Below are 56687 nucleotides of genomic sequence, written 5' to 3'. Positions count from 1 at the left end.
TTGAACTTCAGAACTTGTATTGCTACATCCGTTAGCTTCAGATACAACTACTTTATAAAACCCTACACTTAACCCCGTGTAAGTTCCATTTGAATCACCATTTGTCGGCAAACCAGTTGCATTAAAAGATCCTCCAGAAGTTGCTGAAAACAACAAATCATAAGTTATTGTTCCAACTCCTCCTGTTTTAGTTGCTGTTACTGTACCATCAGAATTTCCATTACATTGCACATTAGTTTTTACTATTGAATTAATAGCTATTGTACAACACGATTGTAAGGTTATATTATTAATTGTTTTAGTATTGGGAATTACCTCATTTGTTGGATGTGACACCGTTAAACTAGCGCTATGTGGACCAGCCGAAGAATAAGTCACAGTATACGGTCCTATTGTTGTTAAATTAGTTGGTGAAACCGTTGCAGCTCCAGGAAATGACCAGCTATAATTGGTGTTTGCTTCAACCCCTGTTGAAGTACTGGTATAAACCACCTTTTGAAAAGTACCTCCATCACAATTTTTACTAATAGAAAAATCAGCGAACAGAGGCGTTTTTATAATTATCCCACTTGAATAAGCATTACTGCATTTTGGAGGATCACAAGTAATCGCAGAAATATTTTGATTAGATTTAATAGCCTGTCCAGATGTTGACCATCCTAAATAAATATTTTTTAATTCAAGGGATTGACCTGCGGCATAGTTGGTAATTTGAGCCATTCTGTATTTAGAACCGCCTGTAATTATACTTCCTCTAACTTTAATTGTTAACCTATCTGTTGTTGCACCAACAAAATTAGTGTTATTGAAATTTTTTCGAATTCCACCAACTAGATAATCAAATTGAAATAACAAATCATGTTTGGAACTATTAGATGCAATTTTAACCCAAATGTACAATCCATTTACAGGATTTGCAACATAAGCCAAAGTAGCCAAATTCCCTAAATGATCACCTAAATAAATATCTCCAAAAGATACATCCCCAGCATTACATCCCGAAAATGTACAAGCTGGAGTTGTTGTTAATGAGGCACTTGTATTATCGAATGTAATATTAGTATCTTGTGAATAACCAATTGTTGTAGAAAATAACAATATTAAAAAAGCTAAAAATCGAATAAAAGTAATTTTTTTCATGATTTCTTATTTTAATTTATTTGGGGCAAAAACAAAATAGTTATATAAATTTAGATTGCTTTTTAGATGCTTTATATGAATATGATACGCTAAACTAACTAGAATGATTTAATTTTAATTTTTTTTTCTATCAATAACCTAAATACTCGTTGAAACGACATTTTCTGTTAATGAAAAATTAAAAAAAAGTGTTTATCTGACTTTTTTAAGATAATTTTTGACCTTAATCAATTTTAGTGTCATTTTTTTAACTAAAATTTTAACATTTCAAATCAATATTTTTTATTTTTATTAACAAGTAAAAAACATGTAAAAATGTTTAAATATTAGATTACAAGTGTTTTATACTTTTTTATGTATGAATAATCCTTTATTATTGAGTTTAATTAAAGCTAGTGTTTTTTAGCTTTAACAAAAAAATATTTATAAATCAAATGCTATTTTCATTATTTGAATTTGAATAAGCAATTGCATTTAAAATTTATTTTGTAATTTGTAAGCTCAAATAAATTGCTATAATGCCATTGATAAATAAATATTGCTAGTATGAAAAACCTAATATTAGTTCGGCATGCAAAATCAAGTTGGGAAGTTCCAATGCATGATAAAGATCGTGGTTTGACTTGTCAAGGAATGAAAGATGCTCATCTTGTTTCTACTCATGCAAAAGATTTTATTCCCAAAACGTATATTATTTGGGCTAGTTCTGCAAAAAGAGCTACGAACACTGCGTTAATTTTTGCTCAAAATTTAGCCTACCCTATAGAAAGTATCATTTACAAAGACGACCTTTATACTTTTGATGAAAAGAAACTGGAGGAAATTGTTAAATCATGCAGTAATCTTTTCGAAAGTGTTATTGTTTTCGGACATAATGGTGCAATTACAAATTTTGTTAATAAATTTGGAGATGATTATATTGATAATATTCCTACAAGTGGTTTTGTATCCTTGAAATTTGATACCGATGATTGGAAAAAAATTAAAAAAGGTAAAATAAAAAAAATAATATTTCCCAAAGATTTAAGATGAATAAAGTATTAGAATATAAATATATTGATAGAGAAAAAAGTTGGTTAGCTTTCAATGCCAGAGTACTTCAAGAGGCTGGTGACAATTCAGTTCCATTATTAGACAGACTGCGATTTTTAGGTATTTTTTCAAATAATTTAGATGAGTTTTTTAGAGTTCGTTTTGCAGCTATTAGACGATTAAGTCTGACAGGGATAACCGGAGAAAAGTATCTTGGAGGTATTTCTGCGCAGCAATTAGTAAAGGATATTACTGAAATTGTAATCCAGCAACAATCTGAAAGTTTACGGATATTAAATATTATTGAAACGGAACTAGAGGCTAAAAATATATTTATTATCACTGAAAATGATATTACAATTGAGCAGGAAATTTTTTTGAAAGACTTTTTTATTCAAAAATTAAGCCCTGAATTAGTAACGATCATTTTGAATGATTTATTAGAATTCCCTGTGTTGAAAGACACTTCTGGATATTTAGCCATTAAACTGGTTATGAATCAAAATTCAGAAGTTCGTTATGCCGTTATTGAAATTCCAAAAACAATCAACCGTTTTGTTGTTTTACCATCAAATAATGAAAAACAGTATATCATACTTTTGGATGATGTTATTAGACATAATTTGAGCAGTATTTTCAATATTTTTGACTACAAAAGTGTTTCTGCACACATGATAAAAATTACCAGAGATGCTCAATTAGATATCGATAGTGATTTGAGTAAAAGTATGATTGAAAAAATATCATTGAGTGTTAAAGATCGTAGGATAGGTGAGCCAGTTCGCTTTATTTATGACCAATTAATAGAAGAAGATACCCTGCAATTTTTTCTTGATAAAATGAAAATTGTTTCTACTGATAGCATTATTCCTGGTGGAAGATACCACAACAGAAGAGATTACATGAATTTTCCAAATCTGGGTCGATTTGATTTATTATACAAAACGAATGATCCTTTACCAATTCCAGGATTAAGCCTTGAAGGAAGTATGTTAGAAAAAATAAGTGAAAGAGATTATTTACTAAATGCTCCTTATCAATCCTTTTCATATCTCACTAAGTTTTTGCGTGAAGCTGCATTAGATCCAAAAGTAACTTCGATTAAAATTACTTTATATCGATTAGCCAAAAATTCTCAAATTATTAGTTCACTGATAAATGCGGCCAAAAACGGAAAAAAAGTAACCGTTCAAATCGAATTGCAAGCTCGTTTTGATGAAGCTTCCAACATTTCATATGCAGAGCAAATGCAAACGGAAGGTATTGAACTAATTTTTGGAATAAAAGGACTAAAAGTACACAGTAAAATATGTGTTATTGAAAGAAATGAGAATAATAAAATAAAGCGATACGGCTTTATCTCGACAGGGAATTTCAATGAATCCACAGCAAAAGTGTACACTGACGTAACTCTTTTTACGAGTCATCAACAAATTCTGAAAGATATCATGCGAATATTTGAGTTTTTTGATATCAATTATAGAGTGCATCGCTACAAACATCTTATCGTTTCACCGCATTACACCAGAAGCCGATTTATAAAATTAATTGATAGAGAGATTACACATGCATTAGCGGGGAGAAAAACGCATATAAAGCTAAAAATGAATAGTTTATCTGATTTTGAAATGATAGATAAATTGTATGAAGCCAGTAGAGCAGGAGTGAAAATTCAACTCGAAGTTAGAGGAATTTGTTCCTTGATACCAGGAATTTCTGGAATGAGCGATAATATCGAAGCTATAAGTATAGTAGATAATTATTTAGAGCATTCCAGGATTTATATTTTTGGAAATGCAGGACAAACGGAAGTCTATATTTCATCAGCTGATTTTATGACCAGAAACCTGGATGGTCGCGTTGAAGTTACCTGTCCAATATACGATCAAGAAATAAAAAATGAGTTAATTGACAACTTTGATATTGGTTGGAAAGGAAATGTAAAAGCCCGTTTTCATTCTTATAAATTAGATAATAAATATAGAATTCGAAATCATAATCCTGTTTTTAGGGCACAATTAGAAACCTATAAATACTATCAAAGCAAAGTTGAATTAGAGTCAAAAACGGAAGAAATAGTGTAATTATTTGTTCAAGTTTAGTTTAATATTTTCAATAATTTTAATTTTAGAATTAATAAATAGACCAATTAATTGCTAAAAGAATAAACGAATCAAATTCAAAATGATTAAAATAAAAAAATATGCAGCAATCGATATTGGTTCTAATGCCATGCGTTTATTGATTGTAAATATTGTAGAGCAAGAAGGAAAAGAGCCGCAGTTTAATAAAAGTTCATTAGTGCGTGTTCCAATTCGTCTTGGTCAGGATGCCTTTACTGTAGGTGAAATTTCAGAAGAGAACTTAGAGAGAATGTGCGATGCTATGAAAGCTTTTAATCTTTTGATGAAGGTACATAAAGTGGAACGCTATATGGCTTTTGCAACTTCCGCCATGCGAGAAGCCTACAATGGTAAAGAAGTTGTTGCTCTAATAAAGAAAAAAGCGGATATAAAAATAGAAATTATTGATGGAAAAAAAGAAGCCGCTATAATTGCTTCTACTGATTTGCATCATTTATTAAAAACTGATGAGACCTATCTTTTTGTGGATGTTGGCGGTGGAAGTACGGAGTTTACATTATTTTCCAATGGTAAAATGATAAACTCGAGATCCTTCAAAGCAGGAACGGTGCGATTGCTTAATGAAATGGTACACGATATTGTATGGGATGAAATTGAAAAATGGATTAAAATAAATACGGAAGAATACGATGAAGTCACTTTAATAGGTTCTGGCGGAAATATTAATAAGTTATTCAAGATGTCCGGAAAGATACAGGAAAAGCCATTGTCCTATATTTATATGAATTCCCAATATGCTTTCCTAAATTCACTTTCGTACGAACAAAGGATTTCAGAATTAGGATTGAATCCGGATCGTGCCGATGTAATTATTCCTGCGACAAGAATTTATCTGAACGCAATGAAATGGAGTGGTGCCAGACATATATATGTTCCTAAAATAGGACTTTCAGATGGTATTGTAAAAGCCATGTATTACGGTAAGATCTAAAATCTTTTTTAAGCATCTAAATCTAATCCAAATGTTGTTCGTAACAGTTCAATATTTGGATTTATTTCATGAAGTCTATTGTATCGGTCTTGGTCGTTAAAGCTTCTTTTGGTTTCAATACTTTCATTCACAATAACTTCTATTGTGATATCATGATTGTGTAAATGGCCTTTTAAATGTCCCAAAAGCCCATTCAATTCTTTTTCAAAATCTAATTTAGAACCTTCATTTGGCAATTCAATTGTGATGGAAGTTCCATTTAGTTTAGGATCGTTAATAAGTAATAACGACTCCATAATTTTATAGCCTTTATCCCCTAAACGTTGTGCATATTTATTCCAATGCAATAACATTTCCGTTTCGGTAAAAGATTCTGTTGGCAAGTGTGCCACTTCTTTTACAATCCCTCTAGTACTTTCTTCTAATGCTTTTTTGGCACGGATACTTGATAATGAAAATGCAGAAACCTTTGGTTCATTAGATTGTGGAATATCGATTTTTACTGTAGAAGTTGGAACAGGAATTGCAGGGGCAATAACAAAAGCTTCCGGTTCTTTTTCTTGAGCTTTTGCTACAATGTTTTCTATCTTAGCTTTTGGGCTTTCTAAAATAGAGTAATCGTTTTTTCTAAAATACGTAGGAGGAATTATAAATTGGTCAACTTTTTTTTTTCTCCATCAAAAGTGATAGAGGCAAGTTGCATCAAACAAAGTTCAACAAGAAGTCGTTGATTTTGACTCAGTTTGTATTTCAAATCACAGTCATTTGCAATTTCAATTCCTTTTAAAAGAAATTCTTGGCTGCATTTTTGCGCTTGCACGCCATACATTTGTTGTGCTTGTTCCCCAACTTCTAATAACGATAAAGTAGCAGGTGTTTTCGAAACCAATAAATCTCTAAAATGGGAAGCCAATCCGGATACAAAATGATGGGCATCAAAACCTTTGGCTAGAATATCGTTGAAAGCGATTAATAAATCTGGAATTTTGTTTTCCAAAATCAAATCGGTGATGTTGATATAGGTTTCGTAATCCAACACATTCAAGTTTTCCGTAACGGCCTGACGTGTTAAATCTTTTCCACAAAAAGAAACCACTCGGTCAAAAATGGACAAAGCATCACGCATGGCACCATCTGCTTTTTGGGCAATAATATGCAAAGCGTCATCTTCAAAATTAACACCTTGACTGGTGGCCACTTCGGCAAGATGTTCTTTAGCATCTTTTACAGTGATTCTTTTGAAATCAAATATTTGACAACGAGAAAGTATCGTTGGAATAATTTTATGTTTTTCGGTCGTTGCCAATATAAAAATGGCGTGTTTTGGCGGTTCTTCCAATGTTTTCAAGAAAGCATTAAAAGCTGCCGAAGACAACATGTGAACCTCATCAATAATATACACTTTGTACTGTCCCGTTTGTGGTGGAATACGGACTTGGTCAATTAAATTCCTGATGTCATCAACGGAGTTGTTAGAAGCAGCATCTAATTCGAAAACATTAAAGGCAAAATCTTCATTTGGATCATCATATCCCGGCTGATTTATTTTTCGAGCCAAAATACGGGCACAAGTTGTTTTTCCAACGCCACGAGGTCCTGTGAATAATAGGGCAGAAGCCAAGTGATTGCTTTCTATGGCATTCAATAAAGTATTGGTAATGGCTTTTTGACCTACAACATCTTTAAATGTTTGAGGACGATATTTACGGGCCGATACAACAAATTGTTCCATAGAATTTTTATTCGAAAGCAAATATAGGTTTTAATTTAAAGATGGAAAAATTTAAGTATTGAAAGATTTTATAATTTTTCAAATGGTTTTTTGTTCTCAAATTTCTAGCCCAGATAGTAATGAAAATCCTTTTCTTGTTTTTCTTTAAAACAAGAAAAGATTGCAATGGATAGCTGGAAATAGCTACTAATTAAATTGCAATTTCAAAAAAATAAAGTATTTCTAAATCTGATGGAATAGTTTTTTTAACTAAAAACGGTTCTTGAAGAATTTAAAAATTTCAAACCGGATAATGGATATTCTGGGACTCCTTTTTGTTGTATTAATACTTTGAATTTCGTTCCCATATCAAACAATAGTATGTAATTCATTAATGCTTCATGGGCTGCCAATTGCAAATTATCCTTATTTTTAATTAAAGCAATATTTTGATATTCTTTAATACCAAGCGTTAATAAAAATTGTGCTTGATCCACGATACCGCAATAATCTAGTCCGTTTTGCGTGCCCCAATGCAATATAGCAGAGAAATTGGTATGAGATGTAATGTCTTGTTGTCCAATAAATTGATAAGGATTGTCGTTTTTGTGATGCTTGTGATAACACAATAATGTACCGCAACTCCTGTGGTTGTGGTATAATTCAGCCGATACAGAACCGTAATCTATGGTAATTACATACCCTTTGTGTAAGGATTGTGAAACTTCTTTTATCCAAGATACCGCTTCCAAATTGATTTCCGTGCGAAATCCTTTTGGCAGTTGTACATTTAATGTTTCGAAATATTGGGTGAGTTCTTTTTTTGCAGGTTTCAAAATTTCTATGAAATCCTCTTTATAGTCTACAAAGACTTCCTGAAGTTGTTCTTCCATAATTACCTGATGCACCGCAAAATTATCAACCAGTTCATTCGATAAAATACAGCCGTTAATTTCAGGGATATCTTGGATTGAATTGTGCCAACTTACTTTTTCATGCAAATGTTTTTTTTCAATTTCACGCATGCTGACACTTTTTTCGATGATACAATAGATTAAACTATCATACAAAGGGGGATTATTCTTGAGATAATCTAAAATATCATGACATAATAAACCGGTTCCGGCGCCATATTCAACAATCGTAAAAGGTTTTTTTTCTAAAATTTCCCACATTTCTTCGATTTGACGGCCTATCATGGCTCCAAAGTCGGCAGAAATATAAGGGCTGGTGTAAAAATCACCATTTGATCCTATCTTGTCCTGTATAGAATTATAATATCCCAATTCTGGATAATACAATGCCATTTCCATAAAATCCCGAAAAGAGATTGGTCCTTCTTTTTTGATTCGTTCTATTATTATTTCGGATAACAGCATAGAACTTAAATAGTTAATTTTTTAGGAAACCTTAAAAGGAAGTTGTTGTTTAAAATAAGAGGACAATACGGTAACTAGAGTTTGCATTGCCCGCTACTTTCTATGCATAATTTTTCCAAAACAAGAGCGGCATCATTATCTGAATTTGCCGAAAAACCAGCTACAAAAACTCCTTTTTCGCCTGAATCAGAGCTGATGCCATATACCACCGATTCCTCTCCAGGATCAGTATCCCCTTCGTAGCGATACACGTGTTTTACTTCATATTTATGCGGATTTGCCTTAATATCATCTTGATGAATATTAAAATCATAGGTAAAACCTTTTTCTTTTAGATCTTCTAAGGCTTCTAAAACTGTGGTATAATGGTAGGTTGGTTTCATGATTAATGGAAGATTAATTGTTATTTATAAAGATAACTAATTTATTATTAAGTCGTTGTGAAATGGGTGTTAAAGTAAATAATCTAAAATTGAGATACATCAAAAAATGTTGTAATTTCGCACCGCAGACCGCCTTATCGCCGTTTTGAGCAATCAAGAAGGAGGAAAGTCCGGACACCAAAGGGAAGCATAGCGGGTAACCCCCGTCGGTTCAAGTAATTGGATTAGGACAAGTGCAACAGAAAGTATGTACAGGTAATGCTGTAGTGAAACCAGGTAAACTCTATGCGGTGAAATATCAAGTATATCAGCATTTAAGGGCTTCTCGTCCGTTGTTGAAGGGTAGATAGCTTGAGCTTATGAGTAATTATAAGTCTAGATAAATGATAAGGCTCCGATTTATCGGAGACAGAATCCGGCTTATAGGTCTGCATTTTTTATTTTTTTTCCACGAGGCACTTCGTTTTATTCATTTTACACTTTAAAAATTATTTGTCAATAACTCATTTTCTTTGAGATTTTGTGTCTTTGTGACAACTTTGATTAATTATCTTTGTCTCTTACTAGGAACGGAACTTACTTATAATATGAAAACAAGAATTGGGATTTTAGGATTGGGTGGAGTAGGTGGTTATTTCGGAGGGTTATTAGCCAAAGCTTATTTGGAATCAGATACAGTTGAAATCATATTTATTGCTCGTGGCGAAACTCAAAAAATAATTGCTCAAAACGGATTGAAAATTATTTTGGATGAAAGCAAAATGACTGTTTTTCCAAATTTGGTTTCGAATGATCCAAACGAAATTGGGAAACTCGATTACCTTATTTGCGCTACTAAAACCTATGATATTGAAAGCAGTTTCGAATCCATAAAAAAATGCATTACGCCAAAAACCATAATCCTGCCTTTATATAATGGTGTCGATGCCACGGAACGCATCCAAATAGTATTTCCTGAAAATACTGTTTTGCAAGGTTGCGTTTATATTGTTTCTATGATTGAATCGCCGGGAATTATCAAAAAAATAGGTCCTTACGAAAAACTATTCTTTGGTTCTAAAAATGCTCCAGTTTCTAAATTAAAGGAATTACAATCCATTTTCGAAAAGGCAAGTATCGAAAGTTATCTTGTAGAAAATATTGAAGAAACAGTTTGGGAAAAGTTCATTTTTATTTCAGCTTTGGCTTCGGCTACTTCGTATTTGAACCAAAACATTGGGGAAATTTTGAATAACCCTGAAAATAAAGCAATTTATATTTCACTGTTAAACGAGATTACTGGTGTCGCTTCCGCAAAAGGGTTAGCGTTGCCCAATGACATTGTTGATCAAACGATTGTCAAATTGGAAAAATCACCTCAAGACGCCACTTCATCAATGCACAGAGATTTGTTGGCAGGAAGAAATACCGAAGTTGTTTCCTTAACAAAATATGTTGTGGATCAAGCAGCAAAATTTGGAGTTGCTACACCTATTTATCAAATGATATTGGAGAAGTTAACGAGAGATTGAGCTTATTATTAAAATAAAATTCTGACAAACTAAAATTTTTTTATTATGTTTGCTCGCGATATAAATCATATGATGTATCGAGAACTTAATAATGATTATACATGCAATTATCGGTATTTAAAAATGGTAAAGCAGCTATTGTAGCTGTTTTTATTTTAATGACAATTTCACATTCTAACGCACAAGAAAAACCAGCCGTAGAAAAAAGTCAATTTAAGATTAATGTATTACTTCCTGGATTTGTTTACGAACATGGTCTAAGTGATAAAAACACGCTTTACTCAGAATTGAGTTCAGGTTACGGATATACATCGAATAGTTTTGGTAAGACCTGGACCTTTTATCCTTATATTAATGAACAGTTTCGCCATTATTATAATTTAGAGAAAAGAGCAGAAAAAGGAAAAGTTACTTCCCATAATTCAGGAGGATTTGTTGCTATGTCCGCTTTTTATAATTTCAGATCAATTTCAACGAATGATAACTTTTTACCCAAAAATTCGTCGATTACTGTAGCACCGGTTTGGGGTTTTCAAAGAACTTACAAAGGGAATTTTAATCTTGACTTGAATATGGGGGTTGGTTATAATTTTAAAAAAAATGACAGTGGTTTAGTGCCTGTTTTAAACTTTACTTTGGGATGGGTAATTGGCAAATAGTTACTTTATATAGAACAGAAAAGCTCTTGTAATTACAAGAGCTTTTCTGTTTTATATACTATCGAGATTATTCTTCTTCGCCATCGTTTTGGTCTGATTCATTTTCAGAATCTTCCTCTTTATCACCAGAAACTATTTCGAAGAAACTAAAAATAGAACCTCCATAACTTTTCTGGAATGAAAAGTGAATCATGTGATCCAGTTTAGTATATTTCGAATGCTCGATTACCATCATTCCATCTTCATTGAGCAATTCTTTTTCGAAAACTAACAAGATAATTTTTTCAAAAGTTTTTTGATCCAATGCATAAGGCGGATCTGCAAAAATGATATCGTACGAGGTTTTACATCTTTCTAAATAGGTGAAAACATCACTTTTAGTGGCAGCAATATTAAAATCATATTCAGTTGCAACTTGTTTGATGAATTTTACGCAACCAAAATCACCATCAACAGAAGTAATCGGAGTGCTTCCTCTTGAGGCAAATTCGTAACTGATATTTCCGGTTCCTGCGAATAAATCTAATATTTTAAGTCCTTCAAAACTGAAATGGTTGTTCAAAACATTGAATAATGCTTCTTTAGACATATCGGTAGTGGGACGAACGGGTAAACCTTTTGGTGGAAAAATGCGTCTTCCTTTGTATTTTCCTGAAATGATTCTCATGAGTTGAAAAGTATAAAATGATTTCTGTTTTCGGCCTCAGAAAAATAATTGTTCCATCGCAAATCTTCCACATCAATCAGGGAAACGTTGCGAATGTATTTGTAAGCGATTTTGAAATAATCACTTTCGGTATCAATATTTCCGATTAATTCCAATGGGAAGTTTTCGGGATTTAAATTCAATTGTTCGGCCGTGAATAAGATGTAATACAAGAAATCTTCGGGCGTATTGTAATCGAATGAATTGAAAAGCAGTAATTTTTGGTTCTGAACCACAATGATTTCAAAATGACCAGAATTAATATGTACAAACATTTTTTTCTCATCCTTATTTTTGGAAGCAACCAATAATTTGGAGACCAAAATACTGTTGGCATGTTTGTAATCGAAAGCACCAAATTGATCAATGAAAAAATTATTGATATTCACATACGGAATATACACCGCATTCATTTGATAATTTGGAATTTCATCAAAAGCAAAAAAATCAGTTTCAAAAACCTTGGTATTGTATTGCAGATAACTCCCTAAAAAATTCTCATCAAATAACGGTTCCGGAACAAAAGTAGAAAGGTTGTTGTTGTGAATCACCAGAATTTCATCATAAGAATCCTTTAATTCTGGATGATCTTTAAAAGCATCTGCAAACAAATCTTCAATTTTTGTGGCTTTATGAAAGGTATCAAAATGCACTTCGTTAAATGAAGTTACCGTATTATTTAGCGTATCAAAACAACAAAAAGAAAGTCCTGTCAAGGAAACTTGAATGGAGAGTTTTTTATATTTTTTTTCGGTTATGTTCATAATACTAATGATTTTTTCAACAACGCAAACTTACAAATTATAATAATAACTATTAATAGTAATTGATAGTTAATACTTATATTTGATGTTCATTTTATAGCAAGCAACTCCACATGAATTCCTCCCTGTTTTATAGTCTTTTACAAAAAAAGTTCCCTTTTCAACCCACGTATAAACAGGATATTTTTTTTCAAAAAATAGCGATATTTTTAACCGAAACCGATAATAAAACCATCTTCGTCTTGAAAGGTTATGCTGGAACGGGAAAAACAACTGTAATTTCTACGATTGTAAACAGTTTATTGGACATCAATAAAAAATATGTTTTGCTGGCGCCAACAGGTCGTGCGGCAAAAGTAATTGCCAATTATTCGAATAAACCGGCTTTTACGATTCATAAAAAAATATACTTTCCCAAGAAATCTTCCGGTGGTGGCGTTTCGTTTACGTTGCAACAAAATAAACATAAGAACACGATTTTTATCGTCGATGAAGCGTCGATGATTTCGGATACCAATTCCGATTCTAAGTTATATGAAAATGGTTCCTTATTGGATGATTTGATTTCGTACGTGTATTCGGGAACCAATTGCAAAATGATTTTATTGGGAGATACCGCTCAGTTGCCTCCTGTGAATTTGGATATCAGCCCGGCGTTGGACATTCGCACTTTGGGAATGAATTATGATAAAGAAGTAGAACATATTGAGTTAGACGAAGTCATGCGTCAGGAAGAAAATTCCGGGATTTTGCATAACGCCACGGAACTTCGGGAGTTATTGAAAGATTCCTTTATCGATGAATTCAAATTTGATGTCAAGAAATTCAAAGATATTGTTCGCTTGACCGATGGCTACGATATTCAGGATGCCATCAATTCCGCCTACAGTAATTACAGTATCGAAGACACCGCTTTTATTGTTCGTTCCAATAAAAGGGCGAATCAATATAATGAGCAAATCAGAACCAAAATCCTGGATAAAGAAAGTGAACTTTCCACAGGCGACTTTTTGATGGTGGTGAAGAACAATTATTTCTGGTTGAAAGATTCTGATGAAGCGGGTTTTATTGCTAATGGTGATATTATCGAAATATTAGAAATTTTCAATATCAAAGAATTGTACGGCTTTAAGTTTGCCAAAGTAAAAATCCGAATGATTGATTACCCCAATCAGATTCCGTTTGAAACGGTTCTATTAATGGATACCATAAAAAGTGAATCACCATCTTTGACATACGAAGAATCCAATAGATTGTATCAGGAAGTGTTGAAAGATTATGAAGGTGAAACCAAGTATAAACAGTTCCAGAAAGTAAAAGCCAACGAATATTTTAATGGACTACAAGTTAAATTTTCGTATGCGATAACCTGTCATAAGTCCCAAGGTGGTCAATGGAATACCGTTTTTATAGAACAACCGTATTTGCCGGATGGAATTAATAGAGATTACATTCGCTGGTTATATACTGCAATGACTAGAGCAAAAAATAAATTATATTTGATAGGTTTTAAGGATGAAAATTTTGTGGAATAATTTTTTAAAATTTAAACCATTAAGAAATTAAGTTTATTAAGAAAAACCTAAATACTCTTAATTTCTTAATGGTAAAAAAATATTTATTATGAATACACTAAACGATTTACATAAAATATCAGGTTCTTTTTCGAATACCGAAAAAATGCCGGTGTTGTTTCTAGGACACGGAAGCCCGATGAACGCGATTGAAGAAAATCAGTTTGTGAAGGGTTTTCGAAACTTGGCTAAAACGTTACCACAACCAAATGCTATTTTATGTATTTCGGCGCATTGGTTTACCAAAGGAACCAAAGTTACTGCAATGGAAATGCCACGAACGATTCACGACTTTGGCGGTTTTCCGCAAGCGTTGTTTGATGTGGAGTATCCTGCAAAAGGAAGTCCTGAGTTAGCGATAGAAACAAAACAATTGTTGACTCCAGTAGAAGTAGAGCTGGACGAACATTGGGGTTTGGATCACGGTGCTTGGAGTGTAATCAAGCATTTATATCCCGAGGCGAATGTTCCTGTAATTCAGTTGAGTATTGATTACACCAAATCAGGGCAATACCATTTTGAATTGGCTCAAAAATTAAGTGCGTTGCGAACCAAAGGGATTCTGATTGTAGGCAGTGGGAATATTGTTCATAATTTAGGATTGGTCGATTATCACAATTTCGATAAAGACAACTACGGTTATGACTGGGCAATTGAAGCAAGGGAAATGGTAAACAATTATTTACTGGACGGACATTTCCAACCATTGATTGATTTTGAAAAACAGAGTAAAGCGTTTCAATTAGCGATTCCTACCCCGGAGCATTATTTGCCTTTGATTTATACTTTGGGATTAAAAGGAAAAGCCGATGAACTGAGTTTGTTTAATGATAAATTATTGGCGGGTTCCTTGAGCATGACTTCGGTGAAGATTATGTAGGATTATTTTGTGAAATAAATCTTATATTTGAGAAAGTAAAAAAAATCAATAACTGGATAACTGAAATTAAATGGATTGGAAGTATAATACAATTTGGTTTGACCAAATAGAAAGGAATAATTTATTTCACAATAACTATAAGGACAATCTTATTTCTAATTTAAATTTTGAAGATGTTGAATATGCAATGACTTTTCATTTTAAGTATAAAGGATTTTCTTTTGATCTTTTACCCAAATCTAGTAAGCTTTTATATCTTGAAATGAATTGGGCAAATTTTAAAGACTTGGCAGGTATTAACAAATTTGAAAAGCTTAAAAGACTTGAACTGCATTATTGTACTAAATTGGAAAATGACTATAATATTTCGTCGCTTAAAGACACGTTAGAATTTTTGCATATTAATCAGTCAAAAAAATATACTCCAACAGCTGAGCTATTTGAACTAAAAAAATTAAAGGTTTTGTGCTTAAATGCTTGTGGTCCAATTGAAAATTTAAATTTCTTGAGTAATTTTCCAAAACTCGTTGATTTCAGGTTTGTAGATACTAATATTTTAGATGGAGATTTAACCCCTATTTTAGAACACCCGACAATTAGAACTGTTGGTTTTTTGAATAAAAGGCACTACAATTATTCAGATAAACATTTAAAATCTATTCTAAATTTAAAGTCATCTGAAGAATTTAAAGAATTTGTTTATAAAGGAGAATATAAAACTTATAAATATAATTACGAATGATTAATGATTGTGAAATCAGTTTCCCTAGCTAGTTTAATGGTGATAACTAATCAAAATATATATAACTTCTTCTTTCAAAACAAACCTTCAAAACCGATTATTGTGAAAACACAAGACGAAAAAAAATTAGATAATCCGGTTTGGTTTTCATTATTAGAAACGCATCAAAGTTTTGCGGTAGATTATGGCAATATAAAATTCTATCATCCGGATTATTGTCCGTTTGGTGGTTTTGAAAAAGGAACTGCCATTGCAAAGTCTATCGATGAATATTCTGCTAAAGTTGACAATTTTTTTATTGTTGGAGAAAAACCGGAACTTTCAAATCTATTGAAGTTAAATAAAGAAGTTGTTTGCCTTCAAATGATTGTTTACAATCCAATCGATATTTTAATTAATGACCAAATCATAAAACTGACTGACGAACATATTGATGCTTTATATGAGTTGGTGAACTTGGTGCAACCGGGATATTTTAAAAAGAAAACTGCTTTATTAGGCAATTATTACGGTATTTTCAAAAATGGAGAACTTGTTGCCGTGACTGGTGAACGCATGCAAATGAATCACTTTGTTGAAGTAAGTGCAGTAGTTACACATCCCAATCATACCGGAAAAGGATATGCGAAACAATTAGTCGTCCATACTGTAAATGAAATTTTTAATCAAAATAAAACGCCTTATTTGCATGTGATTGAAGATAATATAGGAGCAATACAATTATACGAGAAATTAGGTTTTACAATTAGAAGAAAGATTAGTTTTTGGAATATCACAAAGCAAATTTAAGGATTGAGAACAATTTTGTAAATCCTAAAAACATACTAACTTAGCGCTTTAGCAATTCCATATAAAAATGAAAATAATAGCAGTCATTCCCGCTCGTTACGCTTCGACACGATTTCCCGCAAAACTGATGCAGGATTTGGGAGGTAAAACGGTCATTTTAAGAACTTATGAAGCAGCCATAAATACGCAATTGTTTGATGATGTTTTTGTGGTAACGGATTCCGATTTAATTTATGATGAAATTGTTTCTCACGGTGGAAAAGCTATTCGAAGCATCAAAGAGCACGAATCGGGGAGTGATCGAATTGCGGAAGCAGTCGAAAATCTGGATGTTGATATTGTAATCAATGTACAAGGAGACGAACCATTTATTGATGAGGAACCTTTAACAAAAGTGATTGAAGTTTTTAGAAATGATTTGAATAAAAAAGTGGATTTAGCTTCTTTGATGCGCGAAATCACTAATGAAGACGACATCAATAATCCCAATAATGTAAAAGTCGTGGTAGATCAAAACGGATTTGCATTATACTTTTCGCGTTCAGTAATTCCATATCCAAGAGATACAACTGTGGGCGTTCGGTACATGCAACACATCGGGATTTATGCTTTTAGAAAACAAGCGTTATTAGACTTTTATAGTTTACCGATGAAATCTTTGGAAGCATCCGAAAAATTGGAACAATTGCGTTATCTGGAATTTGGAAAGCGCATCAAAATGATTGAAACCGCACATGTCGGAATCGGAATTGATACTCCGGAAGATTTAGAAAAAGCAAGGAGCATGTTATAAAATTAACCGAGAATTATTTATTTTTCTTTTTTGTTTCCAGATATTTTTTGGCCGCCTGGCTCATCGTTACTAAAGCAGCTCCCATCATTACTGTATCTTTTATAACTAAACGACCAGCTCCACTTAGATAAGGAAATCCGTATTCACTATCGCCTAAATTTGGAACCCAGGTTTCGGGAGTAGTAATTAAAAAGGAAAGGGTCACAAACGACATTCCGAAGGCTAGAAAACTTCCAATTGCAGATAATTTTGGTGAAACTGGATAAAGGGCAATTAAAATCCCAATTCCAACAATTACAGCTCCTAAACCATATGAAAACCCATAAGTATTATTGGCTTCATGCCAGTGGATGTTTTCGGGATTGTATTCACCTTCTTTGTTCATGTGGGTTTTATAATCGGGAGTTTCATTGGTATAAAAGAAATTCATAAACGGACTATTCGCTACAAAAGGTACTATTCCGCTGGCTTCGTATCGAAAAGCTTTTAGTCCGCCAATCCAAACCAATACAATAATTAAAGCCAATCGGCTGATATGGATTCCTGTTTCTTGCAATTTTGCAGCATAATTAAATAATCGGGTCATATTTTTTAATTTATTTTATGGTGCAAATTTCATTCAAATAAACCACTAAAAAAATAGACAGATTTCCTTAAGGAATGGACAAAAAACCTTTTCGGATATTCCATTCCTCTTCACGGAAGTGTTTAGGCGAAAGTCCAATATGTTTTTTAAAAAAACGGCTGAAGTAATATTCGTCTTTAAAACCCAAATGGTTAGCAAGGGTTTTTATTGGCGTGTTGGTGTGCAACAATTCCCATTTGGCTTTCAAAATTAGTTTTTCATGAATTAAGCCGGAAATCGTTTTTTGATAATGTTGTTTAGTGACGTTACTTAGTGTTTTTACAGTAAGATTTAATTTATCAGCATAAAAAGAGGGTTGATGTTCGCTTTTAAAATACTCATTAATCAGTATCGTTAATTCCATCAAATAATCTGGAAGTGCAATAGCTTTAGTTCTTTGTAGCGCTTCATTTTCTGATTTTAAACGTGTGAGTTTAATGAGAAATATTTTTAAATAAGAAAAAACCAACTCGTTTGAAGCCAATTCTTCATCTTTAATTTCATTTTTTATGTTATTGAAAATGGTAGCCAATTCTGTTTTATCCATTTCAGGAATACTAATTTTTGAGGTATCGTATATGTTATTGAATAATACACCATTGCAGCCTACTTGATGATGGTAGGTCTCAATGCAAAAGAAATTAGCATGAAATAATAGGAGTGAAGCGGATGTTTTTACTTTTGGATGCAACACAAACACCTGATAAGTATTGAAAGTAAAAATTTGATTTTCAGAGTATTTTGTTTTTGTAAAATCAGTTTCCATTATGCCCGTACCCTTGTGAATCCACAAAATTGCAAAATAATTAGAATGCAATTGCCAGTCATTGTTTTCAAACTCGATAGAAGAAATGGAAATTGGGGCATTTTCCTTAGATGCTTTCTGAATGTTCAGTTGGATATGATTAATGGACATTTGAATTGGTTTTAAGCTTTTGAATATTAAAAATTCATTACATAATATGATTGTCTGTTTTATGTCAGTTTTTCAATGATAATCAATTCATTATGAACTTCAAGTCTAGGAATAGTTTTAATTTTAAATTGATTTTCGTAAAACTCAGAGACGTATTTTTTATTCCTCAGATTTTGGCTTTCATTTAATAACATTGTATTAAAAAGAATAAAACCACGATTTTTTAAAAGTGAGCAAATTCTATTGATAAAAAAAGTTTCAAATAGAAAATTGGGCATTGTTGTGTCTTGAAAAATATCAATAATAATTAAATCGTATTTGGTTTTAGTTTTCAAAACAAATTCAAAGGCATCATCAATTACAATTTCAAGATTTTTTACTTCATCCAATTTAAAATAGGTGTTGGCTATTTTTATTATTTCAGGGTCAATTTCTACTCCAGTGATTTTTCCTTTGTATTTTATTTCATCCACCAATGTTTTTATAACGCTTCCGCCGGCAACTCCCAAAACTAAAATATGATTCATGGGAACTATTTTTTCATAACCAATATTTTTTAATCCTAATCTTAAAATGCGTTGCAAACTGCCATACGAATAATTTGCATTTTCAGAATCTAAAACCAATTCCCCATTTGCCCAAGTCACCTCAATCGATTTACTCAACGAAGATTTTGTCTCATAAATTTTTATTGGAACTAGATAACTGAATATTTTTTTAATCATTGGTGGCAGTTTTACTCAAAAATAAGATATAAATTATTTATTTTGTACTAAATAATAAAGAATGAAGAAACAATTTTACAAATGGATATTTTTCAGGCTCATGGGCTGGAAAATAGTTGGGGCTATTGATGCGAATATCAAAAAATGTGTCATGATGGTGATGCCGCATACGAGCAACCATGATTTTTATTTGGGGATTTTTACCAGAGGAATTACAGGATTAGAAATGAACTGGGTAGGTAAAAAAGAATTGTTTCGTTTTCCTTTTGGATTTTATTTCAGATATATGGGAGGAGAACCATTGGATCGCTCAGGAGGTTTGAACAAAGTCGATTCTATTGCGGCTATTTTTCAAAGAAAAGAAGTTTTTCGTCTGGCCGTTGCTCCTGAAGGAACCCGTAAAAAAGTGGGCGAACTAAAAACGGGATTTTATTATATTGCCTTGAAAGCAAATGTTCCTATAATTCCTGTTGCATTTGATTTTGGTAAAAAAGAAGTGAATTTAGGAAATCCAGTTTTACCTACTGGCAATATCGAAAATGACATGGCTATTTTGAAGAAACATTTCATAGGAGTAGAAGGTAAAGTTCCTGAAAACGGATACTCATTGTAATAAAACGCATAATATTATCAAAAAGTTAAAACCAAGAGAGTTAATTTTTCGTAAATTTAATATGAATATCTAAAAATTACTATTATGAAAAATTTATTTATTAGCTCCGCTTTTTTGATTCTACTTTTCGCTTCATGCGACAATAACGATTCTGATAGTACTCCTGCAGAGGCTTCTTTGGTTACTTCAAGTAATACTTCGGGAAAAATCACCTATTTAGACCTACTAGCTACAACTCCAATGGTAAAATCATTTACGGTAGGATCACTGGATGCAGAAGGGATTTCATATAATAGTGATACAGATGCTGTTATTGTAGCTTCAAGAACCAATAATCGATTGGAAACGTATACCGGATTGAAAACTGCACTGACAGCCGGAACCGATAATTTGATGTTATCATTAAGTAGTCTGGCTGGCGAATTTACTAACGCCAGAGAAACTGCTGTTTCAGGTGATGTAGTAGTTGTAGCTCAAGATCAACTGGCTTCAAATGGTTTGATTAACAAACTTTTTGTTTACCAAAAAACCGCTGTAGGTTTTACATTGATGAAAACGTTTATAACTGATTTTAAGCTTTGGGGAATACACATGGATGGGAATGATTTGTACGCTGTAGCTGATTTGACAGGTGATATTATTCAATTCAAGAACTTTATGACTAATGCTTCAGGTACTATTGTAGCAACAAAGCGTGTAACTATTGCAGGTTTAACCCGTACACATGGAATTACATATTCAGCTTCAGATGATGTCATGATTTTAACGGATGTTGCCAGTGCAACTTCAGCTACTGATGGCGGATTAATTTTTATAAAAAATTTCTCTAGTGTTTTTGCTTCAACTACAGCTGCAGGAACAATTGCTTTAACAAATCAAGTGAGAGTATACGGTCCAAATTCACTTTTGGGAAATCCTGTGGATGTTGCGTATGATAGTACTACAAATTATATTTACGTTGCCGAAAGATTGAATGCAGGTGGACAAGTTTTGACGTATAGTTACCCAGCGGCTTCGGGTGATTTTGCTCCAATAAATGTAAGAGCCGAAGCTGGTGTAACTTCTGTTTTTGTTTTAAGAAAATAGAATTTCCTTTTAGTATATTTTTTTGAATAACCCCAATTTGGAAATCTGAATTGGGGTTCTTTTTTTTAATCAGGATTATAACTTTTAAAAGTTCCATTTTTATAAAAAATTACGATTTTATCGATTTCACCAGAATAAGATTCTTTGGTACTGTTTTGATTTTCAACTTTTTTTATTTCCAATGCAGGAATCAGATTTGGGATTTTTATTTCCGAAAATAAATTCTCAGAAATTATTTCAGTATTCGATGGAGTAGGGATGTTTTGTTTTACAACTTGCTCAACGTTGTTCTCTTTTTTATCAAACTCTTCCGAATTTTTTGGAAAGTTTCCTTTTCCATTCAAAATCCAATACAAATCTATATCGGGGAAAACGTCTAATATTTTAAGGATAAAATCTAAGCTGGGTTTGTTTCTTCCTGAAAGGAGATGAGACAAACTGGAACGCTGTACGCCAATTTTATCCGCAAAAGAAGAAGCATTCAAACTGTAGTAATCCAGTATAATTTCTAATCTTTTTATAAAATCTTCTATGTTTACCATTGTAAATTAATATTAAAAATTAACTATTTACAAATGTAATTAAAATAAAATGAAATACCAAAATCACAACTGTAAATAGCATTTACACGATTAAATTATTTAAAGTTTAAAATCATATAAATCAATATAATATGTTGATAAATAAATACATGGCTTTGACTTTATTAATAAGTAACAATTGTCAATTATAAGAAGTAGATTTACTAGAGTTAAACGCAGTATAGTGTTTACATCGTTAAAATATTTTAAATTCAGGCTGTTTACAAATGTAAATACAAAGATGTTTACTTTTGTAAATCAAATAAAACAGCATGAATTTAGAACAATTATTCAGTCAATATAAAGAAGAAACCATTCATGGCCGTTACATTGCTTTAGATTCGATTGAACCTTTATTACAGAAATTAAATACCAATAATCAGCTTCAAATTATTGGAAAATCAGTTTTGGGAAAATCTATTTATTCGTATGAAATCGGAGAAGGTAAAACTAAAATTTTCCTTTGGTCACAAATGCATGGAAATGAAAGCACAACTACAAAAGCGTTAATTGACTTTTTAAATGTGTTGCATAGTGGCTCGGAATTGGCACAACAATTACTGAATGCATTTACTTTTTTCAGTATTCCGATGTTGAATCCTGATGGCGCAACATTATATACAAGAGAAAATGCCAATAAAGTTGATTTAAATCGCGATTCACAAGATCTTACGCAGCCAGAAAGTAAGCTGTTAAGAGAGGCTTTTGAGTCTTTCGGGCCGGATTATTGCTTTAATCTTCATGATCAGCGTACTATTTTTGGCGTTAGTGATACCGGAAAACCTGCTACATTGTCATTTTTAGCGCCTTCTTATAATGAAGAACGGGAAATAAATGAATCCAGATTGAAGGCTATTAATTTGATTGCGAGCATAAATGATATACTTCAGGAGTATTTACCAAATCAAATTGGCCGTTTTGATGATTCATTTAATATAAACTGTATTGGAGATACGTTTCAATATTTAGGAGTGCCTACTTTATTGTTTGAAGCGGGGCATTTTGCAAATGATTATGAAAGAGAAGAAACACGTAAATATGTTTTTATGGCGCTAATTTCGAGTTTTACCATACTTTGCGAAAACGATATAGTTAGCAACGGAATTAAGAAATATTTGAATATTTCTCAGAATAAAGTCGTTTTTTATGATTTTATATATAAAAACATCAAAATAAATTATGATGGTATTGAAATAATCACCAATTTTGCATCACAATACAAAGAAGAGTTAATTGAAAATCAGATTTGTTTTAATGCCTATATTTCACAAATAGGAGATTTAGAAAATTATTTTGGTCATTTTGAATACGATGCTAAAGGAGCTTTATATAAAGATGATTTGGATAATATTCCTAAATTAAATCAAAAAGCTGATTTTTATTTAGATAATAACATAAAATTTGTTAACGGAATGATAAAAATATAATATTTATGTCTTTTTGTTGTTTTTATGTATATTTTTATGCTTTGTTATAGCAATTAATAATATTAATTTAAGAATTATGAGTAAATTTCGTTTAGATGAAGTAGATCACCAGATTTTAGATATGTTGATAGATAATACAAGAGTTCCATTTACGGATATTGCAAAAAAATTATTGATTTCTGCAGGAACTGTTCATGTTAGAGTAAAAAAAATGGAGGATGCCGGTATTATCATGGGATCTTCATTGGTTCTTGATTATGATAAATTAGGATATTCTTTTATCGCTTATGTTGGTGTTTTTCTAAACAATACGTCTCAAACAAAATTTGTTTTAGAGCGGATTAATGAAATTCCATTTGTGACGGTGGCTTCTGTTACTACAGGGAAATTTAATATCTTTTGTAAAATTAGAGCTAAAGACACGAAGCACGCTAAAGATGTTATCTTTATGATTGATGATATTGATGGTGTTTACAGAACTGAAACTATGATCTCACTTGAGGAAAGCATAAATGATAAGAAGCGCTTGATGCATACTATTTTTAAAAATATGTAATTAATCTTGAATGCGCTATATTATAAATATAACCTCAAGTTAATTCTTGGGGTTTTTTTATGACAAATTAACTAACTAAACCAACTACAACTGATTATGTACACGCTGCCAAAAATTGAACGTTTCAATCAGGACGTTCTTTCGAAATACCACATTTATAATAGTGTTTTTATTACATTACCCTTCGATTCTATTGATAATACTGGGGTTTTACTTCCTTTATTTACAGATGTTTGCGAAATTGGTTTCAAAAAGCAGGAAACTCCTAAGGAGATAGTCGATTTTTTTGCTAAAAGATATTTGCATAGTGCTTCAGAAACGGATAAAATTGATTTGATGTTTCGTTTTATTCAATATATTGAACGCCAAATCGTTTTATTTGATGCTATTGAAGATGCTGCTTTTCCTGTTGTTAATAATATGGAAGGAAGAGGTTCGTTGAGGGATATCAAAGAAAAATCAGATGCTAAAGACAAGGAAGAGGAGTTGATTGCTTTTCTGGAGGATTTCAATGTAAGAACGGTTTTGACGGCGCATCCTACGCAATTTTATCCAGGAGCTGTTCTTGGAATTATCAATGATTTAACGGAAGCTATCCGAAAAAATGACTTACTTGATATCAAGCAATTGTTGGCTCAATTGGGTAAAACTCCTTTTATTCAAAATGAAAAACCAAATCCTTTTGATGAAGCGGTTAGTTTAATCTGGTACCTTGAGAATGTATTTTATCAAACTTCCGGAGAGATGGTACATTATCTTCAAAAGAATATTTTTAGTGGAAATTCGATAAAAAATCCATTGATTAAACTTGGATTTTGGCCCGGTGGTGATCGTGATGGAAATCCATTTGTAACAACGGAGATTACTTTGAAAGTAGCGGAGCGTTTGCGAACTTCCATTTTGAAATGCTATTACATAGAGATAAGAAATTTAAAAAGAAAGTTAACCTTCTCTGGTGTAGATGCTTTGGTTACAGAATTAGAACAAAAACTTTACAGGTCTGTTTTTTATTCTAAAGGTGAAATTTTTATCACTTTGGATGAGTTTAAATCCCAATTGAATAAAATAAAACAGATAGTAATTGACCAACATCAATCTTTATATTTAGATGAAATAGACGGACTTCTTATAAAAGTGAATCTGTTTGGCTTTCATTTTGCGTCTTTAGATATTCGCCAAAACAGTAAGATACATGATGCTGTGTTTAAAGATGTAGTGGGATTGTATTCGAATTCAAATACATTAGTTTTTCCTAAGAATTATTATGAGCTTTCTGAAGAGGAGAAGTTTTCGGTATTGTCTAAAGTTAGAGGTAATCTTGATTCGAATGCATTTGAAAATGAAATGACCAAATCTACGATTGAATCTATTCAGGCGATTAAAACGATTCAGGAAAATAATGGAGAATTTGGGGCAAACCGTTATATCATAAGCAATAATGAAAGCGCGTTGAATGTAATGGAAACCTTTGCTTTGTTCCGTTTGAGTAATTGGGAAAATCCATCCGTTGATATTATTCCGCTTTTCGAATCTGTTGATGATTTGCAAAATGCGCATGAAATCATGGAGAAATTGTATACGAATCCTGCGTATGCTGAACATTTGACCAATAGAAATATGAAGCAAACTATAATGCTCGGTTTTTCTGATGGTACAAAAGATGGTGGGTATTTAATGGCGAACTGGAGTATTTACAAAGCTAAAGAGGAGCTTACTGCAATCTCTAGGAAATATGGTGTAAAAGCGATTTTCTTTGATGGTCGTGGTGGACCGCCGGCTCGTGGTGGTGGAAAAACACATAAATTCTACGCATCATTGGGTCCAAATATTGAAAATAATGAGATTCAGGTTACGGTGCAAGGGCAAACGATTAGTTCTAATTTTGGAACGTTAGATTCATGCCGATATAACTTAGAGAATTTATTGAGTGCTGGTGTAACTAATCAGGTTTTTAGTAAAGGACAAAATGAATTGACAACTGAGGAAAAAGATATTTTAGATCAATTGGCTGGCTTAGGATATGAAAAGTATTTGAGTTTCAAAAACCATCCTAAATTCATACCTTATTTGGAGCAAATGAGTACGTTGAAATATTATGCAAAAACTAATATTGGAAGTCGCCCATCCAAAAGAAGTAAATCCGAGCATTTAGATTTTGCTGATTTGCGAGCGATTCCTTTTGTGGGTTCTTGGAGTCAGTTGAAGCAAAATGTACCCGGGTTTTTCGGAGTAGGGACTGCTCTAAAGTATTTCGAAGATACGGATCAATGGGATAAAGTCCAGGATTTATATGACAATTCTTTGTTCTTTAAAACTTTGTTAGAAAACAGTATGATGTCATTGGCAAAATCATTTTTCCCATTAACGGCTTACATGAAAAAAGATCCTCAATTTGGTGCTTTTTGGCAAATAATTTATGACGAATTTTTAGAAACAAAAAGATTGCTTTTGAAAATTGCGGGTCATAAAGAGCTTATGGAGAATTACCCTGATGGTAAAGCATCCATACAAATAAGAGAGCGTATTGTATTGCCATTGTTAACAATACAACAATACGCACTACTTCGTATAAATGAATTAAACAAAGAGGATAAGCCAGATGAAGCTTTAATAAAAGTGTATGAAAAAATTGTAACCCGTTCTCTTTTTGGAAATACAAATGCGAGTAGAAATTCCGCTTAAAAAAATAAAACCTTAAATTGTATTAACATTTAAACCAATAAAAATGAATTCAAACCAATTACCCGTAAACGAATATGCAGGTCATTTTTCGACCTACATTCAAGCAGCAGCAAATGTTGAATTGATTGAAGAATTAGAAATTTGTTTGCACGATTTCATCAAATTTGTTCAAAATATTCCGATGGATAAATTTGGTTTTCGTTATGCAGAAGGAAAGTGGACAATTAAAGATATTACTCAACATTTAATTGATGCGGAACGTATTTTTGCTTATCGTTCTTTACGAATTTCCAGAAATGATAAAACACCATTACCCGGTTTTGAAGAAAATGATTATGTAGAAAACACGAATGCAAACGAAAGAAGTATTCAAGATTTGTTGACAGAATTTTCTGCAGTAAGACAATCTACTATATTACTTTATAAAAGCTTCTCAGATGAACAACTAAAAAGAATTGGGGTTGCTTCTAATAAAGAAATTTCAGTTCGTGCATTAGGTTTTGTGACAATTGGTCATCAAAAACACCATCAAAAAGTTTTTCAAGAAAGGTATTTATAGATTATTTGAAACAAGTTGACCAGATTTTCAATTTGTTTTCAAAAGACATTGTATTAGCAGGGCTAGTAGAAGGCATCACATAATACGTGATGCCTTCTATTTGGCCAAATTTTTTTAGAAAGTATTTATGACTTTCTTTTCCGTTAAAAATGATTGTAGTGATTCCGTTAAATTCTTTGAACAACTTTTCAAAATCATTTTCCTTTTGATTTTTGATATGAATATCCAGACTTCCTTTTCTTTCGCAATTTTCTAAAACATCCCAAAGTCCAATTTTATTCGCTTGTAGTAATTGTATTTTTTCTTCGAAAATTTCAGAGATTGGTAAATTATCCAACAGTGTGTACATTATTTTCCAAAAATGATTTCTTTGGTGCGCATAATATTCTTGTTTCTCCAGTGAAGCGATGCCTGGCATAGTTCCTAAAATCAAAATTTCGGTTTGATAATTCACAAAAGGTGGAAAGGATTGTATCATATTAAGATTTAAAGTACTGCGTTTTCTTTTTCGAGTATGGCTAATGCTAACCGAATTTTTCCATAATCTATTTTTTCTTCAAAATAATCAAAATAGGGTTTCAAGACATTTGGTGATTCCAGTTTTATTTGCGCTTCGGCAATTTGTAAAACTTCTTCTTTTGAGATAAACGGATTCAAATTTATGTCAGCTCCGTCAACATATAGTTTGGCTAAGTGAGATATGATGGTGCTTAATCCTAATTTTCTTTTTTGAGCGATTTCCTCGACTGACAATCCATTTTTATATAATTCTAATGTTTCTTTATAGGTAGTGGCTTCTTTCTTTTTTCTAACAACTTTAGATTTTTGAAAATCAATGATAGCTTTTATAAAGGCATTTCCATATTTTTCCAGTTTTGCTTTCCCAACGCCATCAATCGTTAATAATTCCTGGTCACTCATAGGTCTTTCGGTTTCCATTTGGCGTAAAGCCGCATCGCTAAAAATTACATAAGCAGGAACTTCTTCTTCTTCTTTGGAGATTTCATAACGTAATTTTCGTAACGTTTCAAAAAGTGAATTTGCAACCGATTTGCTTTTCGTTTCTTTGACTTCTTGTTTGTCAATATTGATTTTTTGAACCGTCGTTAATTGTACTTTTTCGCCTTCAAATAAAACTTTTTTGGCAAAGGCTGTTAATCTGATTTTGTTTTGTTGATGAAAAGCGATTTCACAATAGCCTAAATTGATGAGTTGGATTAAATATTGATTCCAATCAAACCATGAAAGGCCAGCGCCAACTCCATACGTTTTCAAGTTTTGGTATTCTTTCTCATAAATATAAGCATTTTTAGAACCGCGTAAAAAGTCAATGATTACCGGTAGTGGTTCCGTTTCCTGCAAACGAATAATTGCCGATAATGCTTTTTGAGCAATTGTAGTTCCATCGAAAAATAAAGGTGGATTTTTGCAAATATCACAATTCCCGCAATTCTCTGTAACCAATTCTCCAAAATAGGAAAGCAATATTTTTCTGCGACAACTCAATGCATCTGCATATTGCTTCATTCTTTCGAGTTTGGCCAGTTGCACTTCGGCATTCAAACCTTGAGAAGCAAATTTTTGCAATTGAATCATATCGCCGTAGCTTTCGAATAATACTGTTTCTGATGGCAAGCCATCTCGTCCGGCACGACCAATTTCCTGATAATATCCTTCAATATTTTTAGGTAAATTATAATGAATTACCCAACGAACATTTGATTTGTCAATTCCCATTCCAAAAGCAATGGTTGCACAAACCACTTGGCAGTCATCATTGATAAATTCGTCTTGAGTTTTGGAACGAATTTTATTGTCTAAACCGGCATGATACGCTTTTGCATTAATGCCTGTTTTTTGTAGTTTTTCAGCAAGTTCCTCCGTCGTTTTTCTGCTTAGGCAGTATACAATTCCAGATTCATTTGGCTTTTCTTGGATAAAATCTATAATTTGTTTTACTCTGTCTAAAGCGGGACGCACCTCTAAACTCAAGTTTTTTCTGTCAAAAGAAGCGACGAAAATTTTAGGATTTATTAGATTTAATTGCTGGCTAATATCTTTACGTGTAGCTTTATCGGCTGTAGCAGTTAAAGCTAAGATTGGAGTAGAAGGGAAGCGGTTTTTCAGATATCCTAAGTTTGTGTAAGCTGGTCGGAAATCATGTCCCCAAGCCGAAATGCAATGCGCCTCGTCAATAGCGATAAGACTTATAATTAAACTATTAAAAAGGTTGTCCAGAAAAGACAAGCTTTCCGGAGCGATGTAGACTAACTTAATTACGTTAGATTTTAAACGCTCCATATAAAATTGCCGTTCATCTTCGGTTTGACTGCTATTTATAAAACAGGCTTCGATTCCATTGGCTTTTAAACTGTCGACCTGATCTTTCATCAAAGCGATAAGTGGTGAAATTACGATTGTAATTCCTGGGAAAATTAATGCGGGTAACTGAAAGCAGATTGATTTTCCACCTCCTGTTGGCATAATTGCCAGAGTATCTTGTCCAGAAAGAATACAATTTATAATGTCTTCTTGGTTGGGTCTGAATTTTTCAAAACCAAAGTTTTCCTTTAGTTTGGCGTGTAAAATTTGATTTGTCATTTTGGCGTATATTTTGAATCCTAAAGTAATAAAAAAAGGAACTCGTTTGGTGAGTTCCTTTTTCTAATTTATTTAAAAATGGGATTACTTAATCCTCATCATCTTCGTCATCATTTTCATCCGAAAAATCTTTTTCGTCTGAATCTTCATCATCTTCATCATCTCCTGAATCTGAATCCGGTTTATCGATAGCGTCATCATCGTCGTCGTCATCTTCAATATCGTCGTCTAAATCAAGACCTTTAATTGGTTCAACAACATCGTCAATGATTATTTCGTCATCTTCATCATAATTTTCAATTCTATCAGCAAGTTTAGTACTCACTTTTACTAAATAAATAGTGTCTTCAGTTCGTACTTCAACTGCTTCAACCAATTCATTTTTAGCGTTTCTAAAACTAATAATGTTTGAATCATCATAACCATCTGGAAATTTATCCACCAATAGGTTTAAAATTTCATTGGTAAGTTTTGCGTAATCAACAATTACTCTTTTCATAAAATATTCTATAAATCTAATAAATAAGCGAAAATTAAAGGTGCTACAATGGTAGCATCGGACTCAATAATAAACTTAGGTGTTTTAATGTCTAATTTACCCCAAGTAATTTTTTCATTTGGCACCGCTCCAGAATATGAACCATAACTGGTTGTTGAATCTGAAATCTGACAGAAATAACTCCAAAACGGAATGTCATGCATTTCCATATCTTGGTACAACATTGGTACCACACATATTGGAAAATCTCCAGCAATACCACCACCAATTTGAAAAAAACCTACACCGTTTGTACTGTTTTTTGGATACCAATCTGACAAGAAAACCATATATTCGATACCGGATTTCATTGTAGAAGCTTTCAAATCTCCTTTAATTACATACGATGCAAATATATTTCCCATGGTACTGTCTTCCCATCCCGGTACAATAATAGGTAAATTTTTCTCAGCAGCTGCATACATCCAACTGTCTTTTAAGTCAATTTCATAATATTCTTCAAGAACACCTGAAAGTAACATTTTGTACATAAATTCATGCGGAAAATATCTTTCGCCTTTGTCATCAGCATCTTTCCAGATTTTGTAAATATGCTTTTGCAAACGACGGAATGCTTCGTGCTCTGGAATACAAGTATCTGTAACCCGGTTTAAGCCTCTTTCCAGTAAATCCCATTCGTCTTGAGGTGTCAAATCACGGTAATTAGGTACTCTTTCATAATGAGAATGAGCTACTAAATTCATGATATCTTCTTCAAGATTTGCACCGGTACAAGAAATAATATGAACTTTGTCCTGACGAATTATTTCGGAAAAAATCTTTCCAATCTCTGCTGTACTCATAGCTCCAGCCATGCTCACCATCATTTTTGCACCATTGGCTAATTGTTGTTCGTAAGCCTTAGCTGCGTCAACTAAAGATGCAGAATTAAAATGCAAATAATGCTTTTCAATAAACTGACTGATTGGTCCTTTGCTCATTTTTTAAAATTTAAATACTTAAAAATCATCACGTTAAGAATAGTATCTCAAATTTAACGAATTTTTAAATTGACTAATTGAATTATTGTGAATTTATTTTTTCTTATCATAACCTAATATTTTCAAGACGTCTTCAGAGGTTTGTTGTTCTGAGAAAACCTCAGTTGCCAAAATTCCATTTTCATCACGATCAATTAAAATATGTTTGGGTTGAGGAATCAGACAGTGATGTAAGCCACCGTAACCACCTATAGTTTCCTGATAGGCTCCAGTATTAAAAAATCCAATATATAATGGTTTTTCTTTATTATACTTTGGCAAATAGATGGCATTCATGTTTTGTTCTGAATTGTAATAATCATCACTGTCACAGGTCATTCCGCCCAATAAAACCCTTTCATAAGTCTCATTCCAACGGTTGACTGCCAGCATGATAAAACGTTTGTTTATAGCCCAAGTATCCGGTAAAGTAGTGATGAAAGAAGAGTCAATCATGTTCCACTTTTCTCTGTCATTTTGTTGTTTTTGATACAATATCTGGTAAATAGCTCCGCCGCTTTCACCTACAGTATACGAACCAAATTCAGTAAAAATATTTGGAACATCAACTTCAGCTTCATCACAAGCTATTTTTATCTGATTGATGATTTCGTCAATCATATATTGATAATCATATTCAAATGCCAATGAGTTTTTTATTGGAAAACCACCACCAATATTTAATCCGTCAAGAGTAGGGCATTCTTTTTTCAATGCCACGTAAACCTTGATACATTTTACTAATTCATTCCAGTAATAGGCATTGTCATTGATACCTGTATTGATAAAAAAGTGCAACATTTTCAGTTCCAGTTTCTTATTTTCTTTGATTTCTTTTTTGTAAAACGGAACAATGTTTTTGTATCCGATTCCCAATCTTGAAGTATAAAACTCAAATTTAGGTTCTTCTTCCGCAGCGATTCTAATTCCTATCTTGAATTTACTCTTTATCTGACCTTGAAGTAGATCAAGTTCTTCGTAATTGTCAATAATTGGAATCGTATTTTTATGACCCGTATTAATAAGCCGCGCTATGTTGTCAATATATTGGTCTCTTTTGAAACCATTACAAATTACATACGTGCTTTTATTGATTTTACCGTTTGCCAATAAGTTTTCAACAATATTAATGTCAAAAGCAGATGACGTTTCAATGTGGATGTTATTCTTAAAAGCCTCATTCATTATATATTCAAAATGAGAACTTTTAGTACAATAGCAATAGTAATATTTTGCCTCATACTTATTTTTCTCCATTGATTTACGAAACCAGCTTTTGGCTTTGTTGATGTTGTTGGAAATTTGAGGTAAATAAGTGAATTTTAAAGGCGTACCATATTTCTCTACTAGTTTCATCAAATCAATATTGTGAAACTGAAGATTATCTTTGTTTAAAGTAAATTCTTCTTGTGGAAAGTAATAGGTTTGATTGATTAAATCAGAATATTTTGTATTCATTATGTTTTAGAATTATAGATTAGAATAGTGTACAATAACTTAATCTAAAATTCAAACTCTGATATTTGCATAAACGATCTGAAGCTTCTCGTTTTCTGCTTTCATGTACTGGAAAATATCAAAACTAAAGTTTCCTTTAATAGAATAAAACCTCTTCAATATTCTTAAAAAAGACATATTGTTTCGGGTTTTATTAGAACTATAATTTCGCTTGTTTTGACTTTTTTTCATCGATGCAAATGTAAAAAATATTATATACGCAATGCAATCCTTTTTATAAAAAATAATTAAGATTTATAATCCTGAAACGCTTCAAGAATTAATTCATTTTCAACAGATTGATTGATTTTTATTTTCCCGATACCTTCTATTAAAGCAAATTGTATGTTTCCATACTCATTTTTTTTGTCGTGTATCAGTAATTCCAGGATAGGTTCGATGTCATTTTTCTCAAAAATAATGGTGTCATATATAGATTTTACGCATGATTTTATCTGAGAATATTCTTCTGGACTGATTAAATTTTTATGCAATGAAATGTAACTTTCCAATATCATCCCAACGGCAATCGCTTCTCCGTGTAACAAAGTGGTTTTATTTTCATTTTCCAGAAAATAACTTTCAATGGCATGGCCCAGAGTGTGACCAAAATTCAATGATTTTCGAATGTTTTTTTCAGTAGGATCTTGTATTACAATTTCATTTTTTATTTCGACAGAACGGTAAATAAATGCATCAAAATCAGCAAAATCTATGGATTTCAAATCCAAGAATTGCTCCCAATATACCTTATCATATATTAAACCGTGTTTCAGCATTTCTGCAAGACCGGAACGCATTTCATTTTGTGGTACTGTTTCAAGATATTGGGTATCGATAAGCACCATTATTGGCACGTTTATAACGCCAATTTGGTTTTTTAAATTCCCTAAATCAACCCCGTTTTTTCCACCTACAGATGCATCAACCATCGATAGGAGCGTGGTAGGAATGTGAATAAAATCAACTCCACGTTTGAATGTTGAAGCAACAAACCCACCTAAATCAGTAACAACACCGCCACCCAGATTAATTACAACACTTTTTCTGTCAGCACCAAGTTCCGTTAATACATTCCAAATTTGGACGCAAGTCTCAATATTTTTATTTTCTTCACCCGCGTCAAATTCAATGATTTCAATAGTAAGATCAGTTTCTAAAAAAGGGAGGAATTTTGGTATGCAAAATTCATTAGTATTACTGTCTACAATAATAAAAAGTTTTGAATACTTATTTTCTGTCAAATGAAGGTTTAACGCTTCATATCCTTTTTCGTTGAAATGAATCGGATAACTGTTGGCTTGAATTGATTGCATCTGTATGGATTAATTGGAACCGCAAAATAAGGCAATTTTTGCTAAATAATATTCAAAAACTCTGTCTATATTTGTACAAAAATTTAACAAATAATGGAAAAAATATTCAATAATACTCAAGTTGCCTTTTCATTAAAAAGTGATACTGAACTTGATAGAGCTTATTTTCTTTTCAAAATGATTGATAATCAACCTCTAGTTCGAATCGGAACTGCGGTTACTAATTTTGCCCTTAAAGCGAATCTTCCTGTTGAAGGTCTGATCCGAGCTACTGTTTTTGACCATTTTTGTGGTGGAGTAAATGAAGTGGACTGCCTTTCTGTGGTTGATAAAATGTATACCAAAGGGGTTTCATCTGTTTTGGATTATTCTGTAGAAGGAAAAGAGGAAGAAGAACAGTTTGATGCTGCGCTTGAAATGACCTTAAAAACCATTGAATTTGCCAAAGAACGTCAAGCGATTCCTTTTGCTGTTTTTAAACCAACCGGTTTTGGTCGTTTTGAATTGTATGAGAAATTGGGAGAAAAACAAACGTTAACTTCTGAAGAACAAGCTGAATGGAATAGAGTAGTGGCCCGTTTTGATTTGGTTTGTAAAGATGCTCATTCTAAAAATGTTGCCTTGCTGATTGATGGTGAAGAAAGTTGGATGCAAGATGCAGCGGATGATTTAGTTACCGAAATGATGCGTAAATACAATAAAGAGAAAGCTATTGTTTTCAATACGTTGCAAATGTATCGTTGGGATCGTTTGGATTATCTGAAAAAATTACACGAACAAGCCAAAAAAGAGGAATTCTTCATTGGAATGAAATTGGTTCGTGGTGCATACATGGAAAAAGAAATTGCACGTGCAGAAGAAAAAGGATATCCATCGCCAATATGCGCTTCAAAAGAAGCAACGGATGAAAATTATGACGTCGCAGTTCGCTATATGATTGAGCATTTAGATGCGATGTCTATTTTTGCAGGAACCCACAATGAGTTAAGCACGTATACTCTAATGGAATTGATGCAGGAAAAAGGAATTAAAACGAATGATGATAGAATTTGGTTTGGTCAATTGTACGGAATGAGTGATAATATCAGCTACAATCTAGCCGCTCATGGATACAATGTTTCTAAATATTTGCCGTTTGGTCCGGTAAAAGATGTGATGCCGTACTTGATTCGTCGTGCGGAAGAAAACACTTCTGTTGCGGGACAAACCAGTCGTGAATTATCGATGATTAAAGCAGAAAGAAATAGAAGAAAAGGGAAATAGAAATCAGTGTTCAGTTTATAGAATTCAGTTACATTAAATCCATAAAAAAAAAACTCCATTCAGCTTATAGAATGGAGTTTTTTTATGTCAAAAAATAATGAAATTTAAGAATTGCTAAACTGCAGATTACTTAAATTTTTATAGATACCATTTTCTAAGGCTATCAATTCTTTATGCGTTCCTTGTTCTGTAATTTTTCCTTTATCCAAAACCAAAATTTGATCTGCACTGCGAATTGTCGAAAGACGGTGCGCAATTATAATACTGGTTCTTCCTTGCATTAAAATCTCTAAGGCTTCTTGAACTAGTTTTTCACTTTCGCTGTCTAATGATGATGTGGCCTCATCCAGAATCAAAACACTTGGGTTTTTCAATAAAGCTCTGGCAATAGCAATACGTTGTCTTTGTCCTCCGGAAAGTTTAATTCCTCTTTCTCCAACAATCGTTTCAAATTTTTCAGGGAAACTTTCGACAAAATTATAAGCATTAGCTTGTTTTGCAGCGGTAACAATTTCTTCTTCGGTAGCATTTGGTTTTCCATAAGCAATATTTTCTCTTATGGTTCCTCCAAATAAGATTACATCTTGCGGTACAATACTCATGCTTCCACGAAGGTTTTCTAAATCAAAATCATAAATATTTTTTCCATCAATCAATATTTCTCCTTCATCAATAGTATAAAAACGCAATAATAGAGATGCAATAGTCGATTTTCCGGTTCCACTTGGACCTACAATGGCAATTTTTTGACCAAAATTGGCAGTAAAACTGACGTCTTTCAATACTTTAATTTCTTTTCGGGAATGATAGCTGAATGCTACATTTTTGAACGTAACATTGCCTTTTATTTTCTGGGTTTCAGCAATATTTTGAACTGAATTAATTTTTTCAGGAGTTTCATCCAATAATTCAAAAACTCTTTCTGTTGCGCCAATCGCTTTTTGGATTTGGGCATAAAGCTCTGCAATTCCTCCAAAAGAAGCTCCAACGAAAGTGGAATACAGTACAAACGAAATCAATTGTCCCACGCTCATTTCGCCACTAATGCTCAATCGAACACCAAACCAAACTACGGCAACTATGGCGCCAAAGAGACAGAATATGATAAATGAAGCAAAGTAACCTCGATATTTTCCACCTTTAATGGCAATTTTAACGACTTCCTTTATTTTTCCGTTATAACGGGCAATTTCGTACCATTCATTGGCAAAAGCCTTAACAATACTGATACCTTGCATGGTTTCTTCAACAATAACCTGACTTTCGGCTACTTTATCTTGAACGTTTTTTGAATATTTTCGAATAAATCGTCCAAAAATTACAGCTGCCACAGCGACAAGAGGAACTACGGACAGCATTAATAACGTTAATTTGATACTTTCATTTGCCAATAAAAGAACGCCTCCAATGATTAAAATAAATTGTCTTAAGAATTCGGCAATTGTAGAAGTTAAAGTGTCTTGTATTTGAGTTATATCAGAACTGATTCGGCTGTTTAATTCCCCAACACGCTTTTGCGAGAAGAAAGACATGGGTAGTTTTACCAAATTACTATACAAAGCCAATCTAAGATTAGCCAAGGTGTTTTCAGTGAAATTGACAAATAAATACAATCTGAAAAATGAAAAAATAGATTGAAGAAATAAGATTACAATTAGTCCTCCTGCAATCATATTGGCCTGAGAGTTATCTTTGTTTTTCACACAATCGATAAGCATTCCCATTAATTTTGGAAAAGCTAAAGCGGTCGCTCCAGTAAATAATAAAAAAATTAAACCTACATAAAATTTCCAACGGTGATTTCCCGCATATTGAAAGATTAGAGTCGCTTTATTGAGTGAACTTGCAGTAATTTTTGATTTTGGTAAATCGTTTTCTTTGAACCTGGCCATTATCTATTGTTTATGTCGCAAATGTAAGACTATAACGAATCAATACAAAAAATAGTAACCTTTCATGACTAACATAAAGTGCTATTATAGAGCTTAAAAGTAAATAAGGTCAATATTTTATTATTTTTTTTTACTGTTTTACTTGCAGATACGATTTCTAACTGTATATTTGCACTCGCAATAAGGAAATGAAAATGACTGCATTGTTTAGGGCGATTAGCTCAGCTGGTTCAGAGCACCTCGTTTACACCGAGGGGGTCGGGGGTTCGAACCCCTCATCGCCCACCATAAGAGACAAGTTAGAAATATTCTGATTTGTCTCTTTTTTATTTGAGTCTAACTGCTCATTAATCAGGTACATTAGCTGTACCGCTTCATTGATTCTTGTGGTTCGAAATCCAATTCCATCATATATCAAATTCTCAGGATATATTGAACCAATCAAATCTCTGCATGCCACAAATTCAGAATCATCGTAGATAGAATGAATCCTAAGCAAATTTTCAATTCCCTGATTAAGTAATTTTTCAATATCATCTTGATCAGTATCGATTCCTGAGTATCTTGCTTGAAGCCTTGCTAATGTCTCTCCATAATCAGATTTTATATCTCTGTAGTCTGCTGAGTCAATTTGATTTGTCATTAGTAAATCTCGGGCCTTACTTAATCTACCTTCATAATCCTTTATTTGCTTTAATAGCTGAGCCTTTTCATTTTGTCTTTCCTTTGTTTGTTCTTTATAAGCTTCTAGAATTATGATACTATAAACTTTTTTATATTGTCGTTTTGGAGCATATTTTAAAAGTTCCTTTATAAACATTTGATTTATATCATCCGCATTTGAGCGATAGGTACAACCTTTATAACAATGGTAATATGCGTAATATTTATTGCGTCCTTTTGATTTGCTTCCAGACAACACTTTTCCACAAACTGGACATATTAAAAACCCTCTTAAAGGTAGTTCTAAGATAGTTTCAACTTTTGCACGAATTACTTTCTTTCTTCCGTCCACTACATCTTGAACTTTATAAAACAATTCCTCGCTGATAATTGCTTCATGCTGTCCATTGGCAAAATAGCTCTCTTCATCCTTATACTGAGGAACTTTTATTTTTCCGCAGTACAAAGGATTTCTAACTGCAAGCCAAAAGCTGTGCTTTCCTGTTTTTATGCCTTTTTTCCTTGCCAGTCGATGAATATCCTCAGTACTGAAAATACCTTTTGCAATTTCATTAAATGCCCAACGCATGATAGATGCCTCAGGCTCTTTAATTGCAATATATTTACTGCCGTCTTCTTTTGATCTGTTTGCATATCCTATTGGAGCTTGACTGACATATCTTCCTTCTTTCTTTGCTCTACGCATACCATGAAAAACATTTAACGCCCTTCTATCATTTTCTACCTCTGGAACAGCCAAATAAAAGGCAAGCATCATTTTGTTTTCAGGAACAGATAAATCTAAAGGCTGTTCTATGGCTTGTGGCTCAACTCCAAGTTTTCTTAAGGTGCTAATCATTTGATAAGCGTCTCCTGCATTTCTACTGAATCGATCCCATTTGGTAAATAAAAGTAAATCCGTTTTATTTTTAAATCTTTTTAAGTTAACCAATAACAATTTCCACTTTGGTCTTAGAAATGTTTTGGCAGAATGATCTTCATAAATAACATCCCGTACTGCAATGTTATTTATCTGGCAGTATTTTTTTAGCACTTCTTCTTGATTTCTTTGTGAATATCCTTTGTCGGCTTGCTCGTCCGTACTCACTCTCACATAAAGGTCTGCTATTTGTTTCATTTTGTTGATTTAAAAAATTAGATACTGTTATACTCGCTAGTTTGCGCATAAATTCCAAGATTATCCTTGCTTGGTCAAGTGTCAGGTCTAAATTTTCTTCTTTGAACATTTTTAAAGCTTGTTCATCTGTAAGTCTCCCTCTTTCATTTTTTTCATTGTTTTCCATTTGTCATCTCACTTCATTAAAAAAAGACCATTACTGGTCTTTTTTGTTCAACAATCATCTATCGCTATAAAGATAAGATCTTGATTCGTAATGATCATAAGTAAAATATATCTATGATGACTAGGGATTTTTATTCTTTTATAATATTTTCATCTTCATTTCTAGAATCTGCAGGAAACAATATTCTTATTTCATTTAGCAGCTCAAATTCATCACTTGGGAATAGTTGCAAAGCAATCCCCAGTATTAAACCTACATCAATTGACTGATTTTTTATCGTAATAGGAACTTCAGCTCCATCTTGATCCAGAGCCACGATACATAATTTCAGTAGATTTCTAATAATCGAAGCGAGTTCATAATAATCATACACTCTTATTTTTAAGTTATAAATCCCGCTTTTATCTTCAACTGGCTTCAAAGTGTTGAGACAATTGGAAGTTAATCTTTTAATAGCCTTTAGCTTTTCAATTTCATCTTTTTCCATGATCTTAATTTTTTAAATCGGTTAATTTTATTGAATAACAATGTATCAGTCTTGCTCAAAGGGCAATAGTAATCCGTCTTCAATAACCAAATTGTGAAGTTCAGACATCAATTTCTCAACAATAACGTTCATTTGATCAACCTCCTTTTTGTTGAGCTCTGACAACTTATGATGAAGCATCCTATGTCTATCCAAATAAGGAAAGAAATCAGTCCAGAACTGCTCTATTAAATAATTGTATTTTCTTAGATCGGGATCTGCATAGATGCATAATTGCCATAATGTTTGATTTGACAAATAATTAGGCAGGTAGTAAGTCTTAATAAAAATATATGTTCTACAAAAGGACATAAAAAACAATGTGAAAAGGGAATCTAAACCTTGGTAGGTTTCTTTTGTATCATTAACTATTATGAAAAATTGCAAGGCAATGTCTTTGGTCGGCTTATAATAAAAATGTAAATCAGCATGATAAGGATTGTGAGGCACCTCCCAATGAAATTCAGCAAGGTATTCGTTGGATGAATATGTCAAGTATTTGCCTTGCATAATTTTGGAAAAGAAACTTTGAAACTGATACAGATTAGTTTGTATCCAGTAACGGCTGTGGCTTAACAAAACGAAATCATATTTTTCTCCTATTTTGCTTTTTAGGGATTGAGTGATTAATTTTAATTTTTCATTGCCAGCACCCATAGCTATAAGCATCAGATAATAAGTCGTTTTTTCATGGTCAGTAATTTGATGATATAAGTAGATCTGTTCGACTTCTACCGAATTCAATATGGTTTCTATGCCAACGCTGAGAATTACATCTTCAGGTTTGTCATCAATTTGACATACAACATCGTGTCTTTCAAATAATCCTTTTTTTATCAATTTCTTTAATTCGTCAAAGCGTTTTTCGATAAGATGATAGAGACTTTGTTCAGTAATTCCAACTGCTTCATACATTTCTTCTTTATAAATTTCCTCACCATCGGTGGTTGCTTCTTTTACTTTTACAAACAAATCAGTAAGATAAAATTTGTTTTGGCTGTGTCTTACAAAGTATTTTTGAATATCAGGAATGTATTCAATCAGATTATTGATTCTTTCATCTAAAGGTAGCGAAGCAGATTTATTTCCCAAATACAGGTCTTCTAAATATTCAAGATCATATTCAATCAATCTTGCATAAGATGTAAAAACACTGTTTGAAGAACCTTCTGAAATGAGATGGATTTGAGACTTATGAAGATCGTGATCGTGATGAAAATGGTCTTGAAACAGATTAAACCTCTTCTTGTATTTCTTCCAATCCCTTGTAATGATCAGCGGATTTTCCAACTCTTTATTTTGGTAGATAATAGATGAAGGCTGGCAGTAAAATTCAATAAACGGATGTCCTAAAGAAAATCTATGATGCAGCCTTTCAGAGTAAATGAAATAGACATCGATCTGATAGCGATTTCTAACTTTTTTTACCCATTTGTTCTGCTGTAGCTCTTGTGCATCTATATTTTTTTCGATGTGGATAATAAGATATGAAAACACGAAAGAGGGCTGTCTGGTAAAAAACATCTGAATGATACTATGTTGATTAACCAACTGTCTCAGGATATTTTCTAAAAACTCATTTTCGAGTTTTGGAAATGAAAGTTTTTTTGAAGTTTTCATAATGTCGTGTTTTTGAGATTTTGATCAGGATTATTGAAATAAGTGTAAACTGATTCTAAAAATAGACGGACTAGTGCAAACCAAACCATCAGGTCAATGTGTTCCTGCAATTCAGGATCGCTTTCCATATCTATTGCATTTTTTAAATCAAAATCTAAGTATTGAATTCTCTGCTGAAACTTTTCGTAATAGTCTTCTCCAACCACAGATACGATGATAATGAGCAGTTCTTTTATGAACTGGGAAGAAGTAATCGAATTTAAGATATACCTTAGACTATCAAATCTATTATCATCTGGATTTGAATTTTCTTTTAATTCATAACAAAAATATGTCAGTAATTGCAGGCACGAAAGCAGTTCCGCCGTCTTGACGTCCTGCTTCTTTGTATCAGTGATCTCAAGACTACCTGAAAGCAATTGTTCCAAGTCGTATTCCTGCAAGAGGTCGGGATATCTGTCCAGCAATAAATCCAGTTTGGGATTTTTTAATTTGTCAAGAAGTCCGGAAATTCCTCTTTCAAGATTTAGCTTTTCTGAATCTTGCAGTAGCATACTCAGTGCTGTCTTTGCCTGTCCAACGGATTTTACAAGCCTTTTTTCTTTCTTAAAGTTTTTATCATTTTTCATATCAAAAAATTTAGCTTTAGTAAAGTTGGGAATGTGTAAAGGGATATTCTATTCCGTTACGGGATATTTTATCTTCAAGGCTGCTCAACATTTTTAATCTTTTCAACGCCTCTTTCACGTATAAGCTGGCTTGCATCCAGCATTTTGATTAAATGGATATAGGGCGTCATCAGATCACAATCAAATTCTATGGCACTAGGAGATAAAGACAGATGTGTGATTTCGCATAAGAAGAATTCGAAGTCATCTAAGGATTTCGCTGCAAATGCATTTTGGAAGACAATAAAAGGATCGATGTACTCTTCCGCTGTAAGTGAGGCTTGATGGAGAATTGACCTGCGCTCAGATGACAACTCATTCACTTTCCATTTTTTATTTTTGTATTGCAGACAAAAACAAGCTTTAACAAAAGAGCGAAGTCCAGTATAGAAAACAAAGATTTCTCCCGGACAATCTTTTTTATACACTTCCTCTTTATTGATATAAAACACCGCTTCGCATAAAGTCTGTTTATAGTAATCAAGATGGGCATAATCAAAAAATGCAGTAACGACCTCAAACGGGTTTTCTATCTCATAGGCTACCCAAAAATTAGTTTCAAAGGATATTTTATTCTTTTTCATAATCAGAAGATTTAATATTGACTAGCGAAGTTCTATTCTTTGAAGAGGATAATCTATACGAAATGCGGATATAATATCTGATAAAATGGATATTTTACAGGATATTTTTTTATCTTTGAAACTCAGACTTTTTAATCCAAATGGCTTTATCTTTGAGCCTTCAGAAATTAATACTCGTTATGGAACAAAAAATACATCAGGGAAGAAACGTAAAACGCTTCAGAGAAATGCTTGGCGTCAAACAGGAAGCATTGGCTTTTGATCTGGGAAATGACTGGAATCAAAAGAAAATTTCTATGCTGGAGCAAAAAGATTTAATTGAAGATGATATACTCAGGCAAATCTCAGATGCATTGAAAATTCCCGTGGAAGCTTTTCAGAATTTTGATGAAGAACAAGCAATAAATATTATTTCGAATACTTTTGGAGATAATGCTTGTGTTGGAAATCCTAATTCTACATTCAACTTCAATTCTATCCAAGAGTTAAAAAAACTTCACGAAGAAAAAATTGCTTTATATGAAAGAATGTTGAAGGAGAAAGATGAGATGATGGCAAGGCTAGAAAAATTAATCAATAAATAATTTCGAAATAATTCAAATTCATATTCGGAAAAACTAAATGCGAAATATTCATTTATAAAATATATATTAATTCCAAAAAGAGACTCTCGAGTCTCTTTTTTTTATATCATGCAATCAAATTTATAAGTTAACAACTAATTTATAAAAATTGTATTTTAAAATACATTTTAAAAAATCGATACCTATTGTTTTAAATATTGCAAAAAGAAAGATTTAAAGAGAAATAGGAAGCCAATCAATACAGCTACAATTAGCCATTTTGCTCTATTGAAAGCAGAAGTTAAACTAAGAAGTAAAATCAATCTTCAATACATCAACCTGAGTGTTAAATGATTTTTAAAATCCTCCTAAATGATATGTTTTAGACGACAATGTCAAAATATAAATATTGAAGAAAAAATGTAGCTAGAATAAATTTAAGTGCTTAAACAATGAAAACTCGTAGTATTAATCCAACTATAAGAAGATATTGACGACATGGAAGCAAGCATAGAAAGGCCTTGTTCTATAAGGACATCCACCTTAATTCAAGTGAACTTAAGTTTACTTCCTTTATTTTATATTTATACATCATATATTGAAAAATCAAATTAAGAGATAATTCAACATTCATTCAAAATTGATTACTTAATTTGCACCATGAAAATTTTAATAATAGAAGACGAAATCGAAATTGCTACAAGTATTAAAAATTACTTGAGCAGTAATGATTTTGTTTGTGAAGCAGCAAGTACACTAAAAATAGCAATCGAGAAAATCAATTTATATTCCTATGATTGTATTCTATTGGATTTAATGTTAACAGACGGCGATGGATTTAAGATTTTAGAATTACTAAAAAAGCAAAACAAAACAGAAGGTGTAATTATTATTTCCGCAAAAGATACTTTAGAAACCAAAATTGAGGGACTAACACTTGGTGCAGATGACTATTTAACAAAACCATTTCATTTATCAGAATTATTAGTTCGAATTCAAGCATTGGTTAGGCGAAAGCAATTCAACGGAAACAATGTAATTTCTTTTAATGAAATAGAAATCGATACCATAAGCAAGTCGGTTAAAATCAAAGGGAGTAAAATTGAATTTACCAAAAAGGAAATGGATTTATTATTATTTTTGATTGGTAATAAAAATAAAGTTTTATCCAAAAGTGCGATTGCGGAGCATCTATCAGGCGATATGGCTGATATGTTAGACAATCATGATTTTGTTTATGCACACATAAAAAACATGAAAAAGAAGCTCAAAGAAATGGGAGCTACAGATTATCTAAAATCAGTTTATGGAACAGGTTATAAATGGGAAGATGAATAAAAAACTACTTCAAAAAACACTAAATTATTATTTTATCTATGCTCTAGCAATACTAATCACAGTGGGGCCGTTATTTTATATTGTTTCTAATATTCTGTATGAAGAAGATGCCAACGAGGATTTATATGCGATAAAAAAACAATTCACTAAGTTCACCAAAGACGATTTAACAATAAAGGATATAGCAATTTGGAATAAGTTCAATCGTGATGTAACCCTGCAAAAATTCAATGGAATCCAAAAAGATAGTTTATTTGATCATAGTTATTACGATGCACTAAATAAAGAAAACGAGCCGTTTAGAGTACTGAATTCACCTGTGAAGATTGGAGGCAAATGGTACACCTTCTCTGCTAAAATAAATATGGTCGAAAAAGAAAACCTAATAGGAAGTACAGCAATTCTTTTCATTTCTTTATTACTATTACTGATCATTGGTTTTTTAATTATAACCAAAATAATTTCAAAAAAATTATGGTATCCATTTTATGCAGCATTAGATAAAATGGAGCAATTTGAAATTGACAAATCAACTTCTGTAAAATTAGTTAAAAGCACAACCGAAGAGTTCAACCGATTAAATAATTCCATAGATAGCTTAATCCATAAAAACAGTAGTATCTATCAAAGTCAAAGAGAATTTATAGAAAATGCAGCACACGAGTTGCAAACACCAATTGCAATTTTTAAAGGAAAACTAGAAAACATTTTACAACGAAAAGACCTAAACTCGGAACAATTCAAATTAATTGATGATTTAAACAATACTACTACAAGACTCGTTAGACTTAACAGAAATCTATTAGTAATATCAAAAATCGATAGCAATTCATACGATGAAATTGAGAAAATAAGTTTCAAAGAAATAATCAACAATCAATTAACCTTTTTTAGTGAACAGGCACTTTCAAAAAAGACAGTTATTACTACCGAGTTAGCTGATGAGGTTATAATCAATTCAAATCATACTCTTGCAGAAATGCTAATCAGTAATCTGTTTTTAAACACCATAAATCATAATACTTTAAATGGTCAGATTAATGTTAAATTAACTAATGATAGACTAACATTTTCTAATACAGGAACACTTTTACCATTACAAACTGAAAAAATGTTTGAACGTTTTTCTAAATCTAATCCAACCTCTCAAGGAAATGGATTAGGGCTATCCATTATTAAAAAAATAGTAGATACAAACCATTGGACAATTAACTATCATTATACAAACAGAATGCACACTTTTGAAATAGTATTTTAAAATTCAGAATTTCTTCAATTTCCATTTATATTTTTGTTCTATTAAAATCAAAAAAGATAAAATACAATGCGAATTAAAACCCTACTCTTAGTTTCATTTCTACTACTATCAGTAACAAATTTAACAGCACAAAACAAGTCGGTTACGCTATCAGGCAACACCAAAGACAAAGTTTCAAAGTTAGCTTTACCATTTGTAAATGTGGCTTTAAAAACTTCTAAAGATGCCACTTTAACTACAGGAACAATAACTAATGAAGAAGGTCGATTTTCATTAGCCAATATAAAAGCAGGAAACTATATTTTAGAATTTTCATTTACTGGCTACAAAACCAAAACGCAATCGGTTTATGTTGGTTCACTTTCTGAATTTTTAGATCAAGGTACTATCGAATTAGAAGAAGATACTACAATCTTACAAGAAGTGGTGGTGGTTTCTAAATCAAATACCGTCAGCGAAAAAATGGATAAAAAAACATTTTCAATGGCAGACAATATCAGTCAAAGCGGCGGCTCTATTTTACAATCAATGCAAAATTTACCAGGTGTTACAGTGCAAGACGGAAAAGTACAAATTAGAGGTAATGATAAAGTTACCGTATTAATAGATGGTAAACAAACCGCTTTAACGGGTTTCGGAAACCAATCCGGTTTAGATAATATTCCAGCTTCAGCAATAGATAAAATCGAAATTATTAATAATCCATCTGCAAAATACGACGCCAATGGTAACGCAGGAATTATCAATATCATCTACAAAAAAAATAAAAAAGAAGGCTTCAATGGTAAAGTGGGTTTTACCTCTGGCTTAGGTGCTTTGTGGGAACGAAAAGAAAATTTACCTACAATAAGACCACAATATTCACTAACGCCAAAAATCAATCCTACTGTATCGCTCAATTACCGTAAAGATAAAATCAATATGTTTTTCCAAGGCGATTATTTATATACAGAAACCCTAAATAAAAATGAATTTGTAACACGAACATATAATGATGGTACAATCATAAACCAACAATTAAAGAGAAACCGAAACACACATTTTACTACAATCAAATCAGGAATTGATTGGACTATTAATGATTACAATACACTAACCGTTTCAGGCTTATTTGGTTCAGAAAAAATTATTGATAACGGCGACCAACCTTTTTTTAATGAAGATTATTCAGAACGATTAAGGCTTTGGCAATTTTTAGAGGATGAATTGAAAACTACAGTGATGGGAACTGTTGCTTATCAACATAAATTCAAAGAAGCCGGACATTTATTAAATATGGGTTTCAATTATACGTTTCACAGAGAAGATGAAAAATATTTCTTTGATAATATTCTGCCTACTTCTACAAGCAAAGATGCTTTCAAATTGTTGTCTGATGAAAGTGTAGTAGATTTAAATATCGATTACATAAAACCATTAAAATATGGACGTATTGAAACTGGTCTTAAACTTCGAAACCGAATTATTCCAACCAACATGCAATTCTTTCCAGGAACTAATTCGCCTTTAGATGCCGATGCTGGTGGCGAAGCAACCTATGAAGAAATCATTCCTGCGGTTTATGGAAACTACATTTATGAAACTAATAAAATTGAAGCCGAAATTGGTTTGCGACTTGAATATTTAGATTTAGAATATGAGGTAAATCCAAACCATCCAACCTACAAAACAGATGGCTACTCTTATTTAGAACCGTTTCCTAATTTACGTTTTGCCTATAAAATTAATGACGACAACAAAATATCAGTGTTTTACAATCGTAGAGTTGACAGGCCTAACGAGGTAGATATTCGAATATTCCCAAAATACGACGATGCTGAAATTATCAAAGTGGGAAATCCTGGATTACGACCACAATTCACGAATTTAGTAGAATTAGGTTTTAAAAGAAATTTAAAAAAAGGTTATTTATATTCGGCTCTTTACCATCGTTTTGCCGATGCCACTATAACAAGAATTGCTTCTACTGTTCCTAATAGTAATTTAATTTATGCCATTTTTCAAAACGTAAATAAAAGCACGAATACAGGTGTTGAAATGGTCATTTCACAAGATATTGTAAAATGGTATTCTTCCAATCTTAATCTTATTGCCTATTACAATCAAATCGGTGCGTTTACAGTTCAAAATTTATATCCTGAGCCCAATACCTTTTCAGCAGATAAACAAGATGTTTTCTCTGGAAATATAAAGTGGAACAATACTTTACACTTGTCTAAAAAAGTAGACGCGCAGCTAACAGCAATTTATTTAGCTCCAGATATTATTCCGCAAGGCAAAATAAACTCGCGCTTTTCAATTGATTTAGGAATAAAAAAATCGATTCAAAATGGAAAAGGAGAATTTTTTCTAAATGCAACCGACCTATTAAATACGTTGGTAATCAAAAAAGAAATTCAAGGGCAAAATTTTAGTTATACTAGTAATGATTATTACGAAACACAAGTGATTAGATTGGGTTACAACTATAAATTCTAAATTAAATGAAAAAATTACCTGAAATTACAATGGCTTTTTGGATAATGAAAATTTGCGCTACTACTTTAGGAGAAACAGCTGGGGACTTATTTTCAATGACATTAAATATTGGTTACGCATTTAGCTCATTAATCTTAATTGGCTTTTTTATTGTTACACTTCAAATGCAATTGTATGCAGAAAAATACAAGCCATTGCTATATTGGTCAGTAATCCTGGCAACAAGCACCGCCGGAACTACCATGTCCGATTTCATGGACCGTACCTTGGGATTAGGATATGCCACAGGTTCTTTAATTCTAATTACATTATTGATAGCAACATTTGTAGTATGGAAAAAAACAGAAAAATCAGTTTCCGTAAACGATATTCATACATTTCGTGGAGAAACATTTTATTGGATAGCTATTTTATTTTCTAATACGTTAGGCACAGCTTTAGGCGACTTTTTAGCCGATAATTCAGGACTTGGATTTCTTGGGGGTGCTATACTAATTGGTAGTTTATTAGTGATACTAATTTTAGCACATTATTTCCTCAAAGTTTCGGCTGTAGTATTGTTTTGGTTAGCATTTGTTTTAACAAGACCGTTTGGGGCAACTTTTGGAGATTTGCTTACAAAGCCACTCGAAAAGGGCGGTCTAAATTTTGGAACTATTGGTTCATCAACAATATTATTTACAATTTTAATGGTATTAATATTGGTGGCCATTATTAAAAACAATAAAATAGAAGAGCAAGAACAATTTATTGAAAAGTGATTTCATAAAAATTTCATAAAAAGCAGCACCAAGCTCAAAATTCAATATTTCTTCTAAATTGGTTTACACCTTTGGTTATTATTAATTCAAAAAATATAATAGCAATGAATAAATCAATAATCGTGATAGCATTAATAATGGTATCATTAGTGACTTTTGCTCAAAAAACGAAAGAGCAAAATGTTCCTCAAGTAATAAAAAATACACTTCTTCAAAAATTTCCAAAAGCAACAGAAATAAAATGGGATAAAGAAGGTAAAAATTTTGAATCAAGTTTTGATTTAAATAATGTAGACAATTCTGTAGTATTTAATCAAGACGGAAAAATTGTTGAAACGGAAATTGAAATTAAAGTAAGTCAATTACCTAAAAATGCTATACAATACTTAAATGATCATTACAAAAATCAGAAAGTAAAAGAGGTAGCAAAAATTGTTACCGAAAAAGGGAGTCTTATATATGAAGCCGAAATAAAAGGGAAAGATTTGTTTTTTGATGAGAATGGTAACTTTATCAAAAGAGATAAGGTTAGTTAAGTTTTTTTCATGTTTGAGCATTCACATTTAGGTGTGGGTGCTTTTTTGTTTTAACAATTCTCAACAAATTAATTATGTTCAATAAAATTAATATATCACCCCGTTACAGTTTACTCTTTGTATTTATTTCTTGGTTCTTCATATTCTCATTCGTCCTGCGTTTAGTTCTCATTATTTGGCAATATGACGAGGTTTCCTTTAATGTGTTTACACTTATCGGAACATTACTAACCGGTATGTTTTATGACATAGGAACAATAAGTTTTATCACAATTCCTTCAGTACTTTATTACTTTATTTTCCCTAATAAATGGATTGGCTCATGGCTGGATAAAATCTTGGTTTGGTTTTTTACGTCACTAACAATTTTCATATTAGTGTTTACTTTTTTTGCAGAAATTACCTTTTGGGATGAATTCAAAACGAGGTTTAACTTTATCGCTGTAGATTATTTAATCTATACACATGAGGTAATATCAAATATTCAAGAATCATATCCTTTACCACTGCTAATTTTTGGGGTTTTAGCCATAACAGGGACTATACTTTTTGTTTTCTATAAACTTGGCAGTATTAAAAATGCATTTAATTCAAAAGCAAGTATTAAAGACAGAACAATTACGCTAACAACTACTATTACAATTGCATTATTTTTTACTTTTTTTATAACTAACAATCAAGCTGAATGGTCAAAAAACAGGTACAATGCTGAAATCTCAAAATCCGGTATTTATTCCTTTTTTGCAGCTTTCAGAAACAATCAAATGGCATACAATGAGTTTTATACTTCTGTAAATAACAAAGCGGCTTTTGATATTATTAGAAATAAATTAAACGATAAAAACAGCAAATACCAATCGGAAGGATTATCCATTCATCGAACAATAACTGACACCATTAATCAAGAACCAAGCAAGAAAAATGTAGTTTTTATTTTGGTTGAAAGTCTAAGTGGAAGTTTTATGAAAGAGTTTGGCAATAAAGAAAATATAACACCATTTCTAGACAGCTTGGCACAAAAAAGTATCTTCTTCGATAACTTATATGCTACAGGCACAAGAACCGTTCGTGGTATGGAAGCAATGACACTTTGTATTCCACCAACACCAGGGCAAAGTATTGTAAAACGTCCCGAAAACCAAAACTTATATACCATTTCAAATGTTTTCAAAAGCAAAGGATATAACTCAAATTTCTTTTATGGTGGTGATGGTTATTTTGATAATATGAACGCATATTTCGGAGGAAACGGTTTTACAATTTATGATCGTGGTCGCGGCAGTGTATTAAGTGATAAAATTAAAACGGTTCGGAATAATATTAATGATGATGAAGTAACCTTTGAAAATGCTTGGGGAATTTGCGATGATGACATTTACTCTAAAATGCTAAAAGTTGCCGATGAACATTACAAAAACAACAAGCCATTTTTCAATTTTGTAATGACAACATCTAATCACAGACCATATACTTACCCTGACAATGCTATCGATATTCCGTCGGGAACTGGTCGTGAAGGTGCAGTTAAATATACCGATTATGCCATAAAAAAAATGTTTGAAAAAGCCAAATCAAAACCTTGGTTCAAGAATACAGTTTTTATAATTATAGCCGACCATTGTGCTAGCAGTGCTGGCAAAGATGAAATTGATGTTGCAAATTATCACATCCCGGCTTTTATAGTAAACTTCCCAGAAGAACACAATCAAAAAATTAATAAGCAATGTTCTCAAATTGATGTTTTTCCAACATTTTTTTCAATGATGAATTGGAGTTATGAAAGCAATTTCTTTGGAAAAGACATATTAAAATCAGACTTTAAAGAACGAGCTTTACTAGGAACATATAGAAAATTAGTCCTAATGAAAGAAGACCAGGTAATGATTTTATCCGACCAAAAAAAGCAGGCATTTTACAAATGGAATAAAGCAGATAATAGTTTGAAATTATTACCAATGAACAGAACATTTCTTGATGAAACAATATCTTGGTATCAAACAGCCGATTATTTATTTACAAACAAATTACTTAATTAATGATTTACATACATTTTATTGTCAATCCAATATCAGGTAGTGGAAAACACAATATTGGTAAAACCGAATTAGAAAAGCATTTTCCAAAGGAAGTTTATAAGATTGAAGTAGAGTATTCAAATTATAAAAAACACGCAATTATTCTTACTCAAAATGCAATTACTAATAATCCGGACTGTATTGTTGTATGTGGTGGAGATGGCACCATAAATGAAGTAGCATCGTGTTTAATTAATACTAAAATCAAATTAGGCATTATCCCAGTTGGCTCTGGAAATGGTTTGGCATCAAATCTAAATATTCCAAGAGATATTGAGAAAGCAACAGCAATTATTCGAAATAAGAATAGTCAAGCTATTGATGTTGGAAAAGTAAACGAACATTATTTTTTTAGTAATATGGGTATCGGAATTGATGCAATGATTATTAAAAAGTATGACGCTTATAAAAAAAGAACATTAATAGCTTACATCAAAGCAACTGTTGAATCAAGTTTTAAATTTAAACCGATGCAAATGATACTTTCATTTAACAATCATATTATCAATACAAAAAATTTTATGTTTTTTATTTCTAATTCTAATGAAATGGGATATGGAATGAGTCTAACTCCCAAAGCAAGTTTAAATGATGGTTTACTAGATTTAGTTATAATTCCGAAACTGAACCTTTTTGATAAGCTAATTTTAGGTATGCGAGTAATATCAAATAAATTTGAGAAATTCAAAAAAGCGCAACACACATTAATCGAAAAGATAAATATAGAAATACCAGAGAAAATCTTCTTAGACACACAAATTGACGGAGAATATTACAACCTAAAAACCAATAAAATTGAAGTGGCAATAATAACAAACGGATTAGAGGTTATGGTAACCTCAAGTTTAAATGACAACACATAAAACAGTATCAATTTTTTGCACTAATAGCATTTACATTGGCTGGATTAACATCGGTAGTCGCTTAAGTAGAATTGCAAAATGTAGCATCAGATACGATGTTAACTAGACCATCATTAGTATTAGTATTTGTATCTATTTGGTTTAACAGTATTGCTTTTAGTAATGTTAAGGATTTCTCTAATCTTACTAAGAAAGATGTTTTGATACTAGTTGCGTCAGCTATAACAACACCTATTTCTTGTATATTTCATTATAAAGTAATAAAATTGGCAGTGTGTCCGAAGTTGTATAAATTGACAACGGAAGTATAAAAATTAGACCTTCACATTTTTTCATTTCCTAATTATTGAGTCAACAAATGTAAAGAAAAACGTCTATAAATAAAGTATGCTTTTAGCGGGGTGTACACTTTGCAATAAAGCAATTAAATGATTTTTTATTGCAGTAATTCTTTTCAAATCATGTGCAAAAACCTTCCTGAAAACAGTCAGAATTTTGCACATTAATTAAAATATATCCATTTGAAAAAGTACGCTCCCTTATTCAAGATTAATAATTATTTAGGAATATTTTCTTCTGTATTGGAATAAGGGAACGTACACTTTCAAAGACCTCTAAAATAAATATTCTTACAGTTTTACAATCTTCTAAAGACCTTAAAAATATCCCCTTAAAAAATCACAAAAAGTACAACTAAGGTATTGGACATTCATCAACTGCGTGCCCATAATGTCACCGCTCATTCTTCGCAGTGCCACCCTTCGGGACTTATAGCACTCCGTTTGATGCAAATCCAATTTTGTATTGCTTTCTTTTTTTCTTTTTCTTTTGAAAAATTTTTTGGCAGTCTGACTGAATCAAAAACGAATATTTCCTGCTATTTGTCGAAGACATTTCATAGGCAATATTTACCCATGATTGTTTATGTCAAACACTAGTTTTAAATTAGCCTTTATCCTTTAAAAAGCTGAAAGATTGCAACGTTCCTGCAATCGGCCAGATGAACGATTGTTAAACAACCGGATCTGGCTGCCCTACACTCGAAACTCGTGGGCAGTGACACTGAAATGATAAAAAGAGTTTGATACCAATGAAAATGAAAGATGATGGAAAAAGAGAATTCAAACAGATCGCGCATAATCGGGCTAAGACTAACACCTGAAGAATATGCAAAAATTTATCGCAAATGGAAAGCCAGTACTTGCCGTAAGCTGAGCGACTATGTACGCAAGCATCTATTCAACAAGCCCATTACAACCAATTACAGAAATCAGTCATTGGATGATTTTATCGAAGAAACAGTAGTACTACGCAATGAGCTAAGTGCTATTGGGAACAATGTAAATCAGGTTGTAAAAAAGATGCACACCCTACAACAAATTCCTGAATTCAGGGAATGGATTGTACGCTACGAATTGGAGAAAAGAATCCTTTCAAACAAGATGGAGGACATTCAAAATCACATTCAAAAAATCACGGACAAATGGTTACAATCATAAAAACAAGCCATTCGATCCGTAGTATTATAAACTACAATGAGAATAAAGTGAAAGCTGGTGTAGCAGAGTGTATCGGTGCGGGAAACTATCCTGTTGATGTCGATAAAATGAGTGATACCATGAAGCTAAATCGCTTTACAAAAAGGCTTGAATTAAACGAAAATGCCAAACGGAATAGCGTGCATATTTCCTTGAATTTTGATCCGTCAGAAAACCATTCCAAAGAAAAACTGATGGCTATTGCCGATACCTATATGGAGAAAATAGGCTTTGGAAAACAGCCTTATTTGGTGTACCAGCATCACGATGCGGGACACCCGCACGTGCATGTGGTTTCTGTAAATATCGAGAGAGACGGCAAAAGGATTGACCTGCACCATTTGGGCATAAGAAAATCAGAACCAGCAAGGAAGGAGATTGAAGAATTATTTGGGCTCGTAAAAGCGGAAGGACGAAAGAAGAAAGAAGCATTTAATTTGCAGCCTATTTCAATGGGCAAGGTTCGCTATGGACGGATTGAATCCAAGAAAGCCTTAACCAATGCTTTAAATGAGGTTCTCAATGAGTACAAGTATTCGAGCCTTCCTGAACTTAATGCGGTGCTTAAACAATACAATGTTTTAGCTGACCGTGGTAGCGAGAACTCAAAAATATTTTTAGCAAATGGATTGGTTTATCGAATACTGGACGAACAAGGAAAGCCAATTGGTGTTCCAATTAAAGCAAGTGATTTTTACTTTAAACCGACTTTTAAATTTTTAGAGGAAAAATTCAAGGGCAACCAAATTAGAAGACCTCTTGACAAAACACGAATAAAAAATGCCATCGATACCGCACTATTAAGAGAGCAGGCAATGCCCATAACTGAGCTAGCAAGACGATTGGAAAAAGAAGGTATTCATACTGTTTTTAGAAAAAGCGCAGAAGGATTACTTTATGGAATAACGTATGTTGACCATACGACAAAAAATGTTTTTAATGGTAGTAGTTTGGGAAAACAATACAGTGCCAAAGCTATTGAAAAACGTTGCGGATTAAAGGTTGCTGGTGAAGAAAAAAGAAATCAGATTTATGAAAAACTTCCTTCTAAAGAATCATTAATGGATGACCTTCAACAGCAAAAAGATTCACTTACTATTTCAGATTTGGTGAAAGTATTGGATATGATTATGCAAGCTGACTATACTCCTGATTATTTACCGAATCAATTGAAAAACAAAAGAAATAAGAAAAAAAGAAGAGGATTGTCTACTTAAGACAGACGCTATTTCAATCAATATGTTAATCAACAAAAAAACAGAAATTGCAGATGTAATAAAAAAACCACTTCGATTTGAAGTGGTTTTTTGTTGTTTTGTATTTACAAACTAATCTTATTATTAGGTTTCCTATAATATTTTGGAAACAATTTTGCAACAGTATATCTAGCAAAAAACGTAGTATCATTTAGTGGTTGCTCTATGCCTTGAGTGCATTGGCTTCAATTTTGGTCCCATCGATAAATTGTTTCTCAAGACTAATAAGTTCTAAATCAACCATCATCTCAACCAGTTGACTGAAAAGCTTTTCGACGTTCCCTTTTAATTTTTGTCCTCTGAAATCATTTATGGTTCTAAAATCAGGCTGTAAACCACCTGAAAGCCACATAAAGTAAATGTTTTCCTTAACTGCTTTAGCTATTTTTCGACAAGAATAAGTATTGTTTAAATACCCGTAAAACAACACTTTAAGAAGCATTTTAGGATGATAGCTAGAAGAACCACCACCTTTATACTGTGAAATAATATCAGGTATTTCTAATCTTTCAACAACAGAGTCTATTAATCTAGCGGAATGATTTTCTGAAATTAAAGCATTTAAATTCAATGGAAAAAGTTCTTGCTGATGAACTGAATGGTGCTTAAAAATGGGCTGCATAAATCTTGTTTTGAGTACTTAAATATACTAAAAGTCAACATTATAAACAAAAAAAAACTGTCCTAAAATTACTTTTCGGACAGCCTCATGTTAATTATAAATTAAATTATTTACGAGAGATTGCCTTTTTAGTAGTATCACCTTTATTTGTAATCACTTTAATAAAGAACATTTGTGCTTCACTATGATTAAATCTGGTGTATAAAATTACTTCTTTGTTAAAGTAAGCATCAGGATCATCGTATGTCATCAACAATACCCCTTTCGCATCAAATATCTCTATTCTTGCATTTGTTATGTAATCAAAGTCATAACGAATAGTGATGCTTTCTTTGAATGGTATTGGGTATGCTGTGAAATCAGCTTCTTTCGAATTTCTTGTAGCACGAGTTCCACCTAAAGGACAGCCTGAATTATTAAGAATATCTAATTGAGTTGCTAATGCTCCTGGCGCTTTTCCCCCAGTTAAAAATGCCGCATTAACAGCATTTATCACCAATTGAGGACTACTAGAATAAGGTGCTGGATAATCAACTTCATCACTACAAGCATTCAATAAAGCGGCTACCCCTTGACGAGCTAAATTATAAATACCTCCACCACCTAAATTTAGAGCTTGCAATAAAGTTAAATTAGCAAGACTAGATGGTGCATTTGCAAACACACTACCAAACAACATTGAAGGGGTATAGGTTGAACACCATCTATTGGTGTGATTTTTCCAATATCCCAAAGTACATCCTTCTGCAACATTACAAGATTCAATTGATACTGATGTGGTAGCCACTACTGCCGGACAGTCTCTACTCGCCGCAATGGTATAGGTTACGACATACGTACCTGCAACGCTCGTGCTTGGTGTTATTAATCCTGTTGCGCTATTAATTGTTAATCCTCCCGGTGAAGAACTAAATGTTCCGCCTGTGTAGGCTCCAGTTCCTGTTAAGGTAACGGATGTAGTGGCTGCCGTAGTACAGAATGACGCTCCTGCATAAACAATTGCCGCTACCGGTACTGCCGGTGCACTGAGAATCACCGC

53 protein-coding genes, 1 tRNA gene, 1 other RNA gene and 1 pseudogene are annotated in these 56687 nt (G+C 32.4%); 30 read left to right on the top strand and 26 right to left on the bottom strand.

The window, feature by feature from the left end; genetic code table 11:
- Positions 1-1140: pseudogene (locus E0H99_RS16155) on the bottom strand (hypothetical protein); the annotation flags it as partial.
- Positions 1141-1686: 546 nt separating this feature from the next.
- Between E0H99_RS16155 and E0H99_RS16150 the strand changes: the two are divergent.
- From E0H99_RS16150 to E0H99_RS16140, 3 genes are all read left to right on the top strand, one after another.
- Positions 1687-2172, top strand: coding sequence for a SixA phosphatase family protein (locus E0H99_RS16150; RefSeq protein WP_131997998.1), 486 nt, complete (start codon positions 1687-1689; stop codon positions 2170-2172).
- A complete protein-coding gene (gene ppk1 / locus E0H99_RS16145; RefSeq protein ID WP_131997995.1) occupies positions 2169-4256 on the top strand; it encodes a polyphosphate kinase 1 in 2088 nt (695 codons plus the stop codon). Before E0H99_RS16150 ends, ppk1 begins: the two co-directional genes overlap by 4 nt.
- A 100-nt stretch (positions 4257-4356) precedes the next feature.
- A complete protein-coding gene (locus E0H99_RS16140; protein ID WP_131997992.1) occupies positions 4357-5247 on the top strand; it encodes a Ppx/GppA phosphatase family protein in 891 nt (296 codons plus the stop codon).
- Between the two features lie 8 nt (positions 5248-5255).
- Here the strand turns inward: E0H99_RS16140 and E0H99_RS16135 are convergent, their stop codons facing one another.
- A complete protein-coding gene (locus tag E0H99_RS16135; protein WP_235832136.1) occupies positions 5256-5639 on the bottom strand; it encodes a DNA polymerase III in 384 nt (127 codons plus the stop codon).
- Between the two features lie 40 nt (positions 5640-5679).
- On the opposite strand from E0H99_RS16135, the gene E0H99_RS17585 reads away from it, so the two are divergent.
- Positions 5680-5811 (top strand): hypothetical protein, encoded by a 132-nt coding sequence (locus E0H99_RS17585; RefSeq protein WP_262708585.1) that lies wholly within the window; start codon positions 5680-5682, stop codon positions 5809-5811.
- Positions 5812-5893: 82 nt separating this feature from the next.
- On the opposite strand, the gene dnaX is transcribed toward E0H99_RS17585, so the two are convergent.
- The 3 genes from dnaX to E0H99_RS16120 all read right to left on the bottom strand — a co-directional run bounded on the left by dnaX (position 5894) and on the right by E0H99_RS16120 (position 8720).
- A complete protein-coding gene (dnaX, locus tag E0H99_RS16130; RefSeq protein WP_131997989.1) occupies positions 5894-6979 on the bottom strand; it encodes a DNA polymerase III subunit gamma/tau in 1086 nt (361 codons plus the stop codon).
- 245 nt (positions 6980-7224) lie between these two features.
- Complete coding sequence (locus tag E0H99_RS16125; protein ID WP_131997986.1) at positions 7225-8337, bottom strand: class I SAM-dependent methyltransferase; 1113 nt, start codon at positions 8335-8337, stop codon at positions 7225-7227.
- Between the two features lie 74 nt (positions 8338-8411).
- Positions 8412-8720: a hypothetical protein gene (locus tag E0H99_RS16120; RefSeq protein WP_131997983.1), complete on the bottom strand. Its 309-nt coding sequence runs from the start codon at positions 8718-8720 to the stop codon at positions 8412-8414.
- A gap of 121 nt (positions 8721-8841) precedes the next feature.
- Here E0H99_RS16120 and rnpB point away from each other — a divergent pair.
- The 3 genes from rnpB (at position 8842) to E0H99_RS16105 (ending at position 10890) form a co-directional block, all read left to right on the top strand.
- An RNA gene (rnpB, locus tag E0H99_RS16115) (RNase P RNA component class A) lies at positions 8842-9159 on the top strand.
- Positions 9160-9307: 148 nt separating this feature from the next.
- The gene (locus E0H99_RS16110) at positions 9308-10231 is read left to right on the top strand and encodes a ketopantoate reductase family protein (RefSeq protein ID WP_131997980.1); all 924 of its coding nucleotides are present in this window, start codon (positions 9308-9310) and stop codon (positions 10229-10231) included.
- Between the two features lie 101 nt (positions 10232-10332).
- A complete protein-coding gene (locus E0H99_RS16105) occupies positions 10333-10890 on the top strand; it encodes a hypothetical protein (protein ID WP_131997977.1) in 558 nt (185 codons plus the stop codon).
- Between the two features lie 67 nt (positions 10891-10957).
- Here E0H99_RS16105 and E0H99_RS16100 read toward each other — a convergent pair whose 3' ends face one another.
- Entirely contained in the window at positions 10958-11557 is a 600-nt protein-coding gene (locus tag E0H99_RS16100; protein WP_131997974.1) for an RsmD family RNA methyltransferase, read from the bottom strand.
- Positions 11554-12360 (bottom strand): DUF3822 family protein, encoded by an 807-nt coding sequence (locus E0H99_RS16095; protein ID WP_131997971.1) that lies wholly within the window; start codon positions 12358-12360, stop codon positions 11554-11556. Before E0H99_RS16095 ends, E0H99_RS16100 begins: the two co-directional genes overlap by 4 nt.
- A 113-nt stretch (positions 12361-12473) precedes the next feature.
- Here E0H99_RS16095 and E0H99_RS16090 point away from each other — a divergent pair, with 113 nt between their 5' ends.
- The 5 genes from E0H99_RS16090 (at position 12474) to kdsB (ending at position 17138) form a co-directional block, all read left to right on the top strand.
- Entirely contained in the window at positions 12474-13895 is a 1422-nt protein-coding gene (locus E0H99_RS16090; RefSeq protein ID WP_099715613.1) for an ATP-dependent RecD-like DNA helicase, read from the top strand.
- 88 nt (positions 13896-13983) lie between these two features.
- Positions 13984-14814 carry a 4,5-DOPA dioxygenase extradiol gene (gene ygiD, locus E0H99_RS16085; RefSeq protein WP_131997968.1) on the top strand — a complete coding sequence of 277 codons (831 nt, stop codon included), beginning with the start codon at positions 13984-13986 and terminating at the stop codon, positions 14812-14814.
- Positions 14815-14884: 70 nt separating this feature from the next.
- Positions 14885-15556 carry a hypothetical protein gene (locus E0H99_RS16080; RefSeq protein ID WP_131997965.1) on the top strand — a complete coding sequence of 224 codons (672 nt, stop codon included), beginning with the start codon at positions 14885-14887 and terminating at the stop codon, positions 15554-15556.
- Positions 15557-15658: 102 nt separating this feature from the next.
- Complete coding sequence (locus E0H99_RS16075) at positions 15659-16345, top strand: GNAT family N-acetyltransferase (protein ID WP_240723500.1); 687 nt, start codon at positions 15659-15661, stop codon at positions 16343-16345.
- 67 nt (positions 16346-16412) lie between these two features.
- Positions 16413-17138: a 3-deoxy-manno-octulosonate cytidylyltransferase gene (gene kdsB, locus E0H99_RS16070; protein WP_131997962.1), complete on the top strand. Its 726-nt coding sequence runs from the start codon at positions 16413-16415 to the stop codon at positions 17136-17138.
- A gap of 13 nt (positions 17139-17151) precedes the next feature.
- Here kdsB and E0H99_RS16065 read toward each other — a convergent pair whose 3' ends face one another.
- The 3 genes from E0H99_RS16065 to E0H99_RS16055 all read right to left on the bottom strand — a co-directional run bounded on the left by E0H99_RS16065 (position 17152) and on the right by E0H99_RS16055 (position 19404).
- Complete coding sequence (locus E0H99_RS16065; RefSeq protein ID WP_131997959.1) at positions 17152-17724, bottom strand: DUF417 family protein; 573 nt, start codon at positions 17722-17724, stop codon at positions 17152-17154.
- Between the two features lie 67 nt (positions 17725-17791).
- A complete protein-coding gene (locus tag E0H99_RS16060; protein ID WP_131997956.1) occupies positions 17792-18679 on the bottom strand; it encodes a helix-turn-helix domain-containing protein in 888 nt (295 codons plus the stop codon).
- A gap of 59 nt (positions 18680-18738) precedes the next feature.
- On the bottom strand, positions 18739-19404 hold the full coding sequence (locus E0H99_RS16055; RefSeq protein ID WP_131997953.1) for a spermidine synthase: 666 nt from the start codon (positions 19402-19404) through the stop codon (positions 18739-18741).
- Between the two features lie 61 nt (positions 19405-19465).
- On the opposite strand from E0H99_RS16055, the gene E0H99_RS16050 reads away from it, so the two are divergent.
- Positions 19466-20017: a 1-acyl-sn-glycerol-3-phosphate acyltransferase gene (locus E0H99_RS16050; protein WP_131997950.1), complete on the top strand. Its 552-nt coding sequence runs from the start codon at positions 19466-19468 to the stop codon at positions 20015-20017.
- A gap of 84 nt (positions 20018-20101) precedes the next feature.
- On the top strand, positions 20102-21103 hold the full coding sequence (locus E0H99_RS16045) for a hypothetical protein (protein WP_131997947.1): 1002 nt from the start codon (positions 20102-20104) through the stop codon (positions 21101-21103).
- A gap of 65 nt (positions 21104-21168) precedes the next feature.
- Here the strand turns inward: E0H99_RS16045 and E0H99_RS16040 are convergent, their stop codons facing one another.
- On the bottom strand, positions 21169-21645 hold the full coding sequence (locus E0H99_RS16040; protein ID WP_131997944.1) for a helix-turn-helix domain-containing protein: 477 nt from the start codon (positions 21643-21645) through the stop codon (positions 21169-21171).
- Positions 21646-21956: 311 nt separating this feature from the next.
- Here E0H99_RS16040 and E0H99_RS16035 point away from each other — a divergent pair, with 311 nt between their 5' ends.
- From E0H99_RS16035 to E0H99_RS16020, 4 genes are all read left to right on the top strand, one after another.
- The gene (locus tag E0H99_RS16035) at positions 21957-23111 is read left to right on the top strand and encodes a M14 metallopeptidase family protein (RefSeq protein WP_131997941.1); all 1155 of its coding nucleotides are present in this window, start codon (positions 21957-21959) and stop codon (positions 23109-23111) included.
- A 76-nt stretch (positions 23112-23187) separates the two neighbouring features.
- Complete coding sequence (locus E0H99_RS16030; protein WP_072943262.1) at positions 23188-23667, top strand: Lrp/AsnC family transcriptional regulator; 480 nt, start codon at positions 23188-23190, stop codon at positions 23665-23667.
- A 96-nt stretch (positions 23668-23763) separates the two neighbouring features.
- Complete coding sequence (locus E0H99_RS16025; RefSeq protein WP_131997938.1) at positions 23764-26349, top strand: phosphoenolpyruvate carboxylase; 2586 nt, start codon at positions 23764-23766, stop codon at positions 26347-26349.
- A gap of 43 nt (positions 26350-26392) precedes the next feature.
- A complete protein-coding gene (locus E0H99_RS16020) occupies positions 26393-26908 on the top strand; it encodes a DinB family protein (protein ID WP_131997935.1) in 516 nt (171 codons plus the stop codon).
- Between the two features lies 1 nt (position 26909).
- On the opposite strand, the gene E0H99_RS16015 is transcribed toward E0H99_RS16020, so the two are convergent.
- From E0H99_RS16015 to aroB, 6 genes are all read right to left on the bottom strand, one after another.
- Entirely contained in the window at positions 26910-27386 is a 477-nt protein-coding gene (locus E0H99_RS16015; RefSeq protein ID WP_131997932.1) for a DNA-deoxyinosine glycosylase, read from the bottom strand.
- 8 nt (positions 27387-27394) lie between these two features.
- Positions 27395-29509: a DNA helicase RecQ gene (gene recQ / locus E0H99_RS16010; protein ID WP_131997929.1), complete on the bottom strand. Its 2115-nt coding sequence runs from the start codon at positions 29507-29509 to the stop codon at positions 27395-27397.
- Positions 29510-29597: 88 nt separating this feature from the next.
- Complete coding sequence (locus tag E0H99_RS16005; RefSeq protein ID WP_131997926.1) at positions 29598-30008, bottom strand: DNA primase; 411 nt, start codon at positions 30006-30008, stop codon at positions 29598-29600.
- Positions 30009-30016: 8 nt separating this feature from the next.
- Positions 30017-30988, bottom strand: coding sequence for a deoxyhypusine synthase family protein (locus E0H99_RS16000; protein ID WP_073208830.1), 972 nt, complete (start codon positions 30986-30988; stop codon positions 30017-30019).
- A gap of 93 nt (positions 30989-31081) precedes the next feature.
- Positions 31082-32485 (bottom strand): arginine decarboxylase, encoded by a 1404-nt coding sequence (locus E0H99_RS15995; protein ID WP_131997923.1) that lies wholly within the window; start codon positions 32483-32485, stop codon positions 31082-31084.
- Positions 32486-32772: 287 nt separating this feature from the next.
- Positions 32773-33840 (bottom strand): 3-dehydroquinate synthase, encoded by a 1068-nt coding sequence (aroB, locus tag E0H99_RS15990; RefSeq protein WP_131997920.1) that lies wholly within the window; start codon positions 33838-33840, stop codon positions 32773-32775.
- A 93-nt stretch (positions 33841-33933) separates the two neighbouring features.
- Between aroB and E0H99_RS15985 the strand changes: the two genes are divergently transcribed.
- Positions 33934-35103: a proline dehydrogenase family protein gene (locus E0H99_RS15985; protein ID WP_131997917.1), complete on the top strand. Its 1170-nt coding sequence runs from the start codon at positions 33934-33936 to the stop codon at positions 35101-35103.
- A 104-nt stretch (positions 35104-35207) separates the two neighbouring features.
- Here E0H99_RS15985 and E0H99_RS15980 read toward each other — a convergent pair whose 3' ends face one another.
- Complete coding sequence (locus E0H99_RS15980; RefSeq protein WP_131997914.1) at positions 35208-36995, bottom strand: ABC transporter ATP-binding protein; 1788 nt, start codon at positions 36993-36995, stop codon at positions 35208-35210.
- Between the two features lie 210 nt (positions 36996-37205).
- Here E0H99_RS15980 and E0H99_RS15975 point away from each other — a divergent pair.
- Positions 37206-37283 (top strand) — tRNA-Val (locus tag E0H99_RS15975).
- On the opposite strand, the gene E0H99_RS15970 is transcribed toward E0H99_RS15975, so the two are convergent.
- From E0H99_RS15970 to E0H99_RS15945, 6 genes are all read right to left on the bottom strand, one after another.
- The gene (locus tag E0H99_RS15970; protein WP_131998004.1) at positions 37240-38796 is read right to left on the bottom strand and encodes a recombinase family protein; all 1557 of its coding nucleotides are present in this window, start codon (positions 38794-38796) and stop codon (positions 37240-37242) included. The two genes, E0H99_RS15975 and E0H99_RS15970, sit on opposite strands and share 44 nt — an antisense overlap.
- Positions 38684-38962: a hypothetical protein gene (locus tag E0H99_RS15965; protein WP_131997911.1), complete on the bottom strand. Its 279-nt coding sequence runs from the start codon at positions 38960-38962 to the stop codon at positions 38684-38686. Before E0H99_RS15965 ends, E0H99_RS15970 begins: the two co-directional genes overlap by 113 nt.
- A 130-nt stretch (positions 38963-39092) precedes the next feature.
- Positions 39093-39449 (bottom strand): hypothetical protein, encoded by a 357-nt coding sequence (locus E0H99_RS15960; RefSeq protein ID WP_131997909.1) that lies wholly within the window; start codon positions 39447-39449, stop codon positions 39093-39095.
- A 45-nt stretch (positions 39450-39494) separates the two neighbouring features.
- Entirely contained in the window at positions 39495-41108 is a 1614-nt protein-coding gene (locus E0H99_RS15955; protein ID WP_131997906.1) for a hypothetical protein, read from the bottom strand.
- Positions 41105-41737, bottom strand: coding sequence for a hypothetical protein (locus E0H99_RS15950; RefSeq protein ID WP_131997903.1), 633 nt, complete (start codon positions 41735-41737; stop codon positions 41105-41107). Before E0H99_RS15950 ends, E0H99_RS15955 begins: the two co-directional genes overlap by 4 nt.
- 74 nt (positions 41738-41811) lie before the next feature.
- Positions 41812-42360: a hypothetical protein gene (locus E0H99_RS15945; protein ID WP_131997900.1), complete on the bottom strand. Its 549-nt coding sequence runs from the start codon at positions 42358-42360 to the stop codon at positions 41812-41814.
- A 179-nt stretch (positions 42361-42539) separates the two neighbouring features.
- Between E0H99_RS15945 and E0H99_RS15940 the strand changes: the two genes are divergently transcribed.
- The 10 genes from E0H99_RS15940 to E0H99_RS15895 all read left to right on the top strand — a co-directional run bounded on the left by E0H99_RS15940 (position 42540) and on the right by E0H99_RS15895 (position 54987).
- The gene (locus tag E0H99_RS15940) at positions 42540-42944 is read left to right on the top strand and encodes a helix-turn-helix domain-containing protein (protein WP_131997898.1); all 405 of its coding nucleotides are present in this window, start codon (positions 42540-42542) and stop codon (positions 42942-42944) included.
- A gap of 639 nt (positions 42945-43583) precedes the next feature.
- On the top strand, positions 43584-44261 hold the full coding sequence (locus E0H99_RS15935) for a response regulator transcription factor (RefSeq protein ID WP_131997895.1): 678 nt from the start codon (positions 43584-43586) through the stop codon (positions 44259-44261).
- Positions 44230-45519 (top strand): sensor histidine kinase, encoded by a 1290-nt coding sequence (locus E0H99_RS15930; RefSeq protein ID WP_131997893.1) that lies wholly within the window; start codon positions 44230-44232, stop codon positions 45517-45519. The genes E0H99_RS15935 and E0H99_RS15930 overlap by 32 nt, the downstream gene beginning before the upstream one ends.
- Positions 45520-45585: 66 nt before the next feature.
- The gene (locus E0H99_RS15925) at positions 45586-47997 is read left to right on the top strand and encodes an outer membrane beta-barrel protein (protein ID WP_131997890.1); all 2412 of its coding nucleotides are present in this window, start codon (positions 45586-45588) and stop codon (positions 47995-47997) included.
- 5 nt (positions 47998-48002) lie between these two features.
- Entirely contained in the window at positions 48003-48758 is a 756-nt protein-coding gene (locus E0H99_RS15920) for a hypothetical protein (protein WP_131997887.1), read from the top strand.
- Between the two features lie 104 nt (positions 48759-48862).
- Positions 48863-49294, top strand: a complete 432-nt coding sequence (locus tag E0H99_RS15915) for a PepSY-like domain-containing protein (RefSeq protein ID WP_131997884.1) — start codon at positions 48863-48865, stop codon at positions 49292-49294.
- 74 nt (positions 49295-49368) lie between these two features.
- The gene (locus tag E0H99_RS15910; protein ID WP_131997881.1) at positions 49369-51330 is read left to right on the top strand and encodes an LTA synthase family protein; all 1962 of its coding nucleotides are present in this window, start codon (positions 49369-49371) and stop codon (positions 51328-51330) included.
- The gene (locus E0H99_RS15905) at positions 51330-52232 is read left to right on the top strand and encodes a diacylglycerol/lipid kinase family protein (protein ID WP_131997878.1); all 903 of its coding nucleotides are present in this window, start codon (positions 51330-51332) and stop codon (positions 52230-52232) included. The genes E0H99_RS15910 and E0H99_RS15905 overlap by 1 nt, the downstream gene beginning before the upstream one ends.
- Before the next feature lie 1103 nt (positions 52233-53335).
- Positions 53336-53731: a plasmid mobilization protein gene (locus tag E0H99_RS15900; protein ID WP_205728704.1), complete on the top strand. Its 396-nt coding sequence runs from the start codon at positions 53336-53338 to the stop codon at positions 53729-53731.
- Positions 53716-54987 (top strand): relaxase/mobilization nuclease domain-containing protein, encoded by a 1272-nt coding sequence (locus E0H99_RS15895; protein ID WP_131997873.1) that lies wholly within the window; start codon positions 53716-53718, stop codon positions 54985-54987. Before E0H99_RS15900 ends, E0H99_RS15895 begins: the two co-directional genes overlap by 16 nt.
- A gap of 202 nt (positions 54988-55189) precedes the next feature.
- Here E0H99_RS15895 and E0H99_RS15890 read toward each other — a convergent pair whose 3' ends face one another.
- Together E0H99_RS15890 and E0H99_RS17275 are read right to left on the bottom strand one after the other, a co-directional pair.
- The gene (locus E0H99_RS15890; RefSeq protein ID WP_131997870.1) at positions 55190-55648 is read right to left on the bottom strand and encodes a transposase; all 459 of its coding nucleotides are present in this window, start codon (positions 55646-55648) and stop codon (positions 55190-55192) included.
- 106 nt (positions 55649-55754) lie between these two features.
- On the bottom strand, positions 55755-56687 hold a 933-nt coding region (locus tag E0H99_RS17275; RefSeq protein WP_205728703.1), incomplete at its 5' end, for a hypothetical protein.

Source organism: Flavobacterium sp. GT3P67 (assembly GCF_004349155.1).
Classification (GTDB): domain Bacteria; phylum Bacteroidota; class Bacteroidia; order Flavobacteriales; family Flavobacteriaceae; genus Flavobacterium; species Flavobacterium ranwuense.
Note: the sequence above shows the minus strand (reverse complement) of the source record. Positions and strands in the feature narration are given on the sequence as shown.

Excerpts from the sequence above, each read along its gene's own strand:
- E0H99_RS16150 (WP_131997998.1), top strand. The coding sequence starts at position 1,687 with ATGAAAAACCTAATATTAGTTCGGCATGCAAAATCAAGTTGGGAAGTT.
- ppk1 (WP_131997995.1), top strand. The coding sequence starts at position 2,169 with ATGAATAAAGTATTAGAATATAAATATATTGATAGAGAAAAAAGTTGG.
- E0H99_RS16140 (WP_131997992.1), top strand. The coding sequence starts at position 4,357 with ATGATTAAAATAAAAAAATATGCAGCAATCGATATTGGTTCTAATGCC.
- dnaX (WP_131997989.1), bottom strand. The coding sequence starts at position 6,979 with ATGGAACAATTTGTTGTATCGGCCCGTAAATATCGTCCTCAAACATTT.
- E0H99_RS16125 (WP_131997986.1), bottom strand. The coding sequence starts at position 8,337 with ATGCTGTTATCCGAAATAATAATAGAACGAATCAAAAAAGAAGGACCA.
- E0H99_RS16120 (WP_131997983.1), bottom strand. The coding sequence starts at position 8,720 with ATGAAACCAACCTACCATTATACCACAGTTTTAGAAGCCTTAGAAGAT.
- E0H99_RS16110 (WP_131997980.1), top strand. The coding sequence starts at position 9,308 with ATGAAAACAAGAATTGGGATTTTAGGATTGGGTGGAGTAGGTGGTTAT.
- E0H99_RS16105 (WP_131997977.1), top strand. The coding sequence starts at position 10,333 with ATGCAATTATCGGTATTTAAAAATGGTAAAGCAGCTATTGTAGCTGTT.
- E0H99_RS16100 (WP_131997974.1), bottom strand. The coding sequence starts at position 11,557 with ATGAGAATCATTTCAGGAAAATACAAAGGAAGACGCATTTTTCCACCA.
- E0H99_RS16095 (WP_131997971.1), bottom strand. The coding sequence starts at position 12,360 with ATGAACATAACCGAAAAAAAATATAAAAAACTCTCCATTCAAGTTTCC.
- E0H99_RS16090 (WP_099715613.1), top strand. The coding sequence starts at position 12,474 with ATGAATTCCTCCCTGTTTTATAGTCTTTTACAAAAAAAGTTCCCTTTT.
- ygiD (WP_131997968.1), top strand. The coding sequence starts at position 13,984 with ATGAATACACTAAACGATTTACATAAAATATCAGGTTCTTTTTCGAAT.
- E0H99_RS16080 (WP_131997965.1), top strand. The coding sequence starts at position 14,885 with ATGGATTGGAAGTATAATACAATTTGGTTTGACCAAATAGAAAGGAAT.
- kdsB (WP_131997962.1), top strand. The coding sequence starts at position 16,413 with ATGAAAATAATAGCAGTCATTCCCGCTCGTTACGCTTCGACACGATTT.
- E0H99_RS16065 (WP_131997959.1), bottom strand. The coding sequence starts at position 17,724 with ATGACCCGATTATTTAATTATGCTGCAAAATTGCAAGAAACAGGAATC.
- E0H99_RS16060 (WP_131997956.1), bottom strand. The coding sequence starts at position 18,679 with ATGTCCATTAATCATATCCAACTGAACATTCAGAAAGCATCTAAGGAA.
- E0H99_RS16055 (WP_131997953.1), bottom strand. The coding sequence starts at position 19,404 with ATGATTAAAAAAATATTCAGTTATCTAGTTCCAATAAAAATTTATGAG.
- E0H99_RS16050 (WP_131997950.1), top strand. The coding sequence starts at position 19,466 with ATGAAGAAACAATTTTACAAATGGATATTTTTCAGGCTCATGGGCTGG.
- E0H99_RS16045 (WP_131997947.1), top strand. The coding sequence starts at position 20,102 with ATGAAAAATTTATTTATTAGCTCCGCTTTTTTGATTCTACTTTTCGCT.
- E0H99_RS16040 (WP_131997944.1), bottom strand. The coding sequence starts at position 21,645 with ATGGTAAACATAGAAGATTTTATAAAAAGATTAGAAATTATACTGGAT.
- E0H99_RS16035 (WP_131997941.1), top strand. The coding sequence starts at position 21,957 with ATGAATTTAGAACAATTATTCAGTCAATATAAAGAAGAAACCATTCAT.
- E0H99_RS16030 (WP_072943262.1), top strand. The coding sequence starts at position 23,188 with ATGAGTAAATTTCGTTTAGATGAAGTAGATCACCAGATTTTAGATATG.
- E0H99_RS16025 (WP_131997938.1), top strand. The coding sequence starts at position 23,764 with ATGTACACGCTGCCAAAAATTGAACGTTTCAATCAGGACGTTCTTTCG.
- E0H99_RS16020 (WP_131997935.1), top strand. The coding sequence starts at position 26,393 with ATGAATTCAAACCAATTACCCGTAAACGAATATGCAGGTCATTTTTCG.
- E0H99_RS16015 (WP_131997932.1), bottom strand. The coding sequence starts at position 27,386 with ATGATACAATCCTTTCCACCTTTTGTGAATTATCAAACCGAAATTTTG.
- recQ (WP_131997929.1), bottom strand. The coding sequence starts at position 29,509 with ATGACAAATCAAATTTTACACGCCAAACTAAAGGAAAACTTTGGTTTT.
- E0H99_RS16005 (WP_131997926.1), bottom strand. The coding sequence starts at position 30,008 with ATGAAAAGAGTAATTGTTGATTACGCAAAACTTACCAATGAAATTTTA.
- E0H99_RS16000 (WP_073208830.1), bottom strand. The coding sequence starts at position 30,988 with ATGAGCAAAGGACCAATCAGTCAGTTTATTGAAAAGCATTATTTGCAT.
- E0H99_RS15995 (WP_131997923.1), bottom strand. The coding sequence starts at position 32,485 with ATGAATACAAAATATTCTGATTTAATCAATCAAACCTATTACTTTCCA.
- aroB (WP_131997920.1), bottom strand. The coding sequence starts at position 33,840 with ATGCAATCAATTCAAGCCAACAGTTATCCGATTCATTTCAACGAAAAA.
- E0H99_RS15985 (WP_131997917.1), top strand. The coding sequence starts at position 33,934 with ATGGAAAAAATATTCAATAATACTCAAGTTGCCTTTTCATTAAAAAGT.
- E0H99_RS15980 (WP_131997914.1), bottom strand. The coding sequence starts at position 36,995 with ATGGCCAGGTTCAAAGAAAACGATTTACCAAAATCAAAAATTACTGCA.
- E0H99_RS15970 (WP_131998004.1), bottom strand. The coding sequence starts at position 38,796 with ATGAAACAAATAGCAGACCTTTATGTGAGAGTGAGTACGGACGAGCAA.
- E0H99_RS15965 (WP_131997911.1), bottom strand. The coding sequence starts at position 38,962 with ATGGAAAACAATGAAAAAAATGAAAGAGGGAGACTTACAGATGAACAA.
- E0H99_RS15960 (WP_131997909.1), bottom strand. The coding sequence starts at position 39,449 with ATGGAAAAAGATGAAATTGAAAAGCTAAAGGCTATTAAAAGATTAACT.
- E0H99_RS15955 (WP_131997906.1), bottom strand. The coding sequence starts at position 41,108 with ATGAAAACTTCAAAAAAACTTTCATTTCCAAAACTCGAAAATGAGTTT.
- E0H99_RS15950 (WP_131997903.1), bottom strand. The coding sequence starts at position 41,737 with ATGAAAAATGATAAAAACTTTAAGAAAGAAAAAAGGCTTGTAAAATCC.
- E0H99_RS15945 (WP_131997900.1), bottom strand. The coding sequence starts at position 42,360 with ATGAAAAAGAATAAAATATCCTTTGAAACTAATTTTTGGGTAGCCTAT.
- E0H99_RS15940 (WP_131997898.1), top strand. The coding sequence starts at position 42,540 with ATGGAACAAAAAATACATCAGGGAAGAAACGTAAAACGCTTCAGAGAA.
- E0H99_RS15935 (WP_131997895.1), top strand. The coding sequence starts at position 43,584 with ATGAAAATTTTAATAATAGAAGACGAAATCGAAATTGCTACAAGTATT.
- E0H99_RS15930 (WP_131997893.1), top strand. The coding sequence starts at position 44,230 with ATGGAACAGGTTATAAATGGGAAGATGAATAAAAAACTACTTCAAAAA.
- E0H99_RS15925 (WP_131997890.1), top strand. The coding sequence starts at position 45,586 with ATGCGAATTAAAACCCTACTCTTAGTTTCATTTCTACTACTATCAGTA.
- E0H99_RS15920 (WP_131997887.1), top strand. The coding sequence starts at position 48,003 with ATGAAAAAATTACCTGAAATTACAATGGCTTTTTGGATAATGAAAATT.
- E0H99_RS15915 (WP_131997884.1), top strand. The coding sequence starts at position 48,863 with ATGAATAAATCAATAATCGTGATAGCATTAATAATGGTATCATTAGTG.
- E0H99_RS15910 (WP_131997881.1), top strand. The coding sequence starts at position 49,369 with ATGTTCAATAAAATTAATATATCACCCCGTTACAGTTTACTCTTTGTA.
- E0H99_RS15905 (WP_131997878.1), top strand. The coding sequence starts at position 51,330 with ATGATTTACATACATTTTATTGTCAATCCAATATCAGGTAGTGGAAAA.
- E0H99_RS15900 (WP_205728704.1), top strand. The coding sequence starts at position 53,336 with ATGATGGAAAAAGAGAATTCAAACAGATCGCGCATAATCGGGCTAAGA.
- E0H99_RS15895 (WP_131997873.1), top strand. The coding sequence starts at position 53,716 with ATGGTTACAATCATAAAAACAAGCCATTCGATCCGTAGTATTATAAAC.
- E0H99_RS15890 (WP_131997870.1), bottom strand. The coding sequence starts at position 55,648 with ATGCAGCCCATTTTTAAGCACCATTCAGTTCATCAGCAAGAACTTTTT.